This is a genomic window from Streptomyces sp. AM25 (assembly GCF_058146165.1).
On the sequence record NZ_JBKIWN010000011.1, the window covers coordinates 166,860 to 210,911 of the forward strand.

40 protein-coding genes and 1 pseudogene (1 of these 41 cut by a window edge) are annotated in these 44,052 nt (G+C 71.9%); 21 read left to right on the top strand and 20 right to left on the bottom strand.

Translation table 11 applies throughout. The features are described from left to right. Together ACLHRZ_RS17240 and ACLHRZ_RS17245 are read right to left on the bottom strand one after the other, a co-directional pair. Positions 1-226 carry the start of a TetR/AcrR family transcriptional regulator gene (locus tag ACLHRZ_RS17240; protein WP_490419309.1) on the bottom strand. It extends 401 nt beyond the left edge of the window, so the window shows 226 of its 627 coding nt (coding positions 1-226); its start codon is at positions 224-226; its stop codon lies off the left edge, out of view. A 59-nt stretch (positions 227-285) separates the two neighbouring features. After that, positions 286-1,191, bottom strand: a complete 906-nt coding sequence (locus ACLHRZ_RS17245) for a LysR family transcriptional regulator (protein ID WP_490419310.1) — start codon at positions 1,189-1,191, stop codon at positions 286-288. A gap of 100 nt (positions 1,192-1,291) precedes the next feature. Here ACLHRZ_RS17245 and ACLHRZ_RS17250 point away from each other — a divergent pair, with 100 nt between their 5' ends. Further along, complete coding sequence (locus ACLHRZ_RS17250) at positions 1,292-2,266, top strand: EamA family transporter (protein ID WP_490419311.1); 975 nt, start codon at positions 1,292-1,294, stop codon at positions 2,264-2,266. On the opposite strand, the pseudogene ACLHRZ_RS17255 reads toward ACLHRZ_RS17250, so the two are convergent. Continuing rightward, a pseudogene (locus ACLHRZ_RS17255) lies at positions 2,148-2,930 on the bottom strand (sugar phosphate isomerase/epimerase family protein); the annotation flags it as partial. The gene ACLHRZ_RS17250 and the pseudogene ACLHRZ_RS17255 sit on opposite strands and share 119 nt — an antisense overlap. 71 nt (positions 2,931-3,001) lie before the next feature. Between ACLHRZ_RS17255 and ACLHRZ_RS17260 the strand changes: the two are divergent. The 5 genes from ACLHRZ_RS17260 (at position 3,002) to ACLHRZ_RS17280 (ending at position 10,133) form a co-directional block, all read left to right on the top strand. Next, positions 3,002-4,171: a Gfo/Idh/MocA family protein gene (locus tag ACLHRZ_RS17260; protein WP_490419312.1), complete on the top strand. Its 1,170-nt coding sequence runs from the start codon at positions 3,002-3,004 to the stop codon at positions 4,169-4,171. After that, on the top strand, positions 4,168-5,328 hold the full coding sequence (locus tag ACLHRZ_RS17265; RefSeq protein ID WP_490419313.1) for a dihydrodipicolinate synthase family protein: 1,161 nt from the start codon (positions 4,168-4,170) through the stop codon (positions 5,326-5,328). The genes ACLHRZ_RS17260 and ACLHRZ_RS17265 overlap by 4 nt, the downstream gene beginning before the upstream one ends. Beyond that, positions 5,325-6,155 carry a sugar phosphate isomerase/epimerase family protein gene (locus ACLHRZ_RS17270; protein ID WP_490419314.1) on the top strand — a complete coding sequence of 277 codons (831 nt, stop codon included), beginning with the start codon at positions 5,325-5,327 and terminating at the stop codon, positions 6,153-6,155. The genes ACLHRZ_RS17265 and ACLHRZ_RS17270 overlap by 4 nt, the downstream gene beginning before the upstream one ends. A gap of 270 nt (positions 6,156-6,425) precedes the next feature. Beyond that, positions 6,426-8,669 carry an SF1B family DNA helicase RecD2 gene (gene recD2, locus ACLHRZ_RS17275; RefSeq protein ID WP_490419315.1) on the top strand — a complete coding sequence of 748 codons (2,244 nt, stop codon included), beginning with the start codon at positions 6,426-6,428 and terminating at the stop codon, positions 8,667-8,669. A 174-nt stretch (positions 8,670-8,843) separates the two neighbouring features. Next, the gene (locus ACLHRZ_RS17280; protein ID WP_490419316.1) at positions 8,844-10,133 is read left to right on the top strand and encodes a citrate synthase; all 1,290 of its coding nucleotides are present in this window, start codon (positions 8,844-8,846) and stop codon (positions 10,131-10,133) included. 410 nt (positions 10,134-10,543) lie between these two features. On the opposite strand, the gene ACLHRZ_RS17285 is transcribed toward ACLHRZ_RS17280, so the two are convergent. From ACLHRZ_RS17285 to ACLHRZ_RS17305, 5 genes are all read right to left on the bottom strand, one after another. Continuing rightward, a complete protein-coding gene (locus ACLHRZ_RS17285) occupies positions 10,544-10,771 on the bottom strand; it encodes a heavy-metal-associated domain-containing protein (RefSeq protein ID WP_490419317.1) in 228 nt (75 codons plus the stop codon). 92 nt (positions 10,772-10,863) lie between these two features. Then, entirely contained in the window at positions 10,864-11,070 is a 207-nt protein-coding gene (locus ACLHRZ_RS17290; protein ID WP_490419318.1) for a helix-turn-helix transcriptional regulator, read from the bottom strand. A gap of 187 nt (positions 11,071-11,257) precedes the next feature. Beyond that, positions 11,258-12,283 carry a Gfo/Idh/MocA family protein gene (locus tag ACLHRZ_RS17295; RefSeq protein ID WP_490419360.1) on the bottom strand — a complete coding sequence of 342 codons (1,026 nt, stop codon included), beginning with the start codon at positions 12,281-12,283 and terminating at the stop codon, positions 11,258-11,260. Between the two features lie 2 nt (positions 12,284-12,285). Continuing rightward, positions 12,286-13,308: a Gfo/Idh/MocA family protein gene (locus ACLHRZ_RS17300; RefSeq protein WP_490419319.1), complete on the bottom strand. Its 1,023-nt coding sequence runs from the start codon at positions 13,306-13,308 to the stop codon at positions 12,286-12,288. 57 nt (positions 13,309-13,365) lie between these two features. Then, the gene (locus ACLHRZ_RS17305) at positions 13,366-14,295 is read right to left on the bottom strand and encodes a sugar phosphate isomerase/epimerase family protein (protein ID WP_490419320.1); all 930 of its coding nucleotides are present in this window, start codon (positions 14,293-14,295) and stop codon (positions 13,366-13,368) included. Between the two features lie 215 nt (positions 14,296-14,510). Between ACLHRZ_RS17305 and iolC the strand changes: the two genes are divergently transcribed. The 5 genes from iolC to mmsA all read left to right on the top strand — a co-directional run bounded on the left by iolC (position 14,511) and on the right by mmsA (position 20,671). Beyond that, positions 14,511-15,473 carry a 5-dehydro-2-deoxygluconokinase gene (gene iolC, locus ACLHRZ_RS17310; protein WP_490419361.1) on the top strand — a complete coding sequence of 321 codons (963 nt, stop codon included), beginning with the start codon at positions 14,511-14,513 and terminating at the stop codon, positions 15,471-15,473. Then, the gene (locus ACLHRZ_RS17315) at positions 15,470-16,354 is read left to right on the top strand and encodes a Cgl0159 family (beta/alpha)8-fold protein (protein ID WP_490419321.1); all 885 of its coding nucleotides are present in this window, start codon (positions 15,470-15,472) and stop codon (positions 16,352-16,354) included. Before iolC ends, ACLHRZ_RS17315 begins: the two co-directional genes overlap by 4 nt. An 86-nt stretch (positions 16,355-16,440) precedes the next feature. Further along, positions 16,441-17,277: a 5-deoxy-glucuronate isomerase gene (gene iolB, locus ACLHRZ_RS17320; protein ID WP_490419322.1), complete on the top strand. Its 837-nt coding sequence runs from the start codon at positions 16,441-16,443 to the stop codon at positions 17,275-17,277. Continuing rightward, complete coding sequence (iolD, locus tag ACLHRZ_RS17325; protein WP_490419323.1) at positions 17,274-19,163, top strand: 3D-(3,5/4)-trihydroxycyclohexane-1,2-dione acylhydrolase (decyclizing); 1,890 nt, start codon at positions 17,274-17,276, stop codon at positions 19,161-19,163. Before iolB ends, iolD begins: the two co-directional genes overlap by 4 nt. A gap of 14 nt (positions 19,164-19,177) precedes the next feature. Next, the gene (gene mmsA, locus ACLHRZ_RS17330) at positions 19,178-20,671 is read left to right on the top strand and encodes a CoA-acylating methylmalonate-semialdehyde dehydrogenase (protein ID WP_490419324.1); all 1,494 of its coding nucleotides are present in this window, start codon (positions 19,178-19,180) and stop codon (positions 20,669-20,671) included. 39 nt (positions 20,672-20,710) lie between these two features. Here the strand turns inward: mmsA and ACLHRZ_RS17335 are convergent, their stop codons facing one another. Continuing rightward, entirely contained in the window at positions 20,711-21,535 is an 825-nt protein-coding gene (locus tag ACLHRZ_RS17335; protein ID WP_490419325.1) for an SGNH/GDSL hydrolase family protein, read from the bottom strand. Between the two features lie 187 nt (positions 21,536-21,722). Between ACLHRZ_RS17335 and ACLHRZ_RS17340 the strand changes: the two genes are divergently transcribed. Continuing rightward, positions 21,723-23,819 (top strand): FUSC family protein, encoded by a 2,097-nt coding sequence (locus tag ACLHRZ_RS17340; RefSeq protein WP_490419326.1) that lies wholly within the window; start codon positions 21,723-21,725, stop codon positions 23,817-23,819. Positions 23,820-23,822: 3 nt separating this feature from the next. Here the strand turns inward: ACLHRZ_RS17340 and ACLHRZ_RS17345 are convergent, their stop codons facing one another. Further along, positions 23,823-24,428: a TetR/AcrR family transcriptional regulator gene (locus ACLHRZ_RS17345; RefSeq protein ID WP_490419327.1), complete on the bottom strand. Its 606-nt coding sequence runs from the start codon at positions 24,426-24,428 to the stop codon at positions 23,823-23,825. A 178-nt stretch (positions 24,429-24,606) separates the two neighbouring features. Here ACLHRZ_RS17345 and ACLHRZ_RS17350 point away from each other — a divergent pair, with 178 nt between their 5' ends. The 3 genes from ACLHRZ_RS17350 (at position 24,607) to ACLHRZ_RS17360 (ending at position 28,299) form a co-directional block, all read left to right on the top strand. Next, on the top strand, positions 24,607-25,113 hold the full coding sequence (locus ACLHRZ_RS17350) for a PH domain-containing protein (protein WP_490419328.1): 507 nt from the start codon (positions 24,607-24,609) through the stop codon (positions 25,111-25,113). After that, positions 25,110-26,603, top strand: coding sequence for a PH domain-containing protein (locus tag ACLHRZ_RS17355; protein WP_490419329.1), 1,494 nt, complete (start codon positions 25,110-25,112; stop codon positions 26,601-26,603). Before ACLHRZ_RS17350 ends, ACLHRZ_RS17355 begins: the two co-directional genes overlap by 4 nt. A gap of 94 nt (positions 26,604-26,697) precedes the next feature. Further along, positions 26,698-28,299, top strand: a complete 1,602-nt coding sequence (locus ACLHRZ_RS17360) for a sigma-70 family RNA polymerase sigma factor (protein ID WP_490419330.1) — start codon at positions 26,698-26,700, stop codon at positions 28,297-28,299. Positions 28,300-28,335: 36 nt separating this feature from the next. Here ACLHRZ_RS17360 and ACLHRZ_RS17365 read toward each other — a convergent pair whose 3' ends face one another. The 3 genes from ACLHRZ_RS17365 to ACLHRZ_RS17375 are packed head-to-tail and all read right to left on the bottom strand — an operon-like array spanning position 28,336 to position 31,732. After that, the gene (locus ACLHRZ_RS17365; RefSeq protein WP_490419331.1) at positions 28,336-29,079 is read right to left on the bottom strand and encodes a succinate dehydrogenase/fumarate reductase iron-sulfur subunit; all 744 of its coding nucleotides are present in this window, start codon (positions 29,077-29,079) and stop codon (positions 28,336-28,338) included. Further along, on the bottom strand, positions 29,076-31,022 hold the full coding sequence (locus ACLHRZ_RS17370) for a fumarate reductase/succinate dehydrogenase flavoprotein subunit (protein WP_490419332.1): 1,947 nt from the start codon (positions 31,020-31,022) through the stop codon (positions 29,076-29,078). The genes ACLHRZ_RS17365 and ACLHRZ_RS17370 overlap by 4 nt, the downstream gene beginning before the upstream one ends. 2 nt (positions 31,023-31,024) lie before the next feature. Further along, the gene (locus tag ACLHRZ_RS17375) at positions 31,025-31,732 is read right to left on the bottom strand and encodes a succinate dehydrogenase cytochrome b subunit (protein ID WP_490419333.1); all 708 of its coding nucleotides are present in this window, start codon (positions 31,730-31,732) and stop codon (positions 31,025-31,027) included. A 94-nt stretch (positions 31,733-31,826) separates the two neighbouring features. Between ACLHRZ_RS17375 and ACLHRZ_RS17380 the strand changes: the two genes are divergently transcribed. Then, positions 31,827-32,735 (top strand): LysR family transcriptional regulator, encoded by a 909-nt coding sequence (locus tag ACLHRZ_RS17380; protein WP_490419334.1) that lies wholly within the window; start codon positions 31,827-31,829, stop codon positions 32,733-32,735. Here ACLHRZ_RS17380 and ACLHRZ_RS17385 read toward each other — a convergent pair. The 6 genes from ACLHRZ_RS17385 to ACLHRZ_RS17410 all read right to left on the bottom strand — a co-directional run bounded on the left by ACLHRZ_RS17385 (position 32,732) and on the right by ACLHRZ_RS17410 (position 35,997). After that, a complete protein-coding gene (locus ACLHRZ_RS17385) occupies positions 32,732-33,040 on the bottom strand; it encodes a transcriptional regulator (RefSeq protein WP_490419335.1) in 309 nt (102 codons plus the stop codon). The two genes, ACLHRZ_RS17380 and ACLHRZ_RS17385, sit on opposite strands and share 4 nt — an antisense overlap. Beyond that, the gene (locus tag ACLHRZ_RS17390) at positions 33,037-33,483 is read right to left on the bottom strand and encodes a hypothetical protein (protein WP_490419336.1); all 447 of its coding nucleotides are present in this window, start codon (positions 33,481-33,483) and stop codon (positions 33,037-33,039) included. Before ACLHRZ_RS17390 ends, ACLHRZ_RS17385 begins: the two co-directional genes overlap by 4 nt. A 65-nt stretch (positions 33,484-33,548) precedes the next feature. Then, on the bottom strand, positions 33,549-33,908 hold the full coding sequence (gene crcB, locus ACLHRZ_RS17395) for a fluoride efflux transporter CrcB (protein WP_490419337.1): 360 nt from the start codon (positions 33,906-33,908) through the stop codon (positions 33,549-33,551). Continuing rightward, complete coding sequence (locus ACLHRZ_RS17400) at positions 33,905-34,249, bottom strand: DUF190 domain-containing protein (protein ID WP_490419338.1); 345 nt, start codon at positions 34,247-34,249, stop codon at positions 33,905-33,907. The genes crcB (ACLHRZ_RS17395) and ACLHRZ_RS17400 overlap by 4 nt, the downstream gene beginning before the upstream one ends. Beyond that, complete coding sequence (crcB, locus tag ACLHRZ_RS17405; RefSeq protein WP_490419339.1) at positions 34,246-34,710, bottom strand: fluoride efflux transporter CrcB; 465 nt, start codon at positions 34,708-34,710, stop codon at positions 34,246-34,248. The genes ACLHRZ_RS17400 and crcB (ACLHRZ_RS17405) overlap by 4 nt, the downstream gene beginning before the upstream one ends. 48 nt (positions 34,711-34,758) lie before the next feature. After that, positions 34,759-35,997 carry a styrene monooxygenase/indole monooxygenase family protein gene (locus ACLHRZ_RS17410; RefSeq protein ID WP_490419340.1) on the bottom strand — a complete coding sequence of 413 codons (1,239 nt, stop codon included), beginning with the start codon at positions 35,995-35,997 and terminating at the stop codon, positions 34,759-34,761. A 249-nt stretch (positions 35,998-36,246) separates the two neighbouring features. Between ACLHRZ_RS17410 and ACLHRZ_RS17415 the strand changes: the two genes are divergently transcribed. After that, entirely contained in the window at positions 36,247-36,489 is a 243-nt protein-coding gene (locus ACLHRZ_RS17415) for a chaplin (protein ID WP_336413373.1), read from the top strand. 151 nt (positions 36,490-36,640) lie between these two features. Further along, positions 36,641-38,707, top strand: coding sequence for an NB-ARC domain-containing protein (locus ACLHRZ_RS17420; protein WP_490419341.1), 2,067 nt, complete (start codon positions 36,641-36,643; stop codon positions 38,705-38,707). Position 38,708: 1 nt separating this feature from the next. Here ACLHRZ_RS17420 and ACLHRZ_RS17425 read toward each other — a convergent pair whose 3' ends face one another. After that, the gene (locus ACLHRZ_RS17425) at positions 38,709-40,457 is read right to left on the bottom strand and encodes a hypothetical protein (RefSeq protein WP_490419342.1); all 1,749 of its coding nucleotides are present in this window, start codon (positions 40,455-40,457) and stop codon (positions 38,709-38,711) included. A 455-nt stretch (positions 40,458-40,912) separates the two neighbouring features. On the opposite strand from ACLHRZ_RS17425, the gene ACLHRZ_RS17430 reads away from it, so the two are divergent. From ACLHRZ_RS17430 to ACLHRZ_RS17440, 3 genes are all read left to right on the top strand, one after another. After that, positions 40,913-41,983 carry an iron ABC transporter substrate-binding protein gene (locus ACLHRZ_RS17430; protein WP_490419343.1) on the top strand — a complete coding sequence of 357 codons (1,071 nt, stop codon included), beginning with the start codon at positions 40,913-40,915 and terminating at the stop codon, positions 41,981-41,983. Beyond that, positions 41,980-43,554, top strand: a complete 1,575-nt coding sequence (locus tag ACLHRZ_RS17435; protein ID WP_490419344.1) for an ABC transporter permease — start codon at positions 41,980-41,982, stop codon at positions 43,552-43,554. The genes ACLHRZ_RS17430 and ACLHRZ_RS17435 overlap by 4 nt, the downstream gene beginning before the upstream one ends. Then, on the top strand, positions 43,551-44,052 hold a 502-nt coding region (locus ACLHRZ_RS17440; protein WP_490419345.1), incomplete at its 3' end, for an ABC transporter ATP-binding protein. The genes ACLHRZ_RS17435 and ACLHRZ_RS17440, both read left to right, overlap by 4 nt.

Here is a 44,052-nt window from a genome sequence, read left to right on the forward strand (position 1 = left end):
TGCGGCACTCGGCGACGGTGGCCGTGTGCATCGCCATGCGTTCGTCGGACGACCGGTCGAGCGCGGCGAACAGCAGCGGGTCGACGCCCCCGAAGTGGTAGAAGACCAGCGCCGAGTTGACGCCCGCCTCCTTGGCTATGGTCCGCGCGCTGGCCTTGCCGTAGCCCTGCGTGCGCAGCACCGCCCCCGCGGCGGCGATCAGCCGTTCCCTGGTCTCCACCGACATGTGCCGCCCTCTCGACGAGCGTTCATCATACGTTTCAATCGATCGCTCAAATCGACCGGTCAGCAGGCCCGCTGCGGCCACTGCTCGCGCAGCACCCGCAGTGTTTCCCTGATGGCGGGCCTGCGGGCCGCCCCGGTGCGCCAGTAGGCGAACAGCCTGCGCACGGGGACGGGCTCCAGGGGCACGTCCACCACCCCCTCCGGCAGCGGTCCGCGGCCCAGCCGGGGCATGAGGGCGACGCCCAGCCCGGCCGCGACGAGGGCGACCTGCGTGTGGTTCTCCGCGGCCTGGTAGGCGAGGTCCGGCTCGCTGCCGAGGGCCCGCAGCGTACGGACCAGCCAGTCGTGGCAGACCGTGCCCGGCGGGTTGCCGATCCAGCGCAGGCCCACCAGATCGCTGCGCTCCAGCCGTCCGCGTCCGGCCAGCGGGTGTCCCTCCGGCACGAGCACGTCGCACAGATCGTCGCCGATCTTCGCCCGTTCCAGGCGCTCCGGCGTGGGGTGCGGCACGATGTCCCAGTCGTGCCAGACCGCGACGTCGAGGGCGCCCTGGGCCGCCAGGCCGACCGACAGGTGGGGGTCGACCTCGATCAGCCGGGCGTCCAGCGCGGGATGTTCGCGGGTGAGCTGGGCCAGCACACCGGGCAGCAGCCCGCGTGCGGCCGAGGCGAACGCACCGACGACGATCCGTCCGGCGGGCTGCCCGCGCCGCTCCTCCAGATCCGTCTCCGCCCGCTCGACCATGGCCAGCAATTCCCGTGCCGTCTCGGCCAGTTCGACGGCCGCGTCGGTGAGCATCACGCCCCGCCCGCGCCGCTCCAGCAGGGTGGTGCGCGTCTCCCGCTCCAGCTTGGTGATCGACTGCGAGATCGCGGAGGGCGTGTAGCCCAGGGCGAGGGCCGCCGCACTGACCGAGCCGTGCACGGAGACGGCATGCAGGGCCCGCAGGCGTGACAGGTCCAGCATGTGAGCCCCCGACGAGTGTCCCATTGTTGAGCGTTGCTGAATCCCATCATGAAGCAGCCCGTGCTGGTGCTGAACGATCAGGCGCCGTGATGCTGATCGCATGCGTCCGCTCCACATCGCCCTCGGCGTGCTCGTCGCCGCCCTCTGGGGCGTCAACTTCGTCGTCATCGACATCGGCCTCGGCCACTTCCCGCCGCTGCTCTTCTGCGCGCTGCGCTTCCTCGCGGCAGCGGTGCCCGCCGTCCTCCTGGTCGGCCGGCCCCAGGTGCGCCGGCGGTGGGTGGTGGCGGTCGGGCTGGTGCTGGGCGTGGCCAAGTTCGGGCTGCTGTTCATCGGGATGCACGCCGGGATGCCGGCCGGGCTGTCCTCGCTGGTGCTCCAGGTCCAGGCGGTCTTCACCGCCCTGTTCGCCATGGCCGCCCTCGGTGAACGGCCGGGCCGCGTCCGGCTGCTGGGCATGGGCGTCGCCCTGGCGGGCATCGCGGTGGCCGCCGTCGACGAGGGCACCTCGGGACCGCTGACGGGCTTCGCCCTCGTGGTGGCCGCCGCGGCCTTCTGGGGTGTCTCGAACGTCCTGACCCGCAAGGCCGCGCCGCCGGACGCCCTGCGGTTCATGGTGTGGGTCAGCGCGGTCCCGGTGCTGCCCCTGCTGCTGCTCTCCCTGCTCTTCGAGGGCCCGGCCGCCGACGCCGAGGCACTGGGCTCGCTGGACCGGAGCGGCGTGGGCGCCGTCGTGTACGTCGCCTGGATCACCACGCTGCTCGGCTTCGGCGTCTGGGGGTTCCTGCTGCGCACCTACGACGCCACGGCCGTGGCCCCGTTCTCGCTGCTGGTGCCCGTGTTCGGCATGTCCTCCGCCGCCCTCCTGCTGGGCGAGCACGTGAGCCCCCTGCGCTGGTGCGCGGCGGCCCTCCTGGTGGGCGGGGTCGCGCTCACCTCGCTGCCGGGGCGGCGGCGACCAGCTCCCGCAGGTACTCCCGCCCGTGGCCTGCCAAGGACGCGAAGTCCGCAGCCTGCGGGTACCAGCGCTTCTCGTACTCCCAGCACAGCCAGCCGTCCCACCCCGACGAGGTGAGCGCGCCCACGCAGCCGGCCAGCGGCAGCACCCCGGCGCCCAGCGGCAGCGGAGCCGTGTCCTCCGCGGAGGCGACGTCCTTCACCTGCACATAGCCCAGGTGCGGGGCGAGCGCGGGGAAGCTGGCCTCCGGCCGCTCCCCGCCCCGCCAGGTGTGCAGCAGGTCCCACAGCGCACCGATGCTGCCGTGCCCCACCGGGCCCAGGACCCGCACCGCGTCCTGGGCCCGGCTGTGCGAGTCGTGGGTCTCCAGCAGCACCTGCACGCCCGAGTCCGCGGCGAGCGGGGCGATCGCCCCCAGCCGGCGCGCGGCGACCGCGTCGGCCTCCGCCGCGGGCGGCTCGCCGGCACCGGGGAAGACCCGCACGTACAGCGCCCCGAGTTCGCCGGCCATCCGCACCAGCTCCGCGAGATCCTCCAGCACCGGGCCGTCCGGGCCGGGCGCGGCGACCCGGACGTACCCGGCCAGGCACAGGAGTTCCACGCCCGCCTCCGCGAACGCCGCGGACACCGCGGCGCGTTCGATGGGCAGGAGGCCCGGGTGGACGGGTTCCTCCGGGTGCGTGCGCAGTTCGACGCCGTCGTAGCCGCAGTTCCTGGCGAGGCGCACCACGTCGGGGACGGGCAGACCGGGGACACCGAGGGTGGAGAAAGCCAGTTTCATGCAGAGCGGCTTCCCCGCCCGGCGGTCCGGAATGCGCCCCGTACGGCAGACGGGGGTGCTAGCTTCGCGGGATGACGGCCAGGGAGTCGGCCGACGGCACGGTTCTCCGCATCGCCATGAACGGTGCGACCGGCCGGATGGGCCACCACCAGCACCTCGTACGCTCCGTCCTCGCCCTGCGCGACCAGGGCGGCCTGCCGCTCGCCGACGGGACCGTCCTGCGGCCCGAACCGGTGCTCGTCGGGCGTGACCCGCGCAAGCTCGCGGCACTCGCCCGGCAGCACGGGATCGGTGAGTGGTCCTGCGATCTGGACACCGTCCTGTCCGACCCGTCCGTCGACGTCTACTTCGACGCACAGGCCACCTGCGCCCGTGCGGACGCGGTGCGCAGGGCCATCACCGCGGGCAAGCACGTGTACTGCGAGAAACCCGTCGCAAGTGACCACGCAGGCGCGATCGGTCTGGCCCGTCTGGCGGACGCTGCCGGCGTGCGCCATGGCGTCGTCCAGGACAAGCTCTTCCTTCCGGGCATCCGCAAGCTCAAACGCCTTGTCGACGGCGGCTTCTTCGGGCGTGTGCTCTCGGTGCGCGGGGAGTTCGGCTACTGGGTCTTCGAAGGGGACTGGCAGAGTGCCCAGCGGCCGTCGTGGAACTACCGTGCGGAGGACGGCGGCGGCATCGCCTCCGACATGTTCCCGCACTGGGAGTACGTGCTGAGGGAGCTGTTCGGCCCCGTGCGCACCGTGCAGGCGCAGCTGTCGACGCACATACCGCGCCGCTGGGACGAGCAGGGCATGCCCTACGAGGCGACCGCCGACGACGCCGCCTATGCGGTCTTCGGCCTGGAGGGCGGAGCCGTCGCCCAGTTCAACTCCTCCTGGGCGGTGCGGGTGCACCGTGACGAGCTGCTGGAGCTCCAGGTCGACGGGACGGACGGCTCGGCCGTCGCCGGACTGCGCGGCTGCCGTGTGCAGCACCGCTCGGTCACTCCGCGGCCCGTGTGGAACCCGGACGTCCCGGCCGCCGACGGCTTCCGCGACCGGTGGCAGGAGGTGCCGGACAACGGGGAGTTCGGCAACGCCTTCAAGACACAGTGGGAGTTGTTCCTGCGGCACGTGGCGCAGGACGAGCCCTGGCGCTGGGACCTGTTCGCCGGAGCGCGCGGCGTACAGCTCGCCGAGCTGGGCGTGCGCTCCTCGGCCGAGGGACGCAGGCTCGACGTGCCGGAGCCGGCCCGGTGATCCGGCTGCCGGACGCGACGGGGGCACTGCGCCGCCACGTGCCGAGGGCCGAGCCGCATCCCGTGGCGCCGGGCCCGCCCCCGGCGTCCCGGACGGCCTTCGCCGCCGCCCACGTCGTCGCCGACCCCTTCGGCAACACCACGCCGCACGGCCCGGCCGCCCTCGACTGGGACGCCACGCTCGCCTTCCGCCGCCATCTGTGGGCGCACGGCCTGGGCGTGGCGGAGGCCATGGACACCGCGCAGCGCGGCATGGGCCTGGACTGGCCCGCCGCGGCCGGACTGATCCGCCGCACGGCGGCCGAGGCGGCAGCAGTGGGCGGATCGCTCGTCTGCGGGGCCGGCACGGACCAACTGGCCCCGCCCTACGGCCCGCTGACGCTCGACGGCGTCACGGTGGCCTACGAGGAGCAGCTGTCGGTGGTCGAGGGCGCGGGCGCCCGAGCGGTCGTGATGGCCTCCGGGGCACTGGCAGCCGTGGCCACGACTGCGGACGACTACCGGGAGGTTTACGGCCGATTGCTCCGCCAAACAGCTGCACCCGTCATCCTGCACTGGCTGGGCCCGATGTTCGACCCTCGACTGAACGGCTACTGGGGCAGCACCGACCTGGACGAGGCCACCGGCACACTGCTCGCGATCGTCGCCGAGCACGTGGACAAGGTCGACGGTGTGAAGGTGTCCCTCCTGGACGCGGAGCGCGAACGGGCCCTGCGCCGCGCCCTTCCGGACGGCGTGCGCTGCTACACGGGCGACGACTTCCACTACCCGGCACTCGTCGAGGGGGACGGCGGACACCACAGCGACGCCCTGCTCGGCGTCTTCGACGCACTGGGCCCTCTCGCCGCCCAGGCGCTGCGCCTGCTGGACGCCGGCGACCGCTCCGGCTTCCGGGCCCTGCTGGATCCGACCGTCCCGCTGGCGCGCCATCTGTTCGCGCCTCCGACGCGCTTCTACAAGACGGGCGTGGTGCTGCTGGCCTGGCTGTCCGGTCACCAGACGCACTTCGCCATGGCGGGCGGCCTGCACTCCGCCCGTTCGCTGCCGCATCTCGCGCGCGCCTATGAACTCGCGGACGGGCTGGGCCTGTTCCCCGATCCGCAGCTGGCCGAGGCGCGCATGGCGCGGCTGCTGGCCGTGCACGGGGTGGAGCAGTGAGCGGCATCGACCGGTTCAGCCTCAACCAGCAGACCATTCGCCAGTGGTCGCTGCCCGAGCTGGTGTCCGGCTGCACGGCGGCCGGGGTCCGGCACGTCGGGCTGTGGCGGGAGCCGGTGCGCGCGTACGGACTGCGGGCCGCGGCGCGGCTGGTGCGGGAGGCGGGGCTGACGGTCAGCAGTCTGTGCCGGGGCGGCTTCCTGACGGCCGCCGACCCCGCGGAGCGGATCGCCGCCGTCGACGACAACCGGGCGGCGATCGAGGAGGCGGCCGTGCTCGGCACCAGCACCCTGGTGCTGGTGTGCGGCGGGCTGCCGCCGGGCAGCCGGGACCTGCACGGGGCGCGCGAGCGGATCGCGGACGCGCTGGGCGAGTTGGCGCCGTACGCGGCGGCCCACGGGGTGCGGCTGGCGGTCGAGCCGCTGCACCCGCTGTTCGCGTCCGACCGCAGCGTGGTCTCCACCCTCCGCCAGGCCCTCGATCTCGCCGGGCGCTTCCCGGCGGAGCGTGTGGGCGTGGTCGTCGACGCCTATCACCTGTGGTGGGACGACACGGTGGCCGGGCAGCTGGCACGGGCGGGGGCGGGCGGGCGGATCGCGGCCCTCCAGCTCGCCGACTGGGTCACGCCGCTGCCCGAGGGCGCGCTGCTGGGGCGGGGGCAGCTCGGGGACGGCGCGGTGGACCTGCGCTGGTTCCGCGAACGGGCCGATGCCGCGGGCTATGCGGGCCCGGTCGAGGTGGAGATCTTCAGCCCGGCGCTGTGGGCGCGCGACGGGGCCGGCGTGCTCGCCGAGGTGCTGGACCGATATCGGACGTACGTGTTGTGAACTGGGGTTCCCTACCTTCCGTAACGGAAACATAACGCCTTGGATCGGCTGCAACCGTTCGCGGCTCCCGTGGGTCGTACTGTGCATCGGGCTTCCTGGGGAGGGATCCGGGGGGATTCGGAGGAAGCCGTTGCAAGGGGGGACCCGAGGGGCTCGGTCGACGGACCGGGCCCCTCGAATGCGTCACGGGCATCCCGCGGCCACGCAAGCGGAACCGCGGATATCCACAGCCCCGAACGCCCTGTCGGACCGCACCGGTACCGTCGGGGCATGGTGCAACTGGCAGTGGTCGAAGGGGTCCTCGAAAGGATCACCTACGCCAACGAGGAGAACGGCTACACGGTCGCCCGCGTCGACACCGGCCGCGGCAGCGGCGATCTCCTCACGGTCGTGGGCTCGCTGCTCGGCGCGCAGCCGGGCGAGTCGCTCCGGCTGGAGGGCCGCTGGGGCTCCCACCCGCAGTACGGCCGCCAGTTCACCGTGGAGAACTACACCACGGTCCTGCCCGCCACGATCCAGGGCATCCGCCGCTACCTGGGCTCCGGCCTGATCAAGGGCGTGGGCCCGCGCATCGCGGACCGGATCACGAGTCACTTCGGCGCGGACACCCTGGACGTCATCGAGAAGGAGCCCGCGCGCCTGATCGAGGTCCCCGGCCTGGGTCCCAAGCGCACCCGCTCGATCGGCGCCGCCTGGGAGGAGCAGAAGGCCATCAAGGAGGTCATGCTCTTCCTCCAGGGCGTCGGCGTCTCCACGTCCATCGCCGTGCGCATCTACAAGAAATACGGCGACGCCTCGATCTCCGTGACGCGCAATCAGCCCTACCGGCTGGCCGCCGACGTCTGGGGCATCGGCTTCCTGACCGCCGACCGTATCGCCCAGTCCGTCGGCATCCCGCACGACAGCCCCGACCGCGTCAAGGCGGGCCTGCAGTACGCCCTTTCCCAGTCCACCGACCAGGGGCACTGCTTCCTGCCCGAGGAGCAACTGATCGCGGACGCCGTGAAGCTGCTCCAGGTCGACACCGGCCTCGTCATCGACTGCCTCGCCGAACTGGCCTCGGACGAGCACAGCGAGGACGGCGCGGGCGTGGTCCGCGAGAGCGTCCCCGGCCCGGACGGCGGCGCACCCGTCACGGCCGTGTACCTCGTGCCGTTCCACCGTGCCGAGCTGTCGCTGGCCGGCCAGCTCACGCGCCTGCTGCGCACCGAGGAGGACAGGCTCGCGGCCTTCCGGGACGTGGACTGGGAGCGGGCGTTGGCCTGGCTGTCCGGGCGCACGGGCGCGGAGCTCGCGGCCGAGCAGCAGCAGGCGGTCCGGCTCGCGCTGACCAGCAGGGTCGCCGTCCTCACCGGCGGCCCGGGCTGCGGCAAGTCCTTCACCGTGCGTTCGGTGGTCGAGCTGGCGCGCGCCAAGAAGGCCAAGGTGGTGCTCGCCGCCCCGACCGGACGGGCCGCCAAGCGGCTGTCCGAGCTGACCGGCGCCGAGGCCTCGACCGTCCACCGGCTGCTGGAGCTCAAGCCCGGCGGTGACGCGGCCTACGACCGGGACCGGCCGCTGGACGCCGATCTGGTGGTGGTCGACGAGGCGTCCATGCTCGACCTGCTGCTGGCCAACAAGCTCGTCAAGGCCGTCCCGCCGGGCGGTCACCTGCTGTTCGTCGGCGACGTGGACCAACTCCCGTCCGTCGGTGCGGGCGAGGTGCTCCGCGACCTGCTGGCCGAGGGCAGCCCCGTCCCGGCCGTGCGGCTCACCCGGATCTTCCGGCAGGCGCAGCAGTCCGGCGTGGTGACCAACGCACACCGCATCAACTCCGGCGTGCCGCCCATCACTCAGGGGCTGGCGGACTTCTACCTCTTCGCGGAGGAGGACACCGAGGAGGCGGGCCGGCTGACGGTGGACGTGGCCGCCCGGCGCGTCCCTGCGAAGTTCGGGCTCGACCCGCGCCGGGACGTCCAGGTGCTGGCCCCCATGCACCGCGGCCCGGCCGGCGCGGGCACGCTCAACGGCCTGCTCCAGCAGGCCATCACGCCCGCCCGCCCCGATCTGCCCGAACGCCGCTTCGGCGGGCGGGTCTTCCGCGTCGGCGACAAGGTCACCCAGATCCGCAACAACTACGAGAAGGGGCGGAACGGCGTCTTCAACGGCACGGTGGGCGTGGTGACGGCACTGGACGCGGTGGAGCAGAAACTGACCGTGCGCACCGACGAGGACGAGGACGTCGATTACGACTTCGACGAGCTCGACGAGCTCGCCCACGCCTACGCGGTGACGATCCATCGGTCGCAGGGCAGCGAGTATCCGGCGGTGGTGATCCCGGTCACCATGGGTGCCTGGATGATGCTCCAGCGTAATCTCCTCTATACAGCGGTCACCAGGGCGAAGAAACTGGTGGTACTGGTGGGCTCCCGGAGGGCCCTGGGTCAGGCGGTGCGTACCGTCTCGGCGGGCAGACGCTGTACCGCCCTCGATCACCGGCTCTTCACAAGCGGAGGAGGTGGTGTTCGTCTCTGATCAGAACGGTTTACCAATCAGGGCGAAGGGGGCAGGATGGGCGGGTTGGACGGCACTGAGTGCCGTTCTTGGGCCCTATGGCCGACCCCGAGTGCACGTACATCGTCCAAATGGGGGAAGGTAGGGGTAGTCAGGGCACCTCGAAGAAGAGGCACAACGTCGGTGAGGGATGACGTGAGCGAGAACTCTGTAGTACTGCGGTACGGCGGCGGCGAATACACCTACCCGGTGGTCGAGAGCACCGTCGGCGACAAGGGCTTCGACATCGGCAAGCTCCGCGCCCAGACCGGTCTGGTGACCCTTGACTCCGGCTACGGCAACACTGCCGCCTATAAATCCGCGATCACCTACCTCGACGGCGAGCAGGGCATCCTGCGCTACCGCGGCTACCCGATCGAGCAGCTGGCCGAGCGCAGCTCGTTCCTCGAGACGGCGTTCCTGCTGATCAACGGCGAGTTGCCGACCGTCGACGAGCTGGCGACCTTCAAGGGTGAGATCACCCAGCACACCCTGCTGCACGAGGACGTCAAGCGCTTCTTCGACGGCTTCCCGCGCGACGCCCACCCGATGGCCATGCTGTCCTCGGTGGTCAGTGCGCTGTCGACCTTCTACCAGGACAGCCACAACCCGTTCGACGAGAAGCAGCGTCACCTGTCCACGATCCGGCTGCTCGCCAAGCTGCCGACGATCGCGGCCTACGCCTACAAGAAGTCGATCGGTCACCCGATCGTCTACCCGCGCAACGACCTCGGCTACGTCGAGAACTTCCTGCGCATGACGTTCTCCGTGCCGGCCGCCGAGTTCGAGCTGGACCCGGTCGTCGTCAGCGCGCTCGACAAGCTGCTGATCCTGCACGCGGACCACGAGCAGAACTGCTCGACCTCGACCGTGCGCCTGGTCGGCTCCTCGCAGGCCAACCTCTTCGCGTCGATCTCCGCCGGCATCAACGCCCTGTGGGGCCCGCTGCACGGCGGCGCCAACCAGGCCGTCCTGGAGATGCTGGAGTCCATCCAGGCCTCCGGCGGTGACGTCGACGCCTTCATCCGCAAGGTGAAGAACAAGGAGGACGGCGTCCGCCTGATGGGCTTCGGGCACCGCGTCTACAAGAGCTTCGACCCCCGGGCGAAGATCATCAAGGCGGCGGCGCACGACGTCCTCGGCGCTCTCGGCAAGTCCGACGAGCTGCTCGACATCGCGCTCAAGCTGGAGGAGCACGCGCTGAGCGACGACTACTTCGTCTCGCGCAACCTCTACCCGAACGTCGACTTCTACACCGGTCTCATCTACCGGGCCATGGGCTTCCCGGGCGAGATGTTCACCGTGCTCTTCGCGCTCGGCCGGCTCCCCGGCTGGATCGCCCAGTGGCACGAGATGATCAAGGAGCCGGGCTCCCGCATCGGCCGCCCGCGCCAGATCTACACGGGCATCGTCGAGCGCGACTTCGTCCCGGTGGAAGAGCGCTGAGCCGGCTCACCGCCTGAGCAGAGAAAAAGCGCCCCGCGTCCGATCCTCCCACGGGTCGGAGCGGGGCGCTTTTCCGTAACCCCGGCCAGGATTCCCCCCACGGGATCCGTCCGGGAGCCTCGGTACGCCTGGGCTCACGCCTGCGCGATCTGCCGGAACACGTACGGACGGGAGGGCCGCTCAAAGCTCCCCGGGTACGTGCCCCGGCCACGCGTGGCCGGTACCGTCCCCCAAGACGATCCAGCACTGCCCGGTTAGACCAGCGACCCCCGGTAATGGTTACCTGCAAATCGATGTGATCTGGGTCTCCTGCCATAAACGGACGTAAAAGGGCAAGAGGTTGATCGTGCAGATTTCGTGAAGGATCCGGTCTTAGCGGGGTCTGCCGTCATGCAGAGCCGCGTCCGGAATCAGACGCGGCCGACGAGGTCGTAGCCTGCCTCGTCGACGGCGGCGCGGATCGCCTCGTCGTCCAGCGGGGCCGCGGCGGTGACGGTGACCAGGCCGGTGGCCGCGGCGGCCTCGACCGCGGTGACGCCGTCGACGGCCGAGATCTCGCTCTTGACCGCGGACTCGCAGTGGCCGCAGGTCATGCCGGTCACCTTGTAGGTGGTGGTGCTCATGGGCGTTCTCCTCATCGGGGCAGCGGGTGTCTCGTACCGTCTCGCGGCGGACAACACCTTACCCCCTGGGGGTATTCCCTCTCAGGGGGCCGTGAGGTGACGGGCGATCAGGTCCGCAGTCGGCGCCGGGAGCCGTTGCCGGGCCGCGAGGCCACCCAGGAGCGGATCGTGTCGGCGAACCAGTACGGTCTGCCGCCCTCGGTGAGGTCGGGGGCGGGCATCACCCCGTGTTTCCGGTACGAGCGCACGGTGTCGGTCTGCACGCCGATGTGCGCAGCGATCTCCTTGTAGGACCAGAGCCGACGATCGGTCATCTCTCGCGCCTCTCCGCAGTACCGCAGCCACGGAAGGGGGGTTCCGTCGGGGGACTGCGGCACGGCCTTGTCGGTCCCCCGAGCCTGCCCCCGGGCGACGACACAGAGTGACCGTGCGCGAGCGGCGGTTGCCCGGCTGTGACGCAGGGCGTGCGGGCGTGTGACGTCCGTTACCGAGGTGTGACCGTCAGCCGAGGCCCGCGGCGGCGGCCGCCTCGGCCACCCGCACGGGCCGGTTCTCGAGCCGGGAGAGCTCGCAGGCCTCCGCCACCAGCAGCGCTCGCAGTCCCTCCTCGCCGGGACACGGGCTCGGACCGCCCCGGGCCACCGCCCCGGCGAACGCGGCCAGCTCGGCGCGGTAGGCGCCCTCGAAACGCTCCAGGAACCCCGGCCACGGCCGCGCCGGCGCAGCAGGGCCGCCCGGCTCGGCCGAGGTCACGGGCGTGCGGCCGTCCAGCCCGACGGCCCACTGGTCGAGCTCCCCGGACAGCTCCGTCCGCACGTCGTACCCCGCGCCGTTGCAGCGCGTCGCGGTCGCGGTGACGAGCGTGCCGTCGTCCAGCGCGAGCAGCGCGGCAGCGGTGTCCACGTCGCCTGCCTCGCGGAACACGGCCGCGCCCGCGTCAGAGCCCCGCGCGAACACCTCCACCACCTCACGCCCCGTCAGCCAGCGCACGGCGTCGAAGTCGTGCACCATGCAGTCGCGCACGAGCCCTCCCGACAACGGCAGGAACTCCGCGGGCGGCGGAGCGGGGTCGGAGGTGACGGCCCGGATGGTGTGCACCCGTCCGAGCCTGCCGCTGCGCAGCGCCTCGCGGGCCGCCCGGTACCCGGCGTCGAAGCGCCGCTGGAAGCCGATCTGCAGCAGCGTGCCCGCCGCCGACACCTCCCGCAGCGCGGCCGCCGTGGCCGCCACGTCCAGGGCGACGGGCTTCTCGCAGAAGGCCGGCAGGCCGGCCCGCGCGGCCCGGGTGATCAGAGCGGCGTGCGAGGCGGTCGCGGTGGCGATGACGACGGCGTCGACGCCGGAGGCGAACACGTCGTCGACGGCGGGGACGGGGCGCACCCGTGCGCCGGTCGTCCGTGCCGCCAGTTCCGCGGCCCGCCCCGCGTCCGCGTCCCCGATCAGCAGCTCGTCCACCTCGTCCAGCGCGGCCAGCACCGCCGCGTGGACGGATCCGATCCGCCCCGCGCCCAGCAGCCCGATCCGCAGGCTCACCGGTACAGCTCCGGCCGCTCGGCCAGCAGTACGGGCGTGCGTTCGCCCGTGCCCTGGGCCCGCACGCCCGCCTCGCAGACGGCGGCGGCCGCGTACCCGTCCCAGGCGCTCGGGCCCGTGGTCTCCCCGCGCCGGGTGGCGTCCACCCAGGCCTGCACCTCGTGGTCGTACGCACTCCGGAAGCGCTCGACGAAGTCCTGCGCGATCGCCCCGCCCCAGCGGCCGGCCGCGTCCACCGACAGCCCGTGCGCCTCGCCGGTCCGTGCCGCGCCGCGTTCGCCGACCGCCTCGCAGCGCACCTGGTAGCCGAAGCCGCAGTTGACGAAGATCTCGACGTCGACGACGGCACCGCCCGCGGTCTCGAAGAGGACCAGCTGGGGATCGCTCAGCCCGGCGGGCGCCGCCGCGCCGGGCGCGGGCCGCAGCACCTGCACCGCGGTGATCTCCTGGCCCAGCAGCCAGCGGGTGACGTCGACCTCGTGGACGACCGAGTCGTTGATCGTCATCGGGTTCGTCCAGCCCGCCGGCGTCGCGACGTTGCGATGGACGCAGTGCAGCATCAGCGTCCGCCCGATCCCGCCTCCGTCCAGCAGCTCCTTGAGCTGCCGGTACTCGGCGTCGTACCGCCGCATGAACCCCACCTGCACCAGCCGCCTGCCCAGCCGCGCCTCCGCCTCCACCACGCGCAGGGCGGACTCCGCGTCCGGGGTGAGCGGCTTCTCGCACAGGACGGGCAGGCCACGCGCGAACGCCTCCAGCAGCGCCGCCTCGTGGGCCGGGCCGGGCGAGGCGATCAGCACGGCGTCCACCCCGGGGGAGGCCATCGCGGCCGCGGGGTCGGTGTGGGCGGTGCAGCCCTCGATGCGGTCGGCGGCCGCCTTGGCGCGGTCGCCGTCGAGGTCCACGACGGCGGCGACCCGCGCCCCGCTGATGGCCTCCTCGATGCGCCGGACGTGGTCCGAGCCCATCCGGCCCGTGCCGATCACGGCGACGCCGAGCGGTGCGTGCTGATACGTCATGACTATTCCTCGTACGTCGTTGTACGGCGATGGAACGTGATGGTGCGTGATGGTGCGTCACGCGCCGCACGAGCGCAGGAAGGCGCGCGTGCGGCGGGCGATGGGCAGCGGCTGCTCGGGCGGACACGGGTACATGTCCTGCTCGACGATGGCGAAGAGGTCGACGCCCAGACCCTGCGCGGCGGCCAGGACGGGCTCCAGTTCCGGTACGCCGCGCGGCGGTTCGCACATCACGCCCTGCCGCACCGCGGGCCCGAAGGGCGTGCCGTCCCGGACGACGCCCGCGAGGACGCCGGGGTCCACCTGTTTGAGGTGCAGGTAGCCGATGCGCTCGCCGTAGGTCTCGATGAGCTTGACGCTGTCGCCGCCGCAGTAGGCGTAGTGCCCGGTGTCCAGGCAGAGGCGGACCAGGCCGGGATCGGTGGCGTCCAGGAAGCGCGCGACGTGCGCCTCGGTGTCGATGTGGGTGTCGGCGTGCGGGTGGACGGCGATACCGAGCCCGAAGGCGTCGCGCACCTCACGGGCGAGGCGCTCCGTGCCGGAGGCGAGGTGACGCCACTGCTCGGCGGTGAGTTCGGGCTCCTCGATCAGCTCCGCGGTCTTGTCGTCGCGCCAGAAGGAGGGGATGACGACGAGGTGTTCCGCGCCCGTGGCCCGGGTGAGCGCCGCGACGCGCGCGACCTGCTCCCAGGTCTCCTCCCAGACGGCGGGTCCCCGGTGCAGGGCGGTGAAGACCGTGCCGGCCGAGACGTTCAGACCGCGCCGGGCGATCTCCTCGCGTAGCCGGCCGGGGTCGGTCGGCAGGTAGCCGTACGGGCCGAGTTCGATCCACTCGTACCCGGCTTCGGCCACTTCGTCCAGGAAACGCCGCCAGGGGGTCTGGGCCGGGTCGTCGGCGAACCAGACCCCCCAGGAGTCCGGCGCCGACCCGACACGGATCCGGTCGAGCGCGGGTGTGGCGGGCGAGGGGGAGTGGGCAGCGGACATCCGGCGGCGCTCCTCTCGGGGGTTGCCCGTAGCCTCCTCGCCGGGTGGACGGGTGTCAAGAGTTCGTCCGGACATATGGACGTCACGTCAAGGAAGCCTGATGACGTCTATATGTAAGGACAAATGCTTGACGTGGTGCGGAGCGGGACGCAACGATGGCCTGCATGAGTGCGCAGCCGAACGGGCCGGACGGCCCGAACGATCCGCCCCCGTACATGCCTTGCGGGCCGTGCGAGCCTTACGAGCTGATCACCATGGGCAGGCTCGGGGTGGATCTCTACCCGCTCCGGACGGGCGTGCCGCTGGCGCAGGTCGAGACGTTCGGAAGGTTCCTCGGCGGGTCGGCGGCCAATGTCGCGGTCGCCGCGGCCCGGCTGGGCCGCCGCACGGCCCTGATCAGCCGCACCGGGGACGACCCCTTCGGGCAGTATCTCCACGGGGCCCTGCGGGACTTCGGCGTCGACGACCGCTGGGTGACCCCCGTCGCCGCGTACCCCACCCCGCTCACCTTCTGCGAGATCTTCCCGCCGGACGACTTCCCGCTCCACTTCTACCGCCGCCCCAAGGCCCCCGACCTGGAGATCCGCACCCCCGAGCTGGACCTGGACGCGATCCGCGCCGCGCGGATCTTCTGGGTGACGGGAACGGGCCTGAGCGAGGAGCCCAGCCGCGGCGCGACGCTCGCCGCGCTGGAGGCCCGCGGCCGGCGCGGGACCACGGTCTTCGACCTCGACTGGCGCCCGATGTTCTGGCAGGAGCCCGCGGCGGCCCGCAGGCAGTACGAACGGGCGCTCGCGCACGCGACGGTCGCCGTCGGCAACGCGGAGGAGTGCGAGGTCGCCACGGGTGAGCGCGAACCGCACGCCGCGGCACGGGCGTTGCTCGCGGCCGGGGTCGAGCTCGCCGTCGTCAAGCAGGGCCCCAAGGGCGTCCTCGCCGTGCACCGGGACGGCGCGACGGCCGAGGTGCCGCCGGTGCGGGTCGAGGTCGTCAACGGCCTCGGCGCTGGCGATGCGTTCGGCGGCGCCCTGTGCCACGGGCTGCTCGCCGGCTGGGACCTGGAGCGCACGGTGCGCTACGCCAACGCGGCCGGGGCGCTGGTCGCTTCGCGGCTCGCCTGCTCGTCCGCGATGCCGGACCGCGAGGAGATCGCGGAGCTGCTCGGGGGTGCGGCATGAGCGCCGCCGTCCGTATCCCGGACCTGGTGGCGGTGCGGAGCCGGCACCCCGAGGCGATCGCGGAGGCGGCGGCGCGCCGGGTGCGCCGCCCGCTGGTCGGCGACAGCGGCCGGTTGATGATCATTGCGGCCGACCACACGGCGCGGGGCGCACTGGACGTCGGAGGGCGCACGCTCGCCATGGCCAACCGGGCCGACCTGCTGGAGCGGCTGTGCCTCGCGCTGTCCCGCCCCGGGGTCGACGGGGTGCTGGCCACGGCCGACATCCTCGACGACCTGCTGCTGCTCGGCGCGCTGGACGGCAAGGTCGTCATGGGCTCGATGAACCGCGGCGGACTGCTGGGCGCCTCCTTCGAGATGGACGACCGCTTCACCGGCCCACGGGCGGAGGACCTGCGCCAACGGGGCTTCGACGCGGGCAAGTTGCTCCTGCGCATCGACTACGACGACCGGGGGTCGCTGGCCACCATGGAGTCGGCGGCGCGGGCGATCGACGAGATGGCGGAGCGGCGGCTGCCGGTCTTCGTCGAACCGTTCCTCTCCCGGAGGGCCGACGGGAAGGTCCGCAACGACCTGACGGCGGAGGCGGTGACGAAGTCGATCACCATCGCGTCCGGGCTCGGGGCGACGTCGGCGTACACGTGGCTCAAGGTCCCGGTGACGGACGACGTCGCCGACATGCCGCGGGTGATGGAGACGACGACGCTGCCGGCCGTCCTGCTCGGCGGCGACGTGGGCGACGACCAGGAGGCGGCGTACGAACGCTGGCGCGCGGCGTTGCAACTGCCAACGGTGCGGGGCCTGGTGGTGGGGAGGGCCCTGCTGTACCCCGCGAACGGGGACGTGGCGGGGGCGGTGGACACGGCGGTGGGGTTGTTGTGAACCGTGCCCCGGGACCCGGGCCTGGGCCTGAGCCGGGGCCCAACTCCCGCCGCAACGGCGAGCGATCACATCGAAGGAGTCCGGCAGTGCCGAACACGACCAACACCCACACCCTCCCCCACTGCGCCCTCCGCATCCTCACCCTCCCCCCGGGTGAAGCCCACACCTTCCCCACCACCGACCACGAATGGATCGTCCTCCCCCTCAGCGGCAGCTGCACCGTCACCACCGCCGAAGGCGAATCCTTCGAACTCCGGGGCCGGACCTCCGTCTTCACGGCCGTCACCGACTTCGCCTACGTCCCCCGCGACACCACGGTCACCGTCACCTCCCCGGCCGGAGGCCGCTTCGCGGCAGCCGGTGCCCGCTGCGAGAACCGTCTCCCCGCCCGCCACGGCGCGGCCGACACGGTCCCCATCGAGCTCCGCGGCAGCGGAACCTGCTCCCGCCAGGTCAACAACTTCGCCGCCGCGAACACCTTCCCCTGCGACCGGCTCATCGCCGTCGAAGTCCTCACCCCCGGCGGCAACTGGTCCTCCTACCCGCCCCACAAACACGACGAGTACCACCCGGGCGAGGAGTCCCGGCTGGAGGAGATCTACTACTTCGAGATCGCCGACGGGCCCACCGGCACCCCGGGCCTCGGCTACCAGCGGGTCACCCCCTCCCGCCTCGGCGGAACCGAGGTCCTCGCCGAGGTCCGCACCGGCGACACGGTCCTCATCCCCGACGGCTGGCACGGCCCGTCCGTCGCGGCCCCCGGCCACGACATGTACTACCTCAACGTCATGGCGGGCCCCCGTGCCGAGCGCGAGTGGCTGATCCGCGACCATCCCGACCACACCTGGATCCGCTCCACCTGGCCGGATCAGCCGGTGGACCCCCGCCTGCCCCTCTATTCGGCACCGGAAGGCCGTACATGACGACACACCGCCGACTCACCGTCGCCCAGGCCCTGGTGGAGTTCCTCGCCCACCAGTACACCGAGCGCGACGGCCGCCGCCGGCGCCTGATCGCCGCCTGCTGGGGGATCTTCGGCCACGGCAACGTCGCCGGCATCGGCCAGGCCCTACTGGAGACCGGCGACGCGCTGCCCTTCCACCAGGGCCGCAACGAACAGGCCATGGTCCACGCCGCCGTCGGCTACGCCCGCCAGAGCGACCGGCTCTCCGCGCACGCGGTGACCACGTCCATCGGGCCCGGCGCCACCAACCTCGTCACCGGCGCCGCGCTCGCCACCGTCAACCGCATCCCCGTGCTCCTCCTCCCCGGCGACACCTTCGCCACCCGCCCCGCCGACCCGGTGCTCCAGCAGCTCGAACACCCCGCCGCGGGCGACGTGTCGGTCAACGACTGCCTCCGCCCGGTCTCCCGGTACTTCGACCGCATCGTGCGCCCCGAGGCACTGGTCCCCGCCGCCCTCCAGGCCATGCGCGTTCTGGCCGATCCCGTCGAGACGGGCGCCGTCACCCTCGCGCTCCCGCAGGACGTGCAGGCCGAGGCGTACGACTGGCCGGAGGAGTTCTTCGCCGACCGCGTCTGGCGCGTCCGCCGCCCCGCCCCCGACCCGGCCGAACTCGCCGCCGCCGCACGGGCGGTGCGGCAGGCCCGCCGGCCGCTGCTGATCGCGGGCGGCGGCGTCGTCCACAGCGAGGCCGAGGAGGCGCTGCGCGCCTTTGCCGATGCAACCGGCATCCCCGTCGCCTCCACCCAGGCCGGCAAGGGCGCCCTGCACCACGCCCACCCCGCGGACGTCGGCGGCATCGGCCACACCGGCACGGCCGTGGCCAACGCCCTGGCCCGTACCGCGGACGTCGTCATCGGCGTCGGCACCCGCTACAGCGACTTCACCACCGCCTCGGCAACTCTCTTCGCGGAACCGGGCGTTCGCTTCGTCAACCTCAACATCGCCTCGTTCGACGCCCACAAGCTGTCCGCCCTGCCCCTGGTCGCCGACGCCCGCACCGGCCTCGAAGCCCTGGCCGCGGCCGTCTCCGGCCACCGCGTTCCCGACGACTACGCCAGCGCGTACACCGCGGGCAAGGCCGAGTGGGAGGCGGCCGTCGACCATGCGTACTCCCGCCGCCCCGACGGCGACGGCACCCGCCCCACCCAGGCCCAGGTGATCGGCGCCCTGCAGGACGTCACCGGCGACGAGGACGTCGTCGTCAACGCCGCCGGCTCCCTCCCCGGCGACCTGCACAAGATGTGGCGCGCCCGCTCCCGGCGCCAGTACCACCTGGAGTACGGCTACTCCTGCATGGGCTACGAGATCCCCGCCGCGATCGGCGTGCGCCTGGCCGCGCCCGACCGGCCGGTGTGGGCGCTGGTCGGCGACGGCACGTACCTGATGATGCCGACGGAGCTGGTCACGGCCGTGCAGGAGGGGATCGCCATCAAGGTCGTCCTGCTGCAGAACCACGGCTACGCCTCCATCGGCGGCCTGTCGGAGGCCGTCGGCGGCGAGCGCTTCGGTACGGCCTACCGCTTCCGGGCCCCGGACGGCTCGTACACCGGCGACCCGCTGCCCGTGGACCTCGCGGCCAACGCCGCCTCGCTCGGGATGACGGTCCTGCGCGCCGGAACGGTCACGGAGCTGCACGCCGCGCTGGCCGAGGCACGTGCGTCGGACCGCCCCACATGTGTCTATGTGGAGACCGAAACAGCCGACACAGTGTCCGGCGCGCCCCCCGCACAGGCGTGGTGGGATGTGCCTGTCGCCGGGACCGCGACCCGCCCCGCGGCCGTCCGGGCCCGGGAGGAGTACGAGCGCAACGCCGCCGCCCGTCACCGCTACCTTGGAACGTGAGAGAGGCGCACGTCATGAAGACCGTCAACCACTGGATCGGTGGCAAGGCCGTCGAGGGCACCTCGGGCGCCTACGGGCCGGTCACGGACCCCGCGACCGGCGTGCAGACCACGCGGGTCGCCTTCGCCTCGGCCGCCGAGGTGGACGCCGCGGTCGCGGCCGCGAAGGCTGCGTTCGCGACGTGGGGCACCTCCTCGCTCGCCACCCGCACCTCCGTCCTGTTCGCCTACCGCGCGCTGCTGGACCGGCACCGCGAGGACATCGCCCGGCTGATCAGCGCCGAGCACGGCAAGGTGCACTCCGACGCGCTCGGCGAGGTCGCCCGCGGCCTGGAGATCGTGGAACTGGCCTGCGGGATCACCACCCAGCTCAAGGGCGAGCTGTCCACCCAGGTCTCCAGCCGTGTGGACGTGGCCGCCATCCGCCAGCCGCTGGGCGTCGTCGCGGGCATCACGCCCTTCAACTTCCCGGCCATGGTGCCGCTGTGGATGTTCCCGCTCGCAATCGCCTGCGGCAACACGTTCGTTCTGAAGCCGAGCGAGAAGGACCCGTCGGCCGCCCTCCTGCTCGCCGAACTCGCGGCGGAGGCCGGGCTTCCGGACGGCGTCCTGAACGTCGTCAACGGTGACAGGACGGCCGTCGACCGGATCCTCGAACACCCGGACATCGCCGCCGTCTCCTTCGTCGGCTCCACCCCCATCGCCCGTCACATCCACACCACCGCCACCGCCAACGGCAAGCGCGTCCAGGCGCTGGGCGGCGCCAAGAACCACATGCTCGTGCTCCCCGACGCCGACCTCGACGCGGCCGCCGACGCCGCCGTCTCCGCGGCCTACGGCTCCGCCGGCGAGCGCTGCATGGCGATCTCGGCGGTCGTGGCGGTGGGCGGCACCGGCGACAAGCTGGTCGCGAAGATCCGCGAGCGCGCCGAGAAGATCAAGATCGGGCCCGGCGACGACCCGGCCTCCGAGATGGGCCCGCTGATCACCAAGGCCCACCGCGACAAGGTCGCCTCGTACGTGCAGGGCGCCGCCGCCCAGGGCGCCGAGGTCGTCCTCGACGGCACGGGTTACACGGTGGAGGGCTACGAGGACGGCCACTGGATGGGCCTGTCCCTGCTCGACAGGGTCCCCACCGACGCCGACGCCTACCGCGACGAGATCTTCGGCCCCGTGCTGTGTGTCCTGCGCGCCGAGACGTACGAGGAGGGCGTGGCCCTCATCAACGCCTCGCCCTGGGGCAACGGCACCGCCGTCTTCACCCGCGACGGCGGTGCGGCGCGCCGCTTCCAACTGGAGGTCCAGGCGGGCATGGTGGGCGTCAACGTCCCCATCCCGGTCCCGGTCGGCTACCACTCCTTCGGCGGCTGGAAGGACTCGCTCTTCGGCGACCACCACATCTACGGCAACGACGGCGTGCACTTCTACACGCGCGGCAAGGTCGTGACGACGAGGTGGCCGGACCCGGAGGACGGGGGCGTGGACCTCGGCTTCCCGAGCCACCGGTAGGGCTGCAGGCGGGTGCCCCGATCGCCGGGGCACCCCCTCCTACCAGTCGAACCCCGCCTCGTACGTCACCTCCGCCAGCGTCCGCTGCCCCGCCGCGCTCGGGTGGAAGTAGTCGGCCGTGCTCACATCGGCCGCGGAGAAGCGGTGGTCGAAGACCGCATCCCCGTCGTAGCGGCACCCCGCGACCTCCCCGCACGCATTCTCCAGCGCCGCGTTGTAGTCCATCACCCGCTCCCGCACCCGAGCCCTCCGCTCCGCGTCTCCCGCCGAGAGCGAGGCCGGGTCGGCCAGCGCCGCCTGGCACACTCTGCCGTCCTTCCAGGCCTTGACCGCCGCCGGGTTGTCCTTGCCCAGCCGCCACAGCTGCACCGGGTCCGGCACGCTCGCGACGAACACCGACGCCTCCGGCGCGCCCGCACGGAGTGTCCGCAGCGCCGCCCGGATCCGGCTCTCGAACGCACCGACCGAGGTCATCTGCGCCTCGGACGCCGCGCACGCGTCACCGTCGCCGATCATGATCGTGACGTAGTCGATCCCGCCCTCCGCGAGGGCGGACCGCACCTGCTGCCCGAGGTCGGCGGAGGTGGCCCCGGCCCGGGCCTCGTTGTAGGGGAGCACCTCGGGGTTGAGCTCCTTGATGCGCGCATAGTGGCTGCCGACGGCCGGATTGGCGCCCGTGGACCACGAGTTCCGGGCGCACAGCGTGCCGCCGCCCACCGTGCACGAGCCGACGGCGCGGGTCAGCGAGTCGCCGAGCGCGGCCATCCGCGTCGGAATGGGCGGGGTGGCGTGGGCGGTGCCGGCGGTGGTGGCCAGCAGCGCCGTCGCGGTGGCGGCGCACACGGCCGTTCGGCGGAACCTCATGGCGGATCTCCTCCTCTGCACGTGCAGGTGTGACGGTCACACCCGTCTGCCTCTGCCCGTGGGGGGAGCACCGTGGGGAGTCTGGAACGGCCGTGATCGCCGGTCAAGACCGTCAAATCGCCAAGAGCGCGCCAAATCGGCGGGCCTCTCTCCGCTTATCGTTCGCCAGGACACTACTCTCAGCCATATGACCTGGTCGAGCGCCTTGAAAGACACCGCCCGGGCCGGGCTGACGGTCGAGCGGACCACGTTCGAACCCCTCGTCGCCGTCCGCGGCGCCTGCGGTGTCGCGATCGTCGTCGGCGTCCTGCTGGGCTTCGGCTCGCCCGCGCTCGCCGTCTCCTCCGCCTTCGGAGCCTTCGCCTCCGGTCTCGCCACGTTCCAGCGCAGCTGGCGGCCGCGCCCCATCCTGGCCCTCGCGGTCGCGGCGGGCCTCGGCGTCAGTACGTTCCTGGGCTACCTGGCCGCCTTCAACCACATCGTGTTCGTGACGCTGCTGGCCGTCTGGACGCTGCTCGCCGGCATGGCCTGGGCCATCGGACCCGTCTCCGGCCTGATCGCCACCCAGACGGTGGCGGTCATGCTCGTCACCGTCACCCTGCCCACCTCCGTCGCCGGTGCCGCGGAGCACGGCGCGCTGATCGTCTTCGGCGGTCTGGTCCAGGCCGCGCTCATCGTCCTCTTCCCCATCCGCCCCTGGGGCCGGCAGCGCGACGCGCTCGCCGACGCGCTGGCCGCCGAGGCCGACTACGCCCGCAGGCTGCGGCACGACCCGGTGGCCCCCTTCGACCCCCAGCCCCTGATGGACGCCCGGCACGCCGCCGAACTGACGCCCAGCCAGGCGCGCAGCCGCCCGCGCCAGCTGGCCGGGCCGCGCGGCGTCGCCGAACGGCTGCGTCCCGTGCTCGCCGCCCTCGCCGACCCCGTCCTCGGCGCACCCCCCGAGGGCCCCGAACGCGACCGCGCCCGCGAACTGCTGGGCGCCGCCGCGAGCGTCCTCGACGCCGTCGCCCGCGCCATCCGCACCGGAAAACCGGTACGGCTCTCGCCGGAGACCATGGCCACACTGGAGGTCCCGGCCGGCGGGCCCAGGCTGAACGGCGCCGCCCGCCGGTCCGCGCTCCGCCTGATGGCCCTCCTCGCGGACGTGGTCGAGGCCAGCGACGAGCCCGTGAAGCCCACCCGGCCCACCACCCCGGAGGAGCGCCGCCACCTGCTGCGCCCCACCGTCCCCCGCCTCTTCCCCGTCGCCCTGCGCGCTCTGAAGCGGGAGGCCCGCTGGTCCTCCTCCATCGCCCGGCACGCGGTCCGCGTCTCGGCGGTCGCCTGCACCGGCTACATCGTCGGCACCGCCCTCCCGCTCGGGCACGGCTACTGGGCGCCGATGACCTCGGTGATGGTGATGCGCCCGGACTTCGCCCAGACCTACCAGCGCGGCATCGCGCGCTTCGCCGGAACCCTCGTCGGCGTCTTCGTCGGCGCAGGGATCGCGGGCCTCACCCACCCCGGCACGTACGTCTGCGCCGGGCTGGCGGTGTTCTCCGTGGGGCTGCTGTATCTGCTGATGCAGAGCGGCTACTTCGTGGTGTCGGCGTGCATCGGCGCGTACGTCGTCTTCCTGCTGGGCATCGTCGGCGAGGCGTGGTCGCAGACGGTCCAGGAGCGGCTGGCCCTGACCCTGCTGGGCGGGCTGCTGGCGATGGCCGCGTACGCGCTCTTCCCCGTCTGGGAGACGACGAAGCTGCGCGACCGCCTCGCCGACTGGCTGCGCACCACCGGCGACTACACGCTCGCCGTCCTCGCCGTCCACGCCCGCCCCGCCGACCGCAAGCCGCGCCGGGTGCGCGAGGCCCTGCTCGACTCCCGGGCCACCCGCCTGGAGTGGGACGAGGCCGTGGCCCGCGCCCAGAAGGAACCGGTCCGCCACCGCGGCATCTCCCGCAGCGCCGAGCGCGCGTCCGAGGCGGCCCTGATCACGATGGGCCGCGTGACCATGCTGATGGAGGCCCACCTCCCGGACCGCGACGCCGAACCCTCCCCGGCGGCGGAGCAGTTCGCCACCGCCCTGCGGGTCGCCCTGCCGTCGGCGGTGGAGGCGGTACGGGTCCGGGACGCACTGGACTGGTCCCGACCCCGCGCGGCCCTGACCGCGTGGCAGGAGAAGGAGGGCGACGAGGGGGTGGCGGTGCGTGCGTCGGAACTGCTGATGGACGCGCTGGAGGAACTGGGGGAGGCGCTGTCGCCGGGCCTGAAGGGGAAGAACCGGGCGAAGCGGCGGGCGTGACGGTCAGCGGCCCCCGAACAGCCGCTCCAGGTGCGCGTCGACGAGCCCCATCGCCTCTTCGGGGGTGTGCACCCCCAGCAGCGCATAACTGCCCAGCCCGTCGACCAGCGCGATGAACAACGCCGCCTCCGTCTCCGGATCGCGATCCGGAGCCACCTCTCCCCGCTCGACGGCCGAGCGCAGCAGCCCCGCGTAGAACGCCCGCAGCGCAGGCGCCCCTTCCCGCGCGTGCTTCTGCATGTGCTGGTCGTGCACGGCCCGGATGAAGTAGGCGATCTGGACGAGCAGTCCCGTCCGGCTCTCGTCGTTGAGCGGCAGCATCTCCGCCGCGATCTCCCGCAGGATGAGCCGCGGTGCCGGTGGCTCGTCGCTCAGCGTGGTGATGCGGTCCCGGATCCGCTCGGTCGCCATCTCGTTGATGTGCTCCAGCGCGAACACCAGCATCTCGTCCTTGGACGAGAAGTAGTGCTGGAGCTGTCCCAGCGAGATCCCGGCCTCCGCCGCCACGTCCCGCAGGCTCGCCCCGTCCAGCCCCCGCGTGGACGCGATCCGCCACAAGGCCTCGGCGATGCGCCGGCGGCGCTCTCCATGGTCAACGCGCTTGGGCACGGGCGGCAGCCCCTCCGTCGTACAGGTCGTCTTTGCAGGCCGTTTTACCGGCCGTCCCTATAGGCATTCCTACAGGCTGTTCCTACAGGCCGTTCCCGTTTTACAGGTCGGTCGTATTGCTATAGCTTAGCGGCAACGCTTCGCCATACAACTGACCTGCAAAGGACCGGGGGACCCGATGCCGCCAGTACTCCGCCCGCCCCGCCACCGCATGGACCCCAGGGCCCGCGCCTGGTGGGCCGCCCAGGCCTGGACGACCCTCAGTGGCCCCGCGCTCCTGACGGCCGCCGCACTCCTCGTCCTCTCCGCCCTCTTCTTCCCCGGCGCCCTGCCATGGCTGGCACCCCTGACGCTCGTCGTCCTGGTCCTCCCCGCGCTGCTCTACGCGCTGGTCATGCCGGGCTGGCGCTACCGCGTCCACGCCTGGGAACTCGGCGGGTTCGCGGTCTACGCCGCCAGCGGCTGGTTCTGGCAGAAGCGCCGCATCGTCCCGCTCTCCCGCGTGCAGACGGTCGACACCCACCGCGGCCCGCTCCAGCAGCGCTTCGGGCTCGCCACGGTCGTCGTCACCACCGCCTCCACGGCGGGCGACGTGAAGATCGCGGGCATATCCGAGGCCGACGCCCGCATGCTCGCCGAATGCATCAGTGAGGCGGCCCAGTTGATGCCGGGGGACGCAACATGACAACTCATGCCGAAACCCCCTGGCGCACCCTCTCCCCGCGCACCCTCCTGGCCCACTGCGCCTGGCTCGGCGCCCCCCTCGGCTCCTTCGGCCTCACGCTCCTGGCCACCGGCGGGCACCTCGACGCCGGCGCCTGGAGCACCCTCGGATCGATCACCGGCGTCTTCCTGGTCCTCACCGCCGCCGGCTTCGTCACCTACCGCCGCACCCGCTACCGCGTCACCCCCGACGCCTTCGAACTGCACACGGGCCTCCTCACCCGCCGCGTCCGCTCCGTCCCCCTCCACCGCATCCGCAACGTCGACCTCACCGCCAACCCCGTGCAGCGCGTTCTCGGTCTCGCCGTCCTGCGCGCCGGAACGGGCGGCGGCACCCGCAGCGCCGAGCTCTCCCTCGAAGCCCTCACCCGCCCCGCGGCGGAACGGCTTCGCGTCGAACTCCTCGCCCGCGCCGGGGCCGTGGACGCCGAGGACCCCGTCCTCTCCGCCGCCGATCCCCGCTGGCTGCGCTACGCACCGCTGACCTTCTGGATCTTCGGAGGGGTGTTCGCCGCAGTGGGCGCGATCTGGCGGGTTCTCGACGGTGTCGGCATCAAGCCCTGGCGGATCGGCTTCGTCCGCCACGCCTTCGAGGAGTTCGGCAACTCCGCGCTCTGGCTGACGATCCCGCTCGCCCTCCTCGTGGTCACCGCACTCGGCGTGGTCGGCGCCATGGCCCTCTACGCCGAGAACTGGTGGAAGTACCGCCTGGAATGGACCGACGCGGCCACCCTCCGCGTCCGTCGCGGCATGTTCACGACCCGCTCCGTCTCCATCGAACGCGCCCGCCTGCGCGGCGTGGTCCTGCGCGAACCGATGCTGCTGCGCGCAGGAGGCGGCGCGAGCGTACGCGCCGTGGCCGGCGGTCTCGGCAACCGCGAGGAGAACCGCAAGCGCAGCGTCGTCCTCCCGCCCGCTCCCAAGTCCGAGGCGGAGCACGTCTGTACGCGCATACTCGGCGAACAGGGCGGTCAGACGGGTCACGCGAAAATGCCACTGACCGCTCACCCGCGCGCCGCACTGCGCCGCCGTTTCGTCCGAGCGCTGCTCTGGTGCGTGCTCCCGGTGACTGCGGCACTCGCCGTCCTCGGCGCCCTCCTCACCCCCGTCCTCCTCTATTGCGCAGCCGCCTACGCCCTGCTCGCCACACCGATCGCCTACGCCCTCGCCCGCGACGCCTACCGCTCACTCGGACACGCACTGCGCGGCAACTGGCTCGTCATCCGCTCCGGCACCTTCGAGCGCGAAACGGTGACCCTCGACCGGTCGTCCGTCCTTGCCTGGACGTTCACGAACACTCCCTTCTCCCGGCGCGCCGGAGTCGTCACGGCGACCGCCGCCGTCGCCGCGGGCGAGGACGGATACCGCATTCGGGACATGGCGGCCACGGAGGCCGCAGGCTTCGCAGACGCCGCTGTGCCAGGGATGTTGAGGGAGTTTCTGGACATCTGACAGCCGTCCGAAAATTGGTCCCCGATTTTTGTTATCCACCGGTCCGCTCTGCGTCTCCTATGTGTCGGACCGAACGGAAAGAGGTGGTCGGGGCGTGAAGAGTGAGAGCGTGGCCGTGGTCGAGGCGGCGCGCGCCGGAGACGCGGCGGCACAGGACGAGCTCGTCGCCACGTACCTGCCGCTCGTCTACAACATCGTCGGCCGGGCCCTCAACGGCCACGCCGACGTCGACGACGTCGTCCAGGAGAGCATGCTGCGCGTCATCAACGGCCTCGACGGCCTGCGCGACCCCGCCGGGTTCCGCTCGTGGCTCGTCGCCATCACCACCAACCAGATACGCACCCACTGGCGGGAGCGCCCCGAGGCGCCCGTCAGTGGTCTTCAGGAAGTCGCCGAAGTCCCCGACCCCGACGCGGACTTCGTCGACCTCACCATCGTCCGGCTCGGCCTGGAGGGCCAGCGCAAGGAGGTGGCCGAGGCCACCCGCTGGCTCGACGACGGCGAGCAGACCGTCCTCTCCCTCTGGTGGCTCGAAGCGGCCGGTGAACTGACTCGCGCCGAGGTCGCCACCGCCCTGGAGCTCACCCCGCAGCACACGGCCGTGCGCGTCCAGCGCACCAAGGAGCAACTCGACGTCGCCCGCGGCGTCGTACGGGCCCTCGCCGCCCAGCCGCGCTGCGTGCAGCTCGCCGAACTCGTCTCGCACTGGGACGGCACCCCGTCCGCCCTCTGGCGCAAGCGGATCGCGCGCCACGCGCGCGACTGCGGCGCCTGCGGCGGTGCCTGGTCCTCGCTCGTCCCCGCCGAGCGGCTGCTCGTCGGCCTCGGCCTCGTGCCGCTCGGTGCCGGGCTGCTCGCGTGGTGGGGGAGCGGCGCCGTCCTGCGCGACGCGCAGCCGGTCGCCCACGTGGTGCGCGGCCACCGGGCCGGCTCCGGCCGCCGCCGCGCCATGAAGGACGGGCGCCGCCGCACCGTGGCCGGAGCCGCGGCCGCCGCGCTCGTGGCGTCCGGTGTGCTGGGCGGCCTCTACCTCTACACCGACTCCTCCAACGGCAAGGCGCCCCGCACGCAGGCCGCCGGTGACGTACCGGCCAGCGTGAAGGCCCTGGACGCCAAGACCTCCGCCGTGCCGAGCCCTTCCGTATCGGCTTCAGCCTCCGCTTCAGCCTCCGCTTCCCCGTCGGCGAGCGCTTCGCCGTCGCCCAGCGCGACGACGGCCTCCCCGAAGGCCGAGCCCTCCAGTGAGGCCCCCGACTCCCCGGCGCCCAAGGCCCCGGCCCGCCAGGCCCCGCAGCCGAAGTCCGCCCCCGTGGGTGGCGGCCTCGTCCAGCAGGTGATCGGCCTGGTGAACGTGGAGCGCGGTAAGGCCGGTTGCTCACCGGTCACCGAGAACGGCCAGCTGGACGCGGCCGCCCAGGGCCACTCCGACGACATGGCCGCCCGCAACTTCTTCGACCACACGAACCCCAGTGGCCAGGGCCCGGGCGAGCGCATCACTGCGGCGGGCTACCACTGGAGCACGTACGGCGAGAACATCGCCTACGGCCAGGCCGACCCGGCGTCGGTGATGGACACCTGGATGCACAGCGACGGCCACCGCCGGAACATCCTGAACTGCTCCTTCAAGGAGCTCGGCGTCGGCGTCAACCAGGCGCCCGGCGGGCCGCGTTGGACCCAGGACTTCGGGGCGAAGTAGCGGAGTGGGGGAGCGGGTGGGCCCGGCCGGCTGCCGTCACCGCGGCCGGGCTGCTGCCCGCAGGTACTCGCGGTTCATCCTGCCTATAGCCGACAGGGGGATCCCCTTCGGACAGGCGACTGCGCACTCACCCGTGTTCGTGCAGCCCCCGAACCCCTCGGCGTCCATCGCCCCGACCATTCCGAGCACACGCGACTCCCGTTCGGGCGCCCCCTGTGGGAGCACGTTCAGATGCACCACCTTGGCCGAAGTGAACAGCATCGCCGACCCGTTGGGGCAGGCGGCGACGCACGCACCGCATCCGATGCACTCCGCGTGCTCGAACGCGAGGTCGGCCACCGGCTTCGGCACGGGCGTCGCGTGTGCGTCGGGCGCCGAGCCGGTGGGGGCGGACACATAGCCGCCGGCGCCGATGATCCGGTCGAACGCGGACCGGTCGACGACCAGGTCCTTGACCACGGGGAAGGCGCCGGCCCGCCACGGCTCGACGTCGACGACGTCGCCGTCCCGGAAGTGCCGCATGTGGAGCTGGCAGGTGGTGGTCCGCTCGGGCCCGTGCGCCTGCCCGTTGATGACCATGCCGCACGCGCCGCAGATGCCTTCGCGGCAGTCGTGGTCGAAGGCCACGGGCTCGTCGCCGCGCAGGATGAGTTCCTCGTTCAGGTGGTCGAGCATCTCCAGGAAGGACATGTCCGGGCTGATGCCCGTCACTTCATAGGTGACCATGCTGCCGGAAACATCCGCGGCGCGTTGCCGCCAGATGCGCAGGGTGAGCTTCATGCGTAGCTCCGCTGGGTGGGGTGGACGTACTCGAAGTGCAGGTCTTCCTTGTGGAGGACGGGCGCCGCGCCGGTGCCCGTGAACTCCCAGGCGGCCACGTAGCCGAACTCCTCGTCCTTGCGCGCGGCTTCGCCGTCCGGCGTCTGGCTCTCCTCGCGGAAGTGGCCCCCGCAGGACTCGCTCCGGTGCAGCGCGTCGAGGCACATGAGCTCGGCGAGCTCCAGGTAGTCGACGATGCGGTTGGCCTTCTCCAGCGACTGGTTGAGCTCCTGGCCGCGGCCCGGCACCGTGATCCGGCGCCAGAACTCCTCGCGGATCTCCGGTATCCGGTCCAGCGCCTTGCGCAGCCCGCTCTCGGTGCGGGCCATGCCGCACTCGTCCCAGAGCAGCTCGCCGAGCTCGCGATGGAACGAATCCGGCGTCCGGTCGCCGTCGTTCTCCAGCAGACGGCGCAACCGGTCGCTCACACCGTTCAGCGCTTCCGTGACCGCCGGATGGTCGCCCGGCACGTCGTCGTGCGGATGACGGGCCAGGTAGTCGTTGATGGTGGACGGCAGCACGAAGTAGCCGTCGGCCAGCCCCTGCATCAGGGCGGAGGCGCCCAGCCGGTTGGCACCGTGGTCGGAGAAGTTGGCCTCGCCGACGGCGAAGAGGCCGGGGACGGTGGTCTGCAGGTCGTAGTCCACCCACAGGCCGCCCATCGTGTAGTGGATGGCGGGATAGATGCGCATGGGCACCTCGTACGGATCCTCGGCGGTGATCCGCTCGTACATCTCGAAGAGGTTGCCGTACTTGGCCTCGACCGCCTTGCGCCCCATGCGCCGGATCGCGTCCGCGAAATCCAGGTACACCCCCTGCCCGCCGGGCCCGACGCCGCGCCCCTCGTCGCATACGTTCTTCGCCGCACGCGAGGCGATGTCGCGCGGGACGAGATTGCCGAAGGACGGATAGATCCGCTCCAGGTAGTAGTCCCGCTCGTCCTCGGGGATCTCGGCCGGCGGCCGCGTGTCGCCCTGGGCCCTGGGCACCCAGATCCGGCCGTCGTTGCGCAGCGACTCGCTCATCAGCGTCAGCTTCGACTGGTGGTCGCCGGACCGCGGGATGCAGGTCGGATGGATCTGGGTGAAGCAGGGGTTGGCGAAGTACGCACCGCGCCGGTGGGCCCGCCAGACGGCCGTGGCGTTGGAGTTCTTGGCGTTGGTCGACAGGTAGAACACATTCCCGTAGCCACCGCTGGCGAGCACCACCGCATCCGCGAAGTACGTGTCGATCCGCCCGGTGATCAGATCGCGGGCGACGATCCCGCGGGCCCGTCCGTCGACGACGATCAGGTCGAGCATCTCTGTGCGGGCGTGCATCTCGACGGCTCCGGCATCGATCTGCCGGCTGAGCGCCTGGTACGCGCCGAGCAACAACTGCTGCCCGGTCTGGCCGCGGGCGTAGAACGTCCGGGAGACCTGCACGCCGCCGAAGGACCGGGTGTCCAGCAGCCCTCCGTACTCACGGGCGAAGGGCACGCCCTGGGCCACGCACTGGTCGATGATCTCGACGGAGATCTGGGCCAGCCGGTGCACATTCGACTCCCGGGCACGGAAGTCGCCGCCCTTGACCGTGTCGTAGAAGAGCCGGTGCACGGAGTCGCCGTCGTTCCGGTAGTTCTTGGCGGCGTTGATCCCGCCCTGCGCGGCGATGGAGTGGGCGCGACGCGGGGAGTCCTGGTAGCAGAACTGCACGACGCGGTAGCCCTGTTCGGCGAGCGTGGCCCCGGCGGCACCGCCCGCCAGGCCCGTCCCGACGACGATGACGGTGTGCTTGCGCCGGTTCGCGGGATTGACCAGTTTGGCCTCGAACCGCCGCCGGTCCCACCGCTCGGCGATCGGCCCGCCGGGCGCCTTCGTATCGCTGACGGGACCGCCGGTCCCGTACTGGACGTACTCGCTCATGGTCAGCTCACGACTCCCGTCATGACACCGATGGGTATGGCAATGAATCCGCAGGTCAACAGGGCGGCGAGGGCATTCGCGACGATCTTGAACGCCCGGTCGCGGCGAGGGGAGTTGGCGCCCAGCGTCTGGGCCGCGCTCCAGAAGCCGTGCCGGATGTGCAGGCCCAGGGCCAGCATGGCGGCGATGTAGAACACGTCGACATACCAGCGGCCGAAGGACGCCACCAGATTCTCGTAGGGGTGTCCCTCCTGGGCGTTGGGGTTCACGGTGAGGGTGGTCAGGTCGAGGATGTGCCACACGATGAACAGGGCGAGGATCACCCCGCCCCAGCGCATCGTGCGCGTCGCGTAACTCGCGCGGGCCCGCTTGCGTACGTACTTCGCGGGGCGCGCGGCGAGGTCGCGGCGGCTGAGCTGGTACGCGGCCACGCCGTGCAGCACGACCGAGACGGTCAGGCCCACCCGCGCGATCCACAGGAACCACTCGTGGTGCAGGAATGGCTCGCCGATGGTGCGGATCCACTGCCCGTAGTGGTTGAACTCCCCGGCCCCGAAGAACACCTTCAGGTTGCCCAGCATGTGGGCGACCAGGTACGCCAGCATGATCAGGCCGGTGACCGCCATGACCGCCTTCTTGCCGACGGTCGAACGCCACACGGAGCCGATGAAAGAGGACGCAGGTGTCCTCCGGGTCGTCGCCAGTGCCATGCCCGAGACGCTAGGCCGCCCCTCGGTGATCCGTCCAAGACATGATGGGCCTGGTTTCGATAGGCATCTCCTATGTACGCAGTACCATGCCGCTGTGCAACTCCAGCAGCTCCGCTACTTCGCCACCGTCGCCGGACTCCGCCACTTCACACGGGCCGCGGAGGCGCTGCACGTCGCCCAGCCCTCGCTGTCCCAGCAGATCCGTGCGCTGGAACGGGAGTTGGGCGCCGAGCTCTTCCACCGCGCCCGCGGCAACATCACCCTCACCGACGCCGGCGAGGCCCTCCTGCCGCTGGCCCGGCGCATCCTGGCCGACGCGGAGACTGCACACCGCGAAGTCCAGGAGGTCGCGCAATTGCGCCGGGGCAGGGTGCGCCTGGGCGCCCCGCCCAGCCTGTGCGCGAGCCTCGTCCCGGACGTGCTGCGCACGTACCACGCCCGCTATCCCGGTATCGACCTCCTCGTCGACGAGGGCGGTTCCCGTGACCTCGTCCGCACCCTCGCCGCGGGTGAGCTCGACCTGGCCCTGATCATCACTCCGCTCGGCGCTGCGGACCCCGCCCTCGCCGCCACGGAACTGCTGCACGAGGATCTGGTCGTCGTCACCTCGCCGTCCGATCCGCCTCCCGTCCGCCGGCGCCGCATCCGCGTGGAGGACCTCCGCAGCCTCCCGATGGTCATGTTCCGCCGGGGCTACGATCTGCGGGAGATCACCCTCTCCGCCTGCCGCGAGGCCGGTTTCGAACCGTCCTTCACGGTGGAGGGCGGGGAGATGGACGCGGTGCTGGGTTTCGTGCGTGCCGGTCTGGGCCTGGCCGTGGTCCCCGGCATGGTGGCCGCCCGGTCCGGCCTCCGCGTCACCCCGTTCGAGGGCGACCGCATGCGCCGCACGGTGGCCGTCGCCCACCGCAAGGACGCCCCGCCGCCGCGCGCCGCACGGGAGTTGCGCACGGTGCTGCTGGAGCACCTCGGTGCCGGCACCGAGGCTGCGGATCCCCTCTAGCCGTCCCCCAGGCCGGCGTTGACGATCGCGCGCAGTGCGGCGAGATGCGCCTGATAGGCCGAGCGCCCGTCCTTGGTGAGGCGCAGCCAGACCCGCTGACGCGTCTCGCGCACGGCCCGCCGTTGCTCGACGTAGCCCGCATCCGTCAGGACCGTCACGTGCTTGCTGAGCACGGAGGGGCTCACCCCCAGCGTGTCCCGTATCGTCCCGAACTCGATCTCCTCGACGGCGTCGAGCGCGGCGCAGATCCGCAGCCTGTTCGGCGCGTGGATCGTCTCGTTGAAGCCGTCTTCGGGGGCGGTCACGGCGCGGGTATGCCCTTCTTGCGGGGAAAGCGGTCGATGACCAGGGTGCCACCTGCGACCAGCAGTGCCGCCAGCACCCATATCCACGACATGCCCGCCAGCCGGTCCAGCAGGTCCGCCCCCACGAAACCCAGCAGCCCGAGCACGGCGCCGCCGAGCATCTGCCGTCCCACCTTCGGGGTGTAGCGGTGCTTGACGCCGCTGACCTGCACCTGCCGGATCACGAACGTGATCAGGCACACGAAGGAGACCGCGATGACGATCAGGTCGTACGGCTTGGGCAGCAGGTTGGCGAGGAAGACCGCGGCCACGCACGCGGCCATCTTCAGTTCGTACCGGCGCGAGGGCTTGATCGAATCCACCGCCGCCTGTGCCTGCTCGGCGAGCGCCAGCGATTCCGCGGCGCTCTCGCGAGACAGGCGTGAGTTCTCGTCAGTTGCCATGACGGAAAGTCTGACACGGGCTTTCCGTCATGGCAACAGTCGAGTTTCCGTTGTGGAAAATCTCGTCACCCCCAGACCCAGTTCCCCACCGCCACCCCTGCAAAGGCCGCCCCGAGCCCGCAGGCCACGCTTGCCGCGGCGTTCGCCGCGGCGTAGCCCCGGGCCCCGGTCTCCGCCAGGCGGAGCGTTTCGTAGGAGAACGTCGAATATGTCGTCAATGCCCCGCACAGGCCCGTCCCCAGGAGCAGGCGCAGGTCGGCCGGGGCGGCTGCGGTCAGGACGCCGAGGATCAGGCAGCCCACGACGTTCACCACGAACGTGCCCCAGGGGAAGACCGAGTCGTGCCGGGTCTGGACCGCGCGGTCCGTCAGGTAGCGCAGAGGGGCGCCGACCAGCGCACCCGCGACGACGAGGAGCCAGTTCACGCGGGCGCCTCCCGGCCCCGGTAGTGCAGGACCGCGACCTCGTCCAGGGTGACCAGGCCCTCGCCGACCAGCTCGTCGAGGACGGGCAGGAAGGCCCGCACCCGCTCCTCCGTGTCCACGATCACGACCGCCACCGGCAGGTCCTCACTGAGGGACAGCAGCCGGGTGGTGTGGATCAGGGACGAGGCGCCGAAGCCCTCGATGCCGCGGAAGACGCTGGCGCCCGCCAGGCCCGCCGCGTGGGCGCGGTGGACGATCTCGGAGTAGAGCGGGCGGCCGTGGACGCAGTCGGACTCGCCGACATAGGCCGTCACCCGCAGCGCATTGCCATGGAGTCTCAACGGGACCTCCTGAGGACGAACCGGCGGGTCGCCGCCGCTGCCGCCCACACGGCGGCCATCGCCAGGAGCAGCGTCGCGACCAGATAGGCCAGAGCGCTCGCCACGCGGCCGGCCTGCAGCAGCTGCTGCGCGTCCACCGTGTACGTCGAGAACGTCGTGAAGCCGCCCAGTACCCCCGTCCCCAGGAAGGGCCGCACCAGCCGGTGCGCCGAGCCCAGTTCGGAAACGGTGACCAGCAGTACGCCGATCAGGGCGCAGCCGACCGCATTGATGAGGAGCGTGGTCCAGGGGAAGGCTCCGCTCGGCGTCGTCCACAGCAGCCCGGCGGCGTAGCGGGCGACCGCGCCGATGGCTCCCCCGACGGAGACGACGGCCACGACCGGCCACTGCCCGGCAGGACGGGGGCGGCGTGTGCGCCCGCTCTGCGCCGACGCGACCGCCTCGGCCTGTGACGTGCCCACGTGCGCTCTCTGCCTCCGCCTCTGCCGTACTCCTTGCAGAGGTCCAGGCTATCGTCCGCTTCCCGTGACGGCCTTCAGATACGCCTCCGCCCGGTCCTCGTCCATCAGCCAGTCCTGGTAGTCGGCCGGGTCGGCGAAACCGTTGACGTACCGGTGGGCGATCTCACGGTGCTCGCCCGCTGCGGTCAGCAGGCGCCGCAGGTGCTCCGGCAGCGGTGTGCTCAGCACCAGGTTGGTGAAGGCCGTCCCGTGCCGCGCGTGCTCCCAGTACGCGGCGAAGACACTGTGCATCCACGCCCGGTCGAACGGCAGCTCCCCGCGCTCGCGGATCGCCGTCAGATAACGGGCCGCGGCCCGGGCCGCGTTGTTGCAGCCCTGCCCGGTGACCGGGTCGTTGACGACGACCGCGTCCGCCAGGCCGAGCACGTACGTGTCCGGCGCGACCTCCGCGACGGGATGCCGCACCACGGGAGTGACGGCGCCGGACAGCGCGGCCCCCGCATCCGTCGGCTCGGCGTCCGCGTACAGCTCGTACTCCCAGGGCGCCCGCTCGCGCAGCACCTCCAGCGTGCGTGCGAGCACGGCCTGCGGATCGCCGCCCAGATCCTGCCAACAGTCCAGAGGCCCGCCCGGCACCCCTTCCCACAGCACCGCATGGCACGGCCCGGACAGCGTCAGCGCCGGCATGACGAAGAACTCGCCGACACCCGGGAAACCGACCATGCGGAGATACGCATCACCCGGTGCCGGTGCGACCCCGTGCGCGTACACGACCGCGACCACGCGCTGCGGGCGGTCGTAGGGGCTGTGCCGCTCGTCCCGCCCGAAGACCTCCCCGAGCGCCCCGCGTCCCGTGGCGACGACCGTCAGATCGTGAGCGGAGGCCAGCTCCGCCAGGTCGCCCGCGGACGCCTCGCGGTACTCCACGCGGCCGCCCTGCTCCTCGAGCAGCTCCAGCCACCGCGCGGTCTTGACCCGCTGATCGACGGACTGGGCGGGTGCGACGAGCGGACCGGCGACGGGCGGTCTCCGGCCGTACTCGGGGTCGACCGTGGTCAGCGAGGCGCCGTGGATCCAGGGGACCTCGCCGTCCCACAGGTTCAGCCCGGCCTCGCGCTCCAGGGCGAGCGCCGGAGCGAACATCTGCTGGGTGGACGTGACGCGCCCGGCTCTGATCTCCTCGGGTTTCCGCGTGGCCACCACCGTCACCTCGTACCCGGCCGCCCGCAGCCCCAGGGCCAGTTGCAGGCCTGCCTGTCCCGCACCCACGATGGCGATACTGCGCATTGCCGCCTCCCCCATCGAACGGTTGTCACCCTCAACCGTTGTAAGCGCACAGGGCGCACCGTGTACAGACGGCATACGGGCGGCACGGCCGTCGCGGGCGCCGTCCGGTTCGCACCTCCATTCGGCCCACGAGGCGGTCACCCGGACGCTTCATGGACGAAACCTTTGTGACTTATGGGCGTTTTACCGGACTCCTGGCCTCATCGGCCGGGGAGCCTGTCCCGTACGACCAAGCAAAGGTGTCTCCCCATGTCACGAATCGCCAAGGCAGCAGTCATCACCGCCACCGTGGGCGCCACTCTCGCCGGAGTCGCCGCCGGCAGCGCGGTCGCCGACGCCGGCGCGAAGGGCGTTGCCGCCGGTTCCCCGGGTGTGATCTCGGGCAACGTCATCCAGATCCCGCTGCACGTGCCGATCAACCTGTGCGGCAACTCCATCGACATCATCGCTCTGCTCAACGCGGCCTCCGGCAACACCTGCGTCAACGGCTGATGCACGGCTAGTCCGCGTCGTCCCCCGGACGGTCCCCGGCCGGGATCCGTCCTGCGCGTGGCGCCCCCGACAGTGTCGGCGGGCGCCACGCGCACGTAGGATCACCTGCCGCCGCCACGACGGGCGGGGACGGACTGGGGGTGTGGGGCGCATGGACGGCACCGAGAACACCATCACGGGCAGGGCCACGATCCGGGGCTCGGTGATCCAGGGGCGGGACATCGAGTACCACGCCGCCCCCGAATCACCGACACCCCGTCAGCTCGCCCCGGCGCCACAGGTGTACGTCAATCACCGCACCACCTTTGCCTCGCTCGCCCGGGCCGTCACGGAACGGCCCGCAGGGAGCGCGCCTCTGGTGATCCTGCTGACCGGCATGGCCGGTGTGGGGAAGACGGCCACCGCTCTGCGTCTGCTGCACGGACTGGGCGACGGCTTCCCCGGCGGGCACCTTCAGGCCGACATGAGTCCTCAAGGACCCCTGCGCCCCCGCGACACCGTAGCCGTACTGCAGGGCTTCGTCCGCGCACTGACGTCGCATCAACCGGACGCACCCCTGCCCACCGACCCGGACGAACTGGCCGCTCACTACAGAACGCTCACATCGGACCGGCCCGTACTCGTGCTGCTCGACGACGTGGTGAACGCCGGGCAAGTGCGCGCGTTACTGCCCGGGCACCCCGGCAGCGTGGTCGTCGTCACCAGCCGCTCGCCCCTTGCCGGTCTGCAGGCCTCGCACCACTTGGTGCGCGTTCCCCTGGACTCCTTGAAACGCAAGGCCAGCAGGGAACTGTTCGAGGCAGTCGCGGGTTCGGGCGTGCTGGACCGGCCTTCGCTCGACGGCGTGCTGCACGCATGTGCCGGACTCCCCCTGGCCGTGCGGATCGCAGGAGCCAGAGCGAATGAGCTGCTCGACATGGGGGAGGATCCGGCGGGACTGGCCCGTGAACTCATCGACCGGAGTACCCGCTTGGAGGCGCTCACCGTGCCGGACGACCTTTCTGTTGCGCAGGTGTTCGACGCCGTCTACGGCTCCCTGGACAAGGACGCAGCGGCTCTCTACCGCGCACTGGGACTGCACCCCACGCCGGAGTTCTCCCGCAGCCTCGCGGAGCAGCTCGCCCAGGGGCCGGGTGGCGTGCGGACGCTCGTCCGGGAGAAGCTCCTCGATCCCGCAGGGGACGGACGGCTGCGCATGCACCGTCTTGTGCACGACCACGCGCGGGCGGCAGCCGATGCTCACGAGGCGGACGGCGCTGTGGACCGCTGCATCGACTGGTACCTGATGCTGGCCGCCGCCGTCGAGCGGGCGGTCTCCGACCGCTGGCGGTACGGACAGGTCTTCGCCCGCACCGATCTGACCGCCTTCGCGGACGTCGGCGCGGCGCTCAGGGCGCTGGAATCGGACCGTGCCAACGCCGTCGCCATCGTCGAACTCGCCTGCGCCACAGGGCACTACGAAGCCGCCTGGCAGCTGTGCGAGGCCTTGCGCGGCTTCTTCTACCGCCGCAAATACCACACCGACTGGATCGAGGTGTGCCGCCGGGGCGTGGACGCCGCCGAGCGGACGGGCGATCCGGTCGCCGTGGCGCGCATGCACTACGAGCTCGCTTTCGCGCTCGCCGACCGGGGCGAGGGTGACGACAGCGCCTCCGCCCGGGAGCACTACGAACACGCCTTGCGCGAGGCCGGGGTGGCCGGTCACGGGCGCACCGTCTCCTCGGCCCTGGAAGGCCTCGGACTGCTCGCCCTGCGCGCCGGCGACGTGTCCGCGGCTGCGGAACGTTTCGAGCGTGCCGCCGAAGCGCTGGAAGGCATCGACCACCCGCGGGGCAGGGCGCTGCTGACCTTTCATCTGGGACGTGCCCGCAGTGCCGAGCGCCGTCACCAGGAAGCGGCCGAACTGCTCCTGGACGCCCGCAGGTTGTTCGCCGAGCTGCCTGACGCCTTCAACGAGGCCAAGGCACTGTGGCACTACGCGCAAGCACGACGGCACGCCGACCGGTTGGACGAAGCGCTGGAACCGCTCGACACGTCAGTGGGCCTGTTGCGTCCGTGTGATGCCCCGAAGGAGCTGGCCGACGTACTGCTGCTGCGCGGTGATGTGCGAGCGGCACTGGGGGACCGCGAGGCGGCCGGAGGCGACTGGCGTGAGGCGGCCGCGCTGTACAAGAGCGTGGGTCATGCCGATCAGGAACAGGCCGCGCGCGACCGCTGATTCACCGGCTGATGGTGAGGACGGCCGACGGCAGACCGTCGACGACACTGACGCGTACGGAAAAAGCCGACCGACTGGTCAAAGTGGAATAGAGAGCCGATGCGGCCACCGAGAAGTCGTACGGCCAGGGCGGAGCACCGTCCTGCCACTGCGCGGTCAGCCGTCGCAGCCCGTCGCGCGTGAACGCCAGGCAGCCCGTTGCCCCTTGGGGGAAGGCGGCGAGCTCACAGCCCGGATGGCGTCGGAAGACCCGCCGGGCGGCGTCCTCCCACGATTCACCGGAGTGCAGCGAACGCGCGAGGATCACGTCGGCCGCGTGTGCCCAGCGCGGGTCGGGTTCGCCGTAGGCGGCCACCAGGTGAGGGTCGGGCAGGTGATGAGTGAGTGAGCCCTGGAGCTCGGCCGGGTAGCGCCGCAGGCGGCCGCCCCGCATGTCCACGTACACGGGTGCGGTGCCCGGCTGGCGGCGTTCGGACGGAAGCGGCAGGGGGAGGGCGACGGGGCGGGAGACTGCGGGATGCCGTGGTTCGTCGAGCTCCATCCGCTCGTAGTAGAGACTGCGCAGCAGCCCGGCCGCCTGGAGAGGGCGGGAGGTCACCAGGGCGCCGATCTCTGCGATGCGCTCGCGCTGCGGCCCGGACTGGGCTGCGGCGGCCCGCTGCAGCTGCCGTCCGAGCGGCTCGTGCGTGACACGCGGAAGTTCCCGGCCCAGCAGGTCCATGGGCGACCCGTCGGCCACCACGTCCTCGCCGAACGCGCCCAGCAGACCGGGCACGCCGAGTGCCGTCGCGTACAGGGTGAGCGAACCGTGGTCGCCGATGAAGGCGTCGGCTGCGGCGAGCGCTGCCTTCCAGACGTCGGTTTCGGGGGAGGGCAGGAGGAGCCCGGCGCGCAGGAACGGCGCGAACCACTCGTGAATCTGATGACCGCTGTGCGTGTACCAGGCGTTGGGATGGACGGCATAGAGCACGCGGTACTCGTCGGCGGGCAGTTCGGCGAGGGCCCGGCGGACGATCTCCAGGTCGGCGCGGTGTACTCCGAGGAGCGAGCGATCCTTCCACGTGGAGGTCAGTACGAGCAGCTTCTGGCCGGGGCGCACACCGAGGGCTGCGCGGTACTCGTCACGGAAGGGAACGCCGGCGAGCAACTGATCCATGCACGGGTCACCCGCGACGACGGAAAAGGGGACGGCCTCGGGGCAGCCGCGGCGCAGGCGTTCACGCTGCTCGTCGTGGGAGAGGACGATGGCGGAGGGAATCAACTCGCCATCATGCACGAGCCATTCGGCACCGAGACCGAAGGCTTCCGGTTTCCGGTTTCCGGTTTCCGGCTTCCGGCTTCCGGCTTCCGGCTTCCGGCTTCCGGCTTCCGGCTTCCGGCGCAAGTATTTATTGTATCCGGCGCCGTGCGGGGCGCCGACGAGCGGAGCGTTGAGCTGCTGAAGATCCCCGCCCCGGCTGCTGCTCACCGCGAGGTCGAACTTCTCGCGTTTCGCCTCTTCCCAGGATATGCAGGGGAGTTTGCGCTCGGTGAGGAATTCCTGCAGGCCCTCCGTGAATGCCGAGGATCCCGTGCAGGTGAAGAGAACCTGGACGCGTGTATCGCCCTCGAAGGGCTTCAGAAGGTCGAGCAGCCGGGTCGCTGACGTGACGTTGTGGATGACGCCGAGCACGGTGCGTTCCGGTGCGACGGTGGTCCAGTCGGCAGCGTCCTCCCGCAGCAGGATGTGTGACGGTCCCGCATCCGGCACGGCCTTCCTCCCTCACGGCTCCGGCCGCCCTCCGACGGCTCCGGCAGACGATACCCGGCGGCTCCGGCGCGCCACGCGTGCGCCTTTCCGCCGTGACGCGGACTACTGCCTCGGGACCGGCTCGTGAGCGGCGGGCGCCAGCAGTCACGCCTGGCGGTCGCCAGACGGGCGTGACGGGCGAATCGGATGTATCCGGGTGGGGACTCCCCGACGTTTGCGCGGACTTGGAGCTTCGGGGAGCGAAGTTTGGCCATGCCGATGCGTGGCTGAAATCTGACGGCTCAAAACTTGTTAGGCAAACCTTCCCTGTCCTAGGTTCTGGCGCATCACGCCGGGGGCGGGCGCCCCACGAGCCGCGTTCCCCAGGTGCGCGGCACCGTCCGTCACCGGCTGGATCCAGCTGTTCCGGGTGGAGCCGACCGGCCGAACCCTGCCCACTGCGGAGGTCCCCCACCATGCTCCGATCCCTCAGGCCCGTCGCCGCACTGTCTCTCACGACAGCCTGTCTCCTCGGACTGACCGCCTGCGGCGGTTCGTCCGGCGGCAGGGACGACAACAACGCCTCGTCGGCATCGAACAGCACGTCTCTCAAGGGTCAGACGGTCACCGTCTACAGCGGTCAGCACGAGCAGACCGTCAAGGCACTGGCCGCGGACTTCGAGAAGCGCACCGGTGTCAAGGTCGAGCTGCGCTCCGGTGACGAGGCCGAGCTAGCCAACCAGATCCTCCAGGAGGGCGCGGCCTCCCCGGCCGACGTCTTCTACGCCGAGAACCCGCCCGCACTGACCACCCTGGAGGAGAAAGGCCTGCTGGCTCCCGTGAAGCCGGACACCCTCAAGGCCGTCCCCGCGCAGGACAGTTCGCCCAAGGGCGACTGGGTCGGCATCTCCGCCCGCACCGCCGCCTTCCTCGCCGCAGAGGGCAAGCACGCCGACACTGCGCCCCCGTCCTCCGTACGTGACCTGGCCAAGCCGGAGTGGAAGGGACGCCTCGGTATCGCCCCCGGCGAGACCGACTTCGCGCCCGTCGTCACGCGCGTGATCAAGACCGACGGCGAGGGCGCGGCCAGGAAGTGGCTGGAAGGCCTGAAGGCCAACGCCAAGACCTACGACAGCAATGAGGATCTCTCCGCCGCCGTCAACAAGGGAGAGGTTGAAGGCGGCGTCATCGACCACTACTACTTCTACCGCCTGCGCGACGAGCAGACCGCCGCCAAGACCCACGCCAAACTGCACTACTTCGCCAAGGGCGACCCGGGCGCACTCGTCGACGTCTCGGGCGCGGCCCCCCTCAAGCACGGCAAGCACCCACAGGCCGCTCAGGCGTTTCTCGCCTACCTGGCCAGCGCACCCGCACAGAACGTGATCGCCGCCTCCGAGAGCTACGAGTACCCGCTCGTCCCGGGCGTCAAGGGCAAGAGCGAACTGCCTGCACTCGACACCATCGGCACCGTCGCGAACGTCGCCGACCTCGGTGACGGCAAGGAGGCCCTCAAGCTCCTCCAGGACACCGGTCTCCTGGCGTGAGCACCCTCCGTTCGCCCGGTGGTCCGTCGCCGCTGCTGCGGTGGCGGGCCGCCGGCCTGCTGCCCGTTGCCGCCTTCGCCGTCGTCGCCGCGGTGGTCTCGCCGCTCGCTTTCGTCGGCGTCCAGGCCGCCCAGGCGGGCTGGGAACAGGTCCACCGCCTGCTCGGCCGCCCGCTGATCGTCACCCTGCTGTGGAACACCGCCACGCTGGCCCTCGCGGTCACCTTCGCCACCGCCGTCCTCGGCTTCGGCGCGGCATATCTGGTGGAGCGCACCGACCTGCCGGGCCGCCGTTGGTGGACCGTCGCCCTCGCCCTCCCGCTCGCCGTGCCCGAGTTCGTCCGCGGCTACTCCTGGGTCTCGCTGACCGGTTCGGTCCGCGGCTACTGGGGAGCGGTGCTCGTGATGACCTGCTCGCTGTACCCCCTGGTCTTCCTCCCGGTCGCCGCGATTCTGCGGCGCGCCGACACCGCAGCCGAAGAGGTCTCCCGCAGCCTCGGACGGGGACCGTTCGCGACCCTCTGGCGCGTCACCCTGCCCCTCACCCGCCCCGCACTGGCCGGTGGTGCGCTCCTGGTGTCGCTCTATCTGCTCGGCGAGTACGGGGCGTTCGCGATGCTGCGGTTCACGACGTTCGCCACCGCCATCTTCAGCCAGTACAAGCTGGGCTTCGACGCGGCCTCGGCCGCACTGCTCACCCTGGTGCTCGTCGCCCTCGCCCTGCTGCTCGTCCTCCTGGAGGCGACCGCCGGGCGCCGCGGCCGCACCGTCCGCCGCGCCACCGCCGGCCGTCGCGCCGCCCCCGCCCGGCTCGGCCGCTGGACGTCGCCCGCCCTGGCGGCACTGACCGTGCTCGTCGCCACCGCGCTCGGCGTGCCGGTCTACGCCCTCGGCTACTGGCTGGTGCGCGGCAGCTCCACCACGCTCCCGCAGGCCTCGGTGTTCACCGCCGCGCTCACCACGCTCGGTTACGCCGCCGTGGCCGCCGTCGTCGCCACCGCGGCCGCGGTCCCTGTCGCGCTGTACGCCTGGCGGCGCGACAGCCGGCTCGCCCGGGCCGCCGAGAGCGCCGCCTACCTCACCCGGGCGCTGCCCGGCATCGCGGTCGCCCTCTCCGTCGTCTATTTGGTGATCCGCTACGCCCAGCCGCTCTACCAGCGGCCCCCGATGCTCGTCGCCGGGTACACGGTGCTCTACTTCCCGCTCGCCCTGACGGCCGTGCGGGCCGCCCTGGCCCAAGTGCCGCCCGGTGTCGAGGAAGTGGCCCGCTCGCTCGGCACCCGCCCGGTCGTGGTACTGGCCAGAATCACCCTGCCGCTCGTGCTGCCCGGCCTCGGCGCGGCGGCTGCCATGGTCGCCCTCACCGCCAGCACCGAACTGACCGCCACCCTGCTGCTTCGCCCGACCGGTACCGAGACCCTCGCCACCCGCTTCTGGACGTACACCAGCGGCCTCGCGTACGGAGCCGCAGCGCCGTACGCCGCACTGATGGTGGCCCTGTCCGTACCGCCCGTCCTCCTGCTCACCCGCCGCACGCTCGGCGCCGATCCCCGTACGGAGACAACGCGATGAGTGGCCTTTCCATCAAAGGGTTGTGTGCCGCACATGGCCGGAACGAGATCCTCGCCGGAGTCGACCTGACCGTGCAGGACGGGGCGCTGGCCTGTGTGCTCGGACCGTCCGGATGCGGCAAGAGCACCCTGCTGCGCGTCATAGCCGGTTTCCATCCGGCCACGGAGGGCGAAGTCGCCCTGGGCGGGCGGCTGCTGGACGACGGGCGGCGCAGGCTGCCCGCCGAGCATCGCAGGGTCGGTTATGTGCCGCAGGACGGTGCACTGTTCCCGCACCTGACCGTGGCCGGAAACATCGGCTTCGGCCTGCCGCGCGGCCGCCGCCGCGAGAAGGTCGCCGAACTCCTTGCCATGGTCGGCCTGGACGGCCTCGCCGGGCGCCACCCGCATCAGCTCTCCGGAGGCCAGCAGCAGCGCGTCGCCCTCGCCCGCGCTCTGGCGACCGGTCCCGAACTGCTGCTGCTGGACGAGCCCTTCAGTTGGAGATCGGTTCGGGGGC

What these genes read in the sequence shown, in the direction of transcription:
- ACLHRZ_RS17245 (WP_490419310.1), bottom strand. Translation starts at nt 1,191, where the DNA reads ATGCTGGACCTGTCACGCCTGCGGGCCCTGCATGCCGTCTCCGTGCAC.
- ACLHRZ_RS17250 (WP_490419311.1), top strand. Translation starts at nt 1,292, where the DNA reads ATGCGTCCGCTCCACATCGCCCTCGGCGTGCTCGTCGCCGCCCTCTGG.
- ACLHRZ_RS17260 (WP_490419312.1), top strand. Translation starts at nt 3,002, where the DNA reads ATGACGGCCAGGGAGTCGGCCGACGGCACGGTTCTCCGCATCGCCATG.
- recD2 (WP_490419315.1), top strand. Translation starts at nt 6,426, where the DNA reads ATGGTGCAACTGGCAGTGGTCGAAGGGGTCCTCGAAAGGATCACCTAC.
- ACLHRZ_RS17285 (WP_490419317.1), bottom strand. Translation starts at nt 10,771, where the DNA reads ATGAGGAGAACGCCCATGAGCACCACCACCTACAAGGTGACCGGCATG.
- ACLHRZ_RS17290 (WP_490419318.1), bottom strand. Translation starts at nt 11,070, where the DNA reads ATGACCGATCGTCGGCTCTGGTCCTACAAGGAGATCGCTGCGCACATC.
- ACLHRZ_RS17300 (WP_490419319.1), bottom strand. Translation starts at nt 13,308, where the DNA reads ATGACGTATCAGCACGCACCGCTCGGCGTCGCCGTGATCGGCACGGGC.
- ACLHRZ_RS17305 (WP_490419320.1), bottom strand. Translation starts at nt 14,295, where the DNA reads ATGTCCGCTGCCCACTCCCCCTCGCCCGCCACACCCGCGCTCGACCGG.
- iolC (WP_490419361.1), top strand. Translation starts at nt 14,511, where the DNA reads ATGCCTTGCGGGCCGTGCGAGCCTTACGAGCTGATCACCATGGGCAGG.
- ACLHRZ_RS17315 (WP_490419321.1), top strand. Translation starts at nt 15,470, where the DNA reads ATGAGCGCCGCCGTCCGTATCCCGGACCTGGTGGCGGTGCGGAGCCGG.
- iolD (WP_490419323.1), top strand. Translation starts at nt 17,274, where the DNA reads ATGACGACACACCGCCGACTCACCGTCGCCCAGGCCCTGGTGGAGTTC.
- mmsA (WP_490419324.1), top strand. Translation starts at nt 19,178, where the DNA reads ATGAAGACCGTCAACCACTGGATCGGTGGCAAGGCCGTCGAGGGCACC.
- ACLHRZ_RS17335 (WP_490419325.1), bottom strand. Translation starts at nt 21,535, where the DNA reads ATGAGGTTCCGCCGAACGGCCGTGTGCGCCGCCACCGCGACGGCGCTG.
- ACLHRZ_RS17340 (WP_490419326.1), top strand. Translation starts at nt 21,723, where the DNA reads ATGACCTGGTCGAGCGCCTTGAAAGACACCGCCCGGGCCGGGCTGACG.
- ACLHRZ_RS17350 (WP_490419328.1), top strand. Translation starts at nt 24,607, where the DNA reads ATGCCGCCAGTACTCCGCCCGCCCCGCCACCGCATGGACCCCAGGGCC.
- ACLHRZ_RS17355 (WP_490419329.1), top strand. Translation starts at nt 25,110, where the DNA reads ATGACAACTCATGCCGAAACCCCCTGGCGCACCCTCTCCCCGCGCACC.
- ACLHRZ_RS17365 (WP_490419331.1), bottom strand. Translation starts at nt 29,079, where the DNA reads ATGAAGCTCACCCTGCGCATCTGGCGGCAACGCGCCGCGGATGTTTCC.
- ACLHRZ_RS17370 (WP_490419332.1), bottom strand. Translation starts at nt 31,022, where the DNA reads ATGAGCGAGTACGTCCAGTACGGGACCGGCGGTCCCGTCAGCGATACG.
- ACLHRZ_RS17375 (WP_490419333.1), bottom strand. Translation starts at nt 31,732, where the DNA reads ATGGCACTGGCGACGACCCGGAGGACACCTGCGTCCTCTTTCATCGGC.
- ACLHRZ_RS17390 (WP_490419336.1), bottom strand. Translation starts at nt 33,483, where the DNA reads ATGGCAACTGACGAGAACTCACGCCTGTCTCGCGAGAGCGCCGCGGAA.
- ACLHRZ_RS17410 (WP_490419340.1), bottom strand. Translation starts at nt 35,997, where the DNA reads ATGCGCAGTATCGCCATCGTGGGTGCGGGACAGGCAGGCCTGCAACTG.
- ACLHRZ_RS17415 (WP_336413373.1), top strand. Translation starts at nt 36,247, where the DNA reads ATGTCACGAATCGCCAAGGCAGCAGTCATCACCGCCACCGTGGGCGCC.
- ACLHRZ_RS17420 (WP_490419341.1), top strand. Translation starts at nt 36,641, where the DNA reads ATGGACGGCACCGAGAACACCATCACGGGCAGGGCCACGATCCGGGGC.
- ACLHRZ_RS17430 (WP_490419343.1), top strand. Translation starts at nt 40,913, where the DNA reads ATGCTCCGATCCCTCAGGCCCGTCGCCGCACTGTCTCTCACGACAGCC.